Raw genomic sequence first — 55,961 nt, 5'->3', positions numbered from 1 at the left:
TGGCCGACTCGTCGAGCAGAGCCTGGTACGGACCCACCGCCCGGGTACCCAGATGACGCAGTGCCGCCCACATCGTCACCTGGTTGGCCGAGATCGCCGGCATCCGCCGTTCATGGCCTCGCCCATCGCGCGCTCCCCCGCGACCCCGGAGACGAAGCTGCCGTTGACGAAGGTGCGTTCGGGTGCGAGCGTGGGCGATCAGTGCATGTCACACGCATCTCGTGGGGTGACCGGTGTCCTCTCTCGTCCCTTCCTCTCCCGTGGCCCCGTCGCGGCGCCCGCGCCTCCTCGTCCTCGACGCCGAGCCGCGCCCCCGGCTCGGACGGCTCACCGGGCGGGCGACGGTCGAGTACGCCGACGCCACCACGCTGGCCGAACGGCTGCCGTACGCCGATGTGCTGCTGGTGTGGGACTTCACCTCCCGTGCGGTGCGGGACGCCTGGCCGGGCGGCGGGCCCCGGCCGCGCTGGGTGCACACGGCGAGCGCGGGCGTCGACCATCTGCTCTGCCCCGAACTGGTCGCCGACGAGGACCTGGTGGTGACGAACGCGCGCGGGGTCTTCGAGGCGCCGATCGCCGAGTACGTCGCCGCGCTCGTCCTCGCCATGGCCAAGGATCTGCCGCGCAGCGGGGAGCTGCAGGGGCGGCGGGAGTGGCGGCACCGGGAGACCCTGCGGGTGGCGGGCGGCCGGGCGTGCGTGGTGGGATCCGGGCCGATCGGGCGGGAGATCGCGCGCCTCCTCAAGGCCCTCGGTCTGCACACGGCGCTGGTCGGCCGGACCGCGCGGCCCGGAGTGCACGGTCCGGAGGATCTGGACCGGCTGCTGGCCCGCGCCGACTGGGTGATCGCGGCCGCGCCGCTGACGGAGGCGACGCACGGCATGTTCGACGCCCGGCGGTTCGGGGTCATGCAGCCGTCCGCGCGCTTCGTGAACGTGGGGCGCGGGCAGCTCGTGGTGGAGGACGCGCTCGTGGAGGCACTGCGCAAGCGGTGGATCGCGGGGGCCGCGCTGGACGTCTTCGCGCGCGAACCGCTGGCACCGGACGACCCGTTGTGGGAGGTCCCCGGGCTGATCGTCTCCCCTCACATGAGCGGCGACACGGTGGGCTGGCGGGACGAACTCGGCGCCCGGTTCGTGGAGCTGTTCGAGCTGTGGGAGGCGGGCAGACCACTGCCCCACGTGGTCGACAAGAAGCTCGGGTACGTGCCCGGCCCCGCGTGACGTACCGACCCCGGGTGTGCGGCCCGCCACGGACCGCCACGGCCGTGGTGGTCCGCGCGGCCGTCCGGCCGGCGCTCGTGCGTGAAGGACCGGAAAAGACCTGGCATACCCGTTGCCCCCTCGGGTAGCCGCGCGGCCATGGCTCGATTGCACGCACACGACAGGAACGGCCGGCGTCCCAGCAGACCCGGCATCCCCCGCCGTACCCTGCTCACCGGCACCGCCGCCCTGGCCGGCACGGGCGCGGTGGTGGGGGCGAGCAGCGGATGCAGCCGGGTGGCGACCGCGGACACCGGCGACGGCGGACAGCTGCTGCAGCAGTTGCGGGCGAAGGGCACCGTACGGCTGGGGATCGCCGGCGAGCAGCCGTACGGCTACATCGGCAAGGACGGCGAGGTCACCGGCTCCGCGCCGGCCATCGCGCGGCGGATCTTCCGCCGGCTCGGCGTGGATCACGTCGAGCCGTTCCCCACCGAGTTCGGTTCGCTGATCTTCGGCCTGAACTCGCTGCAGTTCGACGTGGTCGCCGCCGGGATGTACATCAACCCGGAACGCTGTGAGCAGGTGCTCTTCGCGGACCCCGAGTACCAGATGAAGGACGCCTTCATCGTGCCCCGGGGGAACCCGAAGAAGCTGCGCACCTACGCCGACATCGCCCGTACCGGCGCCCGCATGGCGACCGGCATCGGCTACGCGGAGATCGACTACGCCAAAGAGGCCGGGGTGAAGCACATCGACACCCTGCCGGACCAGCTGGCCGGTCTCCTCGCCGTCGAACAGGGGCGCGTCGACGTCTTCGCGGGCACCGCCGTCACCGTGCGCAACGTGGTGAAGCAGACCGGGAGCACGAAGGCGGAGGCGACCGACGAGGTCACCCCGGTGATGGACGGGAAACCGGTCGTCGACGTCGGCGGCTTCGCGTTCCGCATGCCCGAACGGAACCTGCGGGACGCCTTCAACCGCGAGCTGCACCGGATGAAGCGGAGCGGGGAGCTGCTGGAGGTCATGCGGCCCTTCGGGTTCACGAAGGACCAGATGACCGACATCAGGGCAGAGGAGAAGTGCCGCGCATGAGTGCCTTGGACGTGACGGCACCCGTGCGTGCCGTCGACGGGGTGACCCTCGCCGGGCCCCTGGACGACTTCGCCTTCGGCTCGGGTCTGTGGGAGCTGCTGCTGCGCGGTGTGTGGATCACCGTCCAGCTGACCGTGTACGGCGCGGCCCTGGGCGCCGCCGTCGCCTTCGCCGTGGGGCTCGCCCGGCAGCACCGGCTGTGGATCGTGCGGTTCGTGGCGGGCGCGTACTTCGAGATCTTCCGCGGCACCTCCGCCCTGGTGCTGATGATCTGGGTGTTCTTCGTGGTGCCGCTGACGTTCGGCTGGCAGCTGGTCCCGATGTGGGCCGCCGTGCTCACCCTGGGCTGCACCTACGGCGCGTACGGCTCGGAGATCGTGCGCGGCGCGGTCGCCGCGGTGCCGGTCGCGCAGCGCGAGGCGGGGGTGGCGCTGAGCTTCACGCCCGCCCAGCGGATGCGGAGGATCGTGCTGCCGCAGGCCTGGCCGGAGATGGTCCCGCCGTTCTGCAACCTGCTCATCGAGCTGCTGAAGGGCACCGCGCTGGTGTCCGTGCTGGGCGTCGCCGACACGACCTTCGCCGCCCAGCTGGTGCGCAACGCCACCGGGCAGAGCGCACCGGTCTACTCGGTGATCCTCGTCATGTACTTCGTCCTCGCCTTCGCCATCACCCGGGTGATGCGGCAGGTCGAGCGGCGGGCCAAGGCCGGTGTCGGCCGGGCTCCCCGCGGGGACGTCCCCGGGCCGCGCGAGGCCGTCGCCGGACGGCCTCGGGGGCTGGCCGGAGCGGGTGCCGCAGCCGGTGGCGCCGGGGCGGCCACGAAGACATCGGCCCCCGGAGGTGCCTCATGACGTGGGACTGGTCCACGCTGGACGACTTCATGCCGGCCTTCCGGGACGGCGTCCTGGTCACGCTGCAGGCCCTGCTCTGGGGTTCGCTGCTCGCCTTCTCCCTCGGTCTGGTCTGGGCCCTCGCCCAGCGCTCGTCGCTGAAGGCGGTGCGCTGGCCGGTCCAGGCGGTCACGGAGTTCGTCCGCAACACCCCGCTGCTGGTGCAGCTGTTCTTCCTCTTCTACGTGCTGCCCGAGTGGGGCCTGACCCTGTCCGCGCTGGCCACCGGCGTACTCGGCCTCGGACTGCACTACTCGACGTACACCGCCGAGGTGTACCGCGCCGGGATCGACGGGGTGCCCGCCGGGCAGTGGGAGGCGGCGACGGCGCTCAGCCTGCCGCGCTCGCGCACCTGGACCGCGGTGATCCTGCCGCAGGCACTGCGCCGGGTCGTGCCCGCCCTCGGCAACTACGTCATCGCGATGCTGAAGGACTCGCCGATGCTGATGACCATCGGTGTGCTGGAGATGCTCGGCGAGGCCCGCCAGTTCGGCTCCCGGACCTTCCAGATGAACGAGGCCATCGTCACCGTCGGCATCGCCTTCATCCTCATCGCCTACCCCGCCTCCCTCCTCCTGCGAGCCCTGGAGCGTCGTCTTGTCCGCTGACACCCCGCTCGACACCCCGACCGACACCCCGACCGACAGCCCGCTGAAAAACGAACCCGAGTCCGCCGGCCGGCGCGGGGCGGACACGAACGAACTGATCCGCTTCGAGAACGTGACCAAACGATTCGGCAGCAACACCGTCCTCGACCGGCTGGACTTCTCGGTCGACGCGGGCAAGCACGTCACGCTGATCGGCCCGTCCGGCTCCGGCAAGACGACGATCCTGCGGCTGCTGATGACCCTGGCCAAGCCGGACGAGGGGAGGATCACCGTCGGCGGGCAGCAGCTGTACCCGGCGAGCGAGAAGCAGTGCCGTGAGGTCCGCAAGAACATCGGGATGGTGTTCCAGCAGTTCAACCTCTTCCCCAACATGAAGGTGCTGCGCAACATCACCGAGGCGCCCGTCACCGTGCTCGGCCTCTCCAAGGACGAGGCGGAGGCGCGGGCCCGCGAACTGCTCGACCTGGTCGGGCTCGCCGACAAGTGCGACGCCTATCCGACCCAGCTCTCCGGCGGGCAGCAGCAGCGGGTGGCCATCGCGCGGGCCCTGGCGATGCGCCCGCAGGTGCTGCTCCTCGACGAGGTGACGTCCGCGCTCGACCCCGAACTGGTCGCGGGCGTGCTCGACCTGCTCAGGGACATCGCCCGCACCACCGACATCACGATGCTCTGCGTGACCCACGAGATGAACTTCGCCCGGGACATCTCGGATCAAGTTCTGATGTTCGATTCTGGCCAGGTGATCGAATCGGGCAGCCCCGAGAAGATCTTCGGCGATCCCTCACACGAACGTACGCGCGAATTCCTCGGCGCGGTCAACTGACTACACCGAGTGAAGGGGTGAACGCGTGGGAACATCCGAGGTCCGCCCGCCGGGCCATGCCTGGGGCATATGCCAGAGTGCTGGTCCGGCAGTTGGGAGGGCGGAGAGCCCCGGGAAAATCTCGTGAACAACCCCTCCGTGTACGGCTCTTGAGCCGTATCGTGGGAAACGGCAAGCTGTCCGAAAAACGGCCCGAGAAGCGCAGGGGGAAACCGTGGCGCTCAAGCACGAGCCGACCGCGCCGTACCACTCGGCCCAGGACGCCCTGCGCGTCCTGGAGACGGTGGCGCGGCACGCAGGTGGCGTCACCGACGCCGAGATCGCCCGTCGCACCGGCGTCGACAGCGAGCGGTTGACCGCGCTCCTGCGGATGCTGCGGCGCGAGGGGTACGTGGAGCAGACCACCGACGGCGCCTATGTCACCGGTGCCGCACTCGCCCGGCTGGGCTCGGCGGAGGGCCACGACCAGGCCCTGCGCCGGCAGCTCCAGCACACCCTCGACCGACTGCGCGACTCGGTCGGCGCCGCCGTCTACGTCACCCGCTACCTGGACGGTGAGATCCAGGTCACCGGCTGGGCCGACAGCACGGCCACGCCCGCGGTCCACGAGTGGGTCGACTTCCGCTCCTCCGCGCACGCCACCGCCTTCGGCAAGGGCCTGCTGGGCCAGCTCGACCTCAACGGCAGGCGCGACCACCTCTCGCGGCACCGCCCGGCCCGGCTCACCGCCCGCACGATCACCAACGAGAAGGTGCTGCTGAGCAAGCTCGACGCCCAGACGCCCACGGTCCCGGTGCTCGACCTCCAGGAGTACGCGCCGGGCACGGTCTGCGCGGCCGTCCCCCTCACCGCGGGCTCCGCCGTCGGCTGCCTCGCGCTGTCGCTCCCGCTGGAGCACGCGCACCGGCTGCGGGCGGCGGCGCACACACTGAACCGGGGAGCGGCGCCGGTGCTGCTGTCGCTGGCGATCTAGACACCCGCTGCGGGAGCGGCCGCTCCCACGGAGATCCAGCTCACGTTTAAGTGGTCGAGGGCACCCCCGCGGACCAGGTAGTATTTTCTCTGTCGCCAGCCGCGAAAGCGAGAAGGTGACAGAGTCTGCGCCGCTAGCTCAGTTGGTTAGAGCAGCTGACTCTTAATCAGCGGGTCCGGGGTTCGAGTCCCTGGCGGCGCACATCGAGAAGGCCCCTCGCTCCGGCGGGGGGCCTTCCGCGTGCCCGCGGGCCCTCAGCTCCTCAGGTACGCCAGCACCGCCAGCACCCGGCGGTGGGTGTCCTCCGCCGGCGGCAGGTCCAGCTTCCCCAGGATGTTGCCGATGTGCTTGCCGACGGCCGCCTCGGTGACGACCAGCTCCCGGGCGACGGCCCCGTTCGACCTTCCCTCGGCGACCAGCGCCAGCACCTCCCGCTCGCGCGGGGTGAGCGCCGCCAGCGGATCACGCCGACGCCGCAGCAACTGCCGTACGACCTCGGGGTCGACGACCGTGCCCCCGGCCGCCACCCGCTCCACCGCCTCCGCGAACTGTTCGACCTGGCCGATGCGGTCCTTGAGGAGATAACCGACGCCGCTGCCGTCACCGGTGTCCAGCAACTCGGCCGCGTAGGCCCGTTGGACGTACTGGCTGAGGACCAGGACGGGCAGGGCGGGGTCCGCGGCACGCAGGGCGAGGGCGGCGCGCAGCCCCTCGTCGGAGAGGCCGGGCGGCATCCGTACGTCCGTGACGACGAGGTCGGGGGCGTACGACGTCACCGCCGCCGTCAGCGACTCGGCGTCCCCGACCGCCGCGACGACCTCGTGCCCGAACCGGGTCAGCACGCCGACGAGCCCTTCCCGCAGCAGCACACTGTCCTCGGCGAGCACGATCTTCAGCGCTGCGGGCACGGGATCTCCAGGGACAGGACGGTCGGGCCGCCGGCCGGGCTGTGGACGGACAGTCTGCCATCGAGCACCGCGAGCCGGTCGGCGAGGCCGGTGAGCCCGGTGCCGTGCGCGGGGTCGGCACCGCCCGCCCCGTCGTCCCACACCTCCACCCGCAGCACCCCTCCCGCGTACCGTCCGCCGATCCGGGCCCGCTCCGCCCCGCTGTGCCTGCCGATGTTGGCGAGGGCCTCGCGGACCGCGAAGTAGGCCGCCGATTCCACGGGTTCGGCGAACCGGGGCAGGTCCACGTCGAGTTCCACGGGGACGACGGACCGGTCGGCCGCGTCCGCGAGGGCGTCCGGGAGGCCGTAGTCGGCGAGCACCTGCGGATGGATGCCGTGAATCAACTCGCGCAGCTCGCCCAGGACTTGGTCGGCCTCCTGATGGGCGGCGGCCAGCCGGGCGGCCAGTTCCGGCGGGGCGTCGAGGCGGGCCAGGCCCAGGGCCATGCTCAGGGAGACCAGGCGTTGCTGGGCCCCGTCGTGCAGATCGCGTTCGATCCGGCGCCGCTCCGCCTCGAAGGCCGCCACCAGCCGGGCCCGTGACCGGGTCACCTCGCCCAGGCGCCGCTCCGTCTCCGCTTCGCTCGGCGCGAGCAGCAGCCGGGCGAGCGCGGCCCGCAGCCGCGCGTACCGGACGAGGGGCCACAGCAGCGCGAGGAGGAGGACGGCACCGGCGGCCGTGCACAGCAGGGCCTGGCCGTAGGAGTCGATCAGCCAGAGCTTGACGATCCGCGCGTCCCCGTCGGCACCGCCGTTCGCCGCCAGGTGCAGGGGCGCCCCGATCAGCGCGCCGGGCACACCGAGCGCGGCGAGCAGCACGGCCGCGTCGAACGGCCACAGCACGAGACCGAGCAGGAGCGTGTACGCCAGCTCCCGCCAGGTCGCCCGCTCGGTCAGCCGCAGCCGGGTCCAGGCGGCGAGACCGGGCTCGGCGGGGGTGGCGTGCGGGCCGGGCGGCGGCGGGGTGCGGGTGAGGGCCAGCCGCCGCCGTTCCAGGGCGCCGACCGGGATGCCCGACAGAACGGCGACGGCGAGCAGCGGCAGCCCCACCAGGACCGGGGTCAGGGCGAGGCCGAGGACTCCCAGGACCAGCAGCACCACCAGCAGCGGGGCGCCGACGAGGACACCGCTGAGCAGGTAGGCCACCGCACGCGGCAGCTCCCGCAGGACCGTTCGGATCATGGGGTCACGGTAGGCGGGGGCGGCGGGCGGCGGCCATGGGCCCAGGGGGTGTCCACGGGTAGGGCCGGCCCTACCTCGTCAGCAACTCCTCCCGCCCGCGCGCCCGGTACTCCGCCACCAGCCGCGCCAGGTCCACCGCCGAGAACTTGCGGTAGGCCCACTTCCCGGGCGGCCGCCACCAGACCGGGTCGGCGCACCGGAAGCCCTCGCGGCGGAGGGCCGCACGCTGGATCTTGTTGGTGGCGGTGACGGGCATGGACGGGACGACCCGGACGAACCGGGGGGTCATCTTGGTGCCCAGGTCGGGTTGCGCCACGAGGAACTCGGCGAAACCGTCCGGGTCGAAGGCGCCGGCGACGGTCGCCATGACCTGGTCCCCGGCGACGGGGTCGGGCACGGCGTACACGGCGACGGCCTCGGCGCCCTCGTAGCGGGCGAGGATGTTCTCGATGACGGCGGCGGCGAGGTTCTCGCTGTCGACGCGGAGGCGGTCGTCGGTGCGGCCGGCGAAGTAGAGGAAGCCCTCCGGGTCGCGGTAGAAGAGGTCGCCGGTCCAGTACCAGCCGTCGTGGCAGCGGGCGGCGTCCGCCTCCGGGTTGCGCCAGTAGCCCTCGAAGGGGTTGGGGCCCCGGTTGACCAACTCCCCTATCGCCTCGGTGCCGTTGAGCAGGCGGCCGTCGTCGGCGAGCAGGGCGGGCGGGCACTCCTTCCGGGTCTCGGGGTCGACCACCGCGAGGTCGTCGCCGGGTGCCGCCCGGCCGATGGCTCCCGGCGGCGTCCCGGGCGTCCGCTGGATCGCCGCCCCGCCCTCGGAAGACCCGTACCCCTCCACGAGCCGTACCCCGAACCGCTCCTCGAACGCCGCCGCGTCCACCGCCCCGGCCTCGGTGCCGAAGCCCATGCGCAGCGGATTGTCACGGTCGTCGGGACGGGGGTCGGTCGCGAGGACGTAACTCACGGCCCGGCCGACGTAGGTGAAGTACGTGGCCCCGTACGCCCGTACGTCGTCCAGGAACCCGGAGGCCGAGAACCGGCGCCGCAGCGCGACGCCCGCGCCGGCGACCAGGGCGGGGGCCCAGTCGGCGATGACCGCGTTGCCGTGGAACAGCGGCATGCAGACGTAATGCACGTCGTCCCGCCGTACCCCGAAGCGGTCCACCAAGGCCCGTCCGGCCGCCGCCAGCCGCCCCTGGGAGCAGAGGGCCGCCTTGGGGGCGCCGGTGGAGCCGGAGGTGAAGTAGAGGAGGAGACGGTCGGCGGGGCCGGCGCGGGTGGGGTCGGGCCGGGCGCCGGCGTAGGGGGCGAGCAGGTCGGTGTACGGCGGGGTGTCCGTCACCAGGATGCGTACGCCGGTGAGGTCGAGGCCGTCCAGCAGGGGCAGGTGGGCCTGTTCCGTGATGAGCAGGCGGCATTCGGTGTGCAGGATGTCGCGGGCCAGTTCGGGGCCCCGGCGGGTGGGGTTGACCCCGGCGACGGCGGCGCCCGCGAGGGCCGCCGCGCTCAGCCAGAGCGGGAATTCGGGGGTGTTGTCGAGGAGGACGCCGAGGTGCGGCTCGGCGGTGGGTGGCAGGAGGTCGGCGAGCAGTGCCGCGCGGGCGGCGGCCCCGGCGGCGACCTCGTGGTGGGTCAGGACCTGTTCCTCGAACCACAGCCCGGGCCGGTGGTCGTCCCACCGGTCGGCGACGAGCTGTGCGACCGTGCGCCTGATGGACTCCATGTCGGCGCACGGTAGTTGACGTACCGTCAGTTGAGGAGGGTCACGGCGTCGGGAACGAGGGGTCCGTGGAGAACCGGTGGTAGGTGACCATGAAGAACACGCAGAACGCGAAGGCCACCCCGAGGAACGCCAGGATGCCGAGCCCGGCCGCGGCCTGCTTGACCCGCTCGCCGGGCGCGTGGGCGGTGGCGGCCACCTCCGGGCCGTCGGTGTAGTACACGGTCACGAAGTCGCCCTCGACCGTGGTCATCGGCCCGCCCTCCTCCTCGAAGCGGACGGCGCGGCCGTCCCGGGCCGTGAACTCGTACACGTGGTGGACCGTCGTGTGCAGGCTGCTGTGCTCGCCCGTGCTCCGGCTGACCGTGGTGAAGGTCTTCAGGCAGCGCGCCTCGGCCGTCAGCCCGCTGTTCCAGGCCCTTCTGACGCGCAGCCAGCGGCTCAGGACGCGGAACGCCATGAAGCCGATGAAGGTCATCATGACCACGGGAATGAGGTAGAAGAAGGCGTCCATGGCGGTTCCCCCCGGAGTGCGGTGGCCGCCCTGGTCGGCGGCGTGAGGGGAACGTACCCGGGTGGTGGCCCCGCGCAGCTCAAGCGATGCTCAGAACTCGCGGGGCCGGGGTGCCCGGACTCAGAAGGTGACGTCCGAGCAGGCGTAGAACGCGTTGGTGGTGTCCGCGATCGTCCACACCGCGAGGATGACGTGGTGGCCGCTCAGCCCGGACGGCAGACGGCCGGTGTGGGAGAGCGTGGACGGGGGGCGCTGACCGTTGTAGGGGACGGTGAAGAACGGGGTCAGGTTGAGGTCGGAGCGGGCCAGGGCGTGGTTCTGGTTCCAGCCCGCCCTGGTGACGTAGTACTTGAAGTCGGTGGTGGCGTGCATGGCGGTGAACTGCCAGCGGAAGGTGTAGTTCTGACCGCCGGTCACCCTGGTGGTGGGCCAGGCGCCACCGCCCGGCTTGGTGGACACGTTGAGCTGGTTGAACCGGCTGTTGCCGCCGGAGCAGAGTTGGCCGTCAGCCGGCCCTGAGCCCGGGAAGCCCTTCGGGCCCTCCACGCTCTGCGGCTCCCACTGGATGTCGCCGCAGTTGGTGACGGTGCCGTTCTGACAGAGCTTCTGCCGGCTGACGGGGAGGTCGGTGTAGCCGTGGCCGGAGGCGCCACCACTGGAGAGCACGAGCGCTCCGGTGGTGGCCAGGCCGACCGCGGCCGCGTACCACTTGGTCCTGTTCCGCGCGTGATGGCGCATGCTGCCGCTCCCTGGAGTACGTGGGGAAGTTTCCAGGTCTAGACCAAGTCCCAGATTATGGGCGAGCGTTGAACATGTCCATACCAATTCCATGGTTCAGGACGACACTTCGCGCCGCCCCGTGTAGAACGCCACCGTCAGGTCCTTCACCAGCGCCTTGCGTTCGTAGTCGTCGAGTTCGACCAGGCCGCGCAGGGTCAGCCGGGTCACGGTGTCCTCGACCGAGTCGACGACGGAGGTGAGGACGGTGTCGCGGTGCTGGGCGTCGAGCGCGGCGATCCGGCGGCGCTGCATCACGGCGGCCACCTCCGGCGCGTACTCGATCCGGATCGGCTGGACCGAGAAGACCTCCACCCCGACCGGCGCCGTGTCCGCCGCCACCAGCCGCGTCAGCGCCTCCCCCACCGCCTCCGTGTTCCGCAGCGTCTCGTCCCTGACCAGCGCGCCCGGCGGCACGTCCGCGGGCAGCCGCGCCAGCACCCGGGAGACCGCCGCCTCCACGCACTCCCGCAGATACCGCTCGTGGTCCTCGATCCCGAGCACCGCCCGCGCGGTGTCCCTGACCCGCCACGCCACCAGGACGACGACACGCATGGCGACCCCGCCTGCGTCGACGGCCGCGATCGGCTCGCTGCGCCAGTGCCGCAGCCGTACGTCGACCCGGCGGCGCAGCACCAGCGGGTTCACCCAGAGCAGGCCGGTGCGGCGGACGGTCCCCCGGTAGCGCCCGAAGAGCCCGAGCACCCAGGCCCCTCCGGTCCGCCCCCGCGCCAGCCCGCCGAAACCGAACATCGTCAGGGCCCCGGCCCCGGTGTACGCGGCCCACTGCGCCGGTCCGAGTCCGGCGCCCGCGTACGCGGCCGGCAGTCCGAGCGCCCTCGCCGCGAGCCCCGGCAGCACCCCGGCCCACCAGGAGGTGAGGACGCATCCGGCCACCCCACAGGCCCCGCCCAGCACGCCCAGCGCGCCCGGGACCACCCGCGCCGGCCGCTCGGCCAGCTCGGGGTCGATCTCGACGGCGGGGCGCGGCCCGGCGGACGCGATCCCCTGCCGTACCCGCGGCTGCTCGCCGGTACCGCGCCGCCGGCCCACGACGGCGGGTGCGAGGGGGACGGCCACCGGTACGGGGTCGTCGCGGAACAGCAGGTGGACGGGGATCTCGGTGGTGGTCTCGTTCTGGATGAGCCGGGCGGGCCGCACGGGCCCTTCGGGCTCCGGTGTGGGTGGGGTGGTCGTACTCATACGTGCCTCCATGCCTCCGCGCAGGAAGAACCGTGGTGAGAGCTTTCGGGGAGCGGGGAAGGTGAATCCGCGTTCTGAGGGGACGGGGACGGGTCAGGCCGTCAGGAGAACAGCCGGCGCCAGGTCTCGGGGCCCGGGTAGCCGTCCGCCGCGCCGCCGCGCCACCCCTGGGCCCGCTGGAACGCCTCCACGTTCCGCCGGTCCGACTCGCCCCAGCGCGGCCCCGGACCCGAGGTGTAGTACTTGCCGAACCCCTTCTCGACCAGCCGCTTCCCCAGCCGGAGGACGTACGCGTTGTCCGCGCCCGGCCGGAACAGGCCGCGCCCCGGATAGCCGGGGACGCCGTGCGAGGCGGGCGGCGGGGGCCCGCCAGCAGCCACCGGGTCCCCGGAACCGCCGGGCGGGGTGGGCGGGCCGGGCGGAGTGGGCGGGGTGGGCTTCATCGACGGCGCTCCCGGTGGGCGGGAGGCGCCGGGGGTGCGGGACGGGACGGAGGCGCCGGACCCTCCCGGCATGCCCGGCGGCCGGTGCACCACCGGCGGCTCGGGCGCCGCCGGCTTCCCGCGCGGGCCCTGGTTCCCGGCCTGCGGAATGTCCCGGCCCCGCCCGGTGACCAGATACGCCCAGGTCAGCGGGCCCGGAATGCCGTCGGCGAAGTGGCCCGACCAGCCCTGCGCCCGCTGGAAGGCCCGGGTCGCCCTGCGGTCCGCGTCCGACCACACCGGCCCCGGTCCGCCGGTGTAGAAGCGGGCCCCGCCGCGTCGCACCAGCATCTGCCCCAGCCGGGCGACGTACTTGTTGTGCGCGCCGGGACCGAAGGCCCCGGCGCCCGGGTAGCGCTCCCGACCGGACGGCCCGGCGGCCCCGTGCGTGCCCGGCTCCTCCGGCGTCCTCGGCGGGACGGCGGGCGCGCCGGGGCCGCCGGAGGAGCCGGACTCGGCGTCCGGCTGGTCGGCGTCGTCGGCGTCGTCGGCGATCAGGCCCTTGTAGCGGTACGGCACGTAGTGGGCGGCGTTGTCCCAGTACCCGTACGGGGTGGCCTGCCTGCGGGCGTACGGGTGGGTCGACTCGTAGGCGATGTAGTGGGTCTCCGCGTCGTCGGTCCAGCCCCCGAAAATGACGACGTGCGAGCCTTTTCGAGGGTCCTTCGGATTATGGAAGAGCAGCATGTCGCCCGGTTCGAGCCGGTCCTTCGAAATGCGCTGTGCGAACTTGCCGAGGCTGCCGGTCCATTCGTTCCCGGGGAGGTTCCAGGCCATCGAGACGAATCCCGAGCAGTCCTGCCGATAACCGTCGGACCAGTACGCGCGCATGCTGTACGGAACCTCGGCCTCGACCCAGGTCCTGGCTCGCCTGATGATGTCGGCGCGGGTGGTGGGCGGCAGCGTCACCTCCTTCAGCGGCTTCCCCCCGTCCGCCGGACGCCCTCGCTGGCCGTGCAGCGCACCCTTCGCCCCCTGCGGGGTATCAGTCCCCTCACCTGCGGGAACGACACCGGGGCGAACCGGTCCGTGGGCCGCCGCGACCGCCGGTACGACATGCCCCGCGCCGAGTGCGGCACCGGCGGCGGTGGCGACCACCAGGGCGTTCCTGACGGCTGTGGCCGCCGGGTGTCTCGCATGGGCGTACTGGGCCGAGTACGGCATGACCCGCCGCCAGTGGACACAGCCGGGGCATTCGCAATCGGCCCCCGGATCGACCTCCTCGAATACCGGAGTCTCCATACGATTCCCCTCGCGAACCGACCGAAGAATTCCACGCTTCTGCACGCCCGTCAGTTTCTCAACTGTCCGCCGGTGTCGCATGCTGACGGTCCAAATGATGTACTCCGCCGCTCCCGGGCCGGGGCCGGGCCGAGGCCGGGCCGCTCCCGGGCCGGGGGCCGGGGGCGCGCCCCCCTCGGACCGGCCGGCGGTCGGGGGCGGGTGGCAGGCATCGAGTGATGGCCGGATGCCTGCCACCCGCCCCCTGCGGGGAAAGTTGAAGAGAAAAAGAAAAAACGTTTCGGCGATCTCATAGTTACCGGACGGTCCGGTAATTACTCGAAAGTGACTGTCGGGTAGCGTTTCGTTCATTGAGTCCGCCGACGGCCGATCTTGACGTTTCGAGCTTTTCGGTTGCATGATCAGCGCTGAACCAGAGCCGTGACCAAAGACCCCCCACCCTCTTTGGGAGCCGTAGAGCCGCCCCCCGCCCATTCATGTAAGAGCCACCCTTTTCGCGACCCTTTCGCGACCCCTTCCGCGCCCTTTCGCGGCCTCCTCCGCGATCCTTTCGCGGAGTCTTTCGCGATCCCTTCGCGACCTTTCAGGTAACCCTTTTCGCGCGCCCCGCAGCCTTTTGCTGATGCGCCCAAAGGGCGCTTCGGCATGCCCGAAAACCGCTTTCTGACGTGATTTCAGAAGTCGCTCGAAAAAGGTTCTTGAAGTCTTGACTTCCCATCAGAGGGCGCTCCATATTGATGGCCGACCACCCCCCGCCCTCGAATTCGGTCCTCGCTCGGAGGACCGATTCGCGGACCCCAAGGAGACATCAATGGCGATCGCACTCCCCTTCGGCCGCAGGACGGCCTTGGCCGCTCTGGTGATCACGGCGGCCGCGGCCACCACGCTCACCCTGCCGGCCACGGCCGAGGCCCAGTCGGGTTCCCGTATCTGCGGGAACTACTGGGAGGCCCGGGCCAACGGCAAGACGGTCGGGATCATGGCCAAGGTGCTGGAGGTGCCCAAGGTCGACTTCGGCATCTGCCTGCGCGTCATCGACAAGACCAACAGCATCAACGGCCGCGAACTGCCCGGCTACGGCAAGGTGACCTGGAACCCGCGTCAGCCCATCCGGTCCTGGACCTGCGAGGACGCCGGCGACCTGTTCAACGACAAGTACGGCCAGGACCCCTGCCTCACCATGAACCGGGTGGACCTCATCGGCCAGGTGGCCAACCGCACGCCCGCCGAGTGGTCGCAGGTGTACTGAGCATGAGGACGAACACCTGGTGGGCTCGCGTCCTGATGTGCGGCACCCTCGCCCTCGCGACCCTGGCCACGACCGAGGGCACGGCGAGTGCCGCCACCCAGTGCTTCAGCCAGAGCTATTCCGACGGAGCGAACGTCGTCCCCGGCACCGGCGGCGGCAACGTGACCCGGTCGATCACCCGGCAGCGGGCCGGCAACACCTGGGACGACTGGGTCTGGCGCGGGACCGAGTTCCAGTGCCCCCGCGGGCGGACCTGTGAATACGCGTGGGACAAGTCGAAGACGACGACCACCGGCTGGGCCATCGGCGGCGGGACCGATCTCGGTAATGCCAGCTCGCCCTCCAAGAAGTGGTACAACACCGTGCTCGGCCTGGTCGGCGGATATCAGAAGACCACGCAGATCACGACCTCATTCACCTGGACCGTGCATCTCAACGGCGGTGACGTGGCACAGCCCATTCAGGTCGCGGTCCGCCGCTGGACACAGGGCGATTTCGCCGGCGGCTGGGTCAGGACCAACCGGGGCTGCCAGGGCGGAACCACCTACGAGTGGAACGGAAACCTGCGGTTCGGCAACTGGACCCGCGACGTCTTCGAGAAGGAAAAGGTCGGCTACGCCGTCAACGGCCGCATGTGATCCCGATATCACCCGGCCATTTCGGTGGGTCACTTCTGTTCACCGGCCCACTCCGAACAGCCCGGACAGCCTGAATCCCCCCACCATCGCTTCCGGGTATTTCCTTCTCCGAGAAAGGACACCATCATGCGCAAGAGAGTCTGGTGGAATCGCGCTCTGCTGTGCGGAGCGCTCGCCCTCACCACTCTGGCCACGACCGAGGGCACGGCGAGTGCCGCCACCCAGTGCTTCAGCCAGAGCTATTCCGACGGGGCGAATGTCGTCCCCGGCACCGGCGGCGGCAACGTGACCCGGTCGATCACCCGGCAGCGGGCCTCCAACACCTGGGACGACTGGGTCTGGCGCGGGACCGAGTTCCAGTGCCCCCGTGGCCGGACCTGCGACTACGCGTGGACGAAGTCGAAGACCACGAGCACCGGCTGGGCCATCGGCGGCGGCGTGGAACTCGGTAACGCCACGTCGCCCTCCAAGAAGTGGTACAACACCGTGCTCTCCCTGGTCGGCGGATACCAGAAGACCACCGAGATCAGCACGAACTTCACCTGGACCGTGCACCTCAACGGCGGTGACGTGGCACAGCCCGTCCAGGTCGCGGTCCGCCGCTGGACGCAGGGCGATTTCGCCGGCGGCTGGGTCAGGACCAACCGGGGCTGTCAGGGCGGAACCACCTACGAGTGGAACGGAAACCTGCGGTTCGGCAGCTGGACCCGCAACGTGTTCGAGAAGGAAAAGGTCGGCTACGCCGTCAACGGCCGCATGTGACACGCCAGTTCACCTTCCCCTTCCTTTCCTTCTTTTCCGGCTCTTCCCAGTCAAGGAGACACCCATGTCGATCAAGCTCATGAAGCGGCGTAAGGCGATGCTGACGGCCGCCGGAATGGCGGCCGGGGCACTGTTCGCCCTCGCGGTCCCCGGCACGGCCGAGGCCCAGTCCGGCTCCCGTATCTGCGGGAACTACTGGACGGGCTACTACGCCAACGGCCAGAAGGAAGTCACCTGGTCCCGGGTGATCGAGGTGCCCAAGAGCGACGGCGTCGCCTGCGATGTCGCCATCAACCGGACGGACCGCGTCGGCAATCCCCCGCAGGAGACCGTGAACCTCGGCGTGAAGTGGGGCTCCCGGCAGCGGCTGCAGAACGTGACCTGCGAGTGGTACTCCCAGGACGTGCTGAACTCCAAGCACGGGGACGACGTCTGCAACAGCATGCTGCGCGCGGACAACGTGTTCGAGGTCAAGAACCGCACCATCAGCCAGTTCTACGTCAAGAGCTGAGCACGCAGACCGGTCGCCCGACTCCCCCGCCGGAGCCGGGCGACCGGCGGTTGTCCACGTCGGGAGCCGGCGACCGGGCGTTCCCGAGCCGGGAGCCGGGCGACAGATCGTTCCCCGTGCGGTCCCGCGATCCGTCCCGGACCACGCGGTCAGAAGCACCCCGGCACCTCCGCTAGACTTTTCCTCGCGCGCCGCTAGCTCAGTTGGTTAGAGCAGCTGACTCTTAATCAGCGGGTCCGGGGTTCGAGTCCCTGGCGGCGCACCACCCGAAGAGGGCCCTCGCGAGCATGTGGCGCGAGGGCCCTCTTCGCATGCCCTCTTCGCATGCCCTCTTCACACGTCCCCTTCTCCGCCGGCCCGTCGTCCTGCACGCGCCCCCCGGCGCCTCCCCGCGCGCGCCCCCGGCGCCTCACCCCTTTTCGCACACCCGTGCCATGGGCGAATTAGCGCCGAAATACGGACCCCAAACTTTCACCGAGGTACAGGACATATGCGCTCAGGAACAAAAGATGCCGAGCGGGCATCAATGCAACCGGATGACCGCCACCCCGTGTCTCCATGGTGTAGATCACATGGTGACGATGACGCATTGATGTGTCCGTAACGGTCGAGGGGGACCGATTCGGACGAAAGACCGACGAACACACACTCGATGAGTGTGCGGGGGGAATGACCCATGACGTCGACGCCGACGGGCGCCCGGCACAATCACGATCCATCCGAAACAGCCCGGCTCAAGGTACCGTCACCTCGGACCGGAGCATTCCGCAAGCTGCGGAAGACCCTTCCGCGCTACGACTACGAGCACTACAGCCGCCTCGCGGGACCACTCACCCAGCCCGATCCGACCAAGCCCTACACGGTGCAGTACCGCTCGCTGATCTCCCAGGAGCCGCACCGTCTGCGGGTGGCCCTGATGCTGGCCGCCGCACCGCTGCTCTCCCTGGTCCTGCTCGGCTGGCTGCTGCAGCAGGAGCACTGGACCAAGCGCGACTTCGTCGAGTACGACTTCCTGCCCGCCCTCGACATGGTCATGCTGGTCTCGATCGGTCTGATCGAGTTCTTCCGCTGCATGAACGTCCTGTCGAACGCGCACGCCACCCTGGTCGCCCGCGACCCCATCCCGGTGGTGCCCGAGACCGGCACCAGAGTCGCCTTCCTCACCTCCTTCGTGCCCGGCAAGGAACCGCTGGAGATGGTGACGAAGACCCTGGAGGCCGCGGTGCGACTGCGCCACCGCGGGCTGCTGCACGTGTGGCTGCTCGACGAGGGCGACGACCCGGCCGTGAAGGCGGTCTGCGCGCGGCTGGGCGTGCACCACTTCTCCCGCAAGGGCATCGCGAAGTGGAACCAGCCCAAGGGCCCGCACCGCGCCAAGACCAAGCACGGCAACTACAACGCCTGGCTGGACGCCCACGGCGACGACTACGACTTCTTCGCCTCGGTCGACACCGACCACATCCCGCTGCCCAACTACCTGGAGCGGATGCTCGGCTTCTTCCGCGACCCGAACATCGGCTTCGTCATCGGCCCCCAGGTGTACGGCAACTACGACAACTTCGTCACCAAGGCCGCCGAGTCCCAGCAGTTCCTGTTCCACGCGCTGATCCAGCGCGCCGGCAACCGGTACGGCGCCCCCATGTTCGTCGGCACCTCCAACGCCGTACGGATCAGGGCGCTCAAGCAGATCGGCGGGCTGTACGACTCCATCACCGAGGACATGGCGACCGGTTTCGAGATCCACCGTCACAAGAACCCGGCGACGGGGAAGAGATGGCGCTCGGTGTACACACCGGACGTGCTCGCGGTGGGTGAGGGGCCCAGCGCCTGGACCGACTTCTTCACCCAGCAGATGCGCTGGTCACGGGGCACCTACGAGACGATCCTCAAGCAGTACTGGAAGGGCTGGTACTCGCTGCCGCCGAGCAAGCTCTTCAACTACACGATGATGATCATCTTCTACCCGATGTCCGCCCTCAACTGGATCCTGGCGGCGCTGAGTTGTGCCCTGTTCCTGGGTCTGGGCGCCTCGGGTGTGAACATCGACCCGACCGTGTGGCTGATGCTCTACGGCAACGCCTCGGCGCTCCAGATAGGTCTGTACGTCTGGAACCGCCGGCACAACGTCTCCCCGCACGAGCCGGAGGGCTCCGGCGGTGTGGCCGGCATGGTGATGTCCGCGCTGTCCGCGCCGCTCTACGCGAAGGCGCTGATCGACTCGGCCCTGCGCCGCAAGAGCAAGTTCGTGGTCACGCCCAAGGGCGACTCGGCCAGCCCCGACCGGTGGTTCGGCACCTTCCGGTACCACTGGTACTTCATCGTCATCTTCGGGGCCTCGATCGCCGCCGGCCTCGTCCTCGGCCACGCGCATCCCGCGATGATCATCTGGGCCACCTTCGCCATGATGATCACGGCTCTCCCGATCGTCGTGTGGCGGCACATGGTGCGGCAGGACCGGAAGAGGGCCGCCGCGGCCGACGGACTCCAGGGGTCGATGACGGCACCCCCCGAGGCGGCGCCCGCGCCCTTCGCGCCACAGTCCGCACCACACGCCCCGCCCGCACCCCACGCTCCCCGGCACAAGCCGAGCTGGGCCGCGTCCGGGCCGGGCAACGGAGGTAGTGAGCAGACCATGCAGATCGCCCTGGGCGGACTGGGGGGACGTAAGGAATGAAGGACCGTGCAGGCCGCCGCCGCGCCCGTCGCCTCGCGATCGGCGGGGCGGTGGTCCTCGCGCTCGCCGGGACGAACGGGCCCTGGGTGTACCGCTTCAGTACGGAGAAGTACCACGAGTACAAGATCAACCGGCCGGAGTACAAGGCCGCCAACGGGCACTGGCAGATCGTGGAGTTCCCGCGGGAGTACCGGCAGAACACGATCCACGCCGCGCTGCTGCACACCGGCAAGATCCTGTTGATCGCGGGCTCCGGCAACGACGCCGACAACTTCGACAGGAAGAAGTTCGACACCCGCGTCTGGGACCCGGTCAAGCAGACGATCAAGCGGGTGCCGACCCCCGCCGACCTGTTCTGCACGGGGCACACCCAGCTGGGCAACGGCAACCTGCTGATCGCGGGCGGCACCAAGCGCTACGAGAAGCTGAAGGGCGATGTCACCAAGGCCGGCGGCCTGATGATCATCCACAACGAGAACCCCGACAAACGGATGCGGATCAGGGCGGGCACCCGGTTCGTCGGCAAGGAGAACGGCAGGACCTTCGTCCTCAAGGACACCGTCGACATCAAGAAGGCCGTCAAGACCTTCGACCCGGACACGGGGAAGTTCACCGGCAACGAGCCGGGCATCGCGCGCGCCTACGTCGAGGCCGAGCGGCGCGGCAGGAAGTACGAGACGGGCACGGAGGACAACTACCGGGTCGTGGGCCTGAAGGGCGAGGACGCGCGGAACACGTACGGCATCGCGCAGAAGCTCGCCCTCGACAAGAAGGACTTCCAGGGGATCAGGGACGCCTACGAGTTCGACCCGGTCGCCGAGAAGTACATCAAGGTCGACCCGATGAACGAGGCCCGCTGGTACCCGACGCTCACGACCCTGTCGGACGGCACCGTCCTGTCGCTGTCCGGCCTCGACGAGATCGGTCAGCTGGTCCCGGGCAAGAACGAGATCTACAACCCCGCGACGAAGAAGTGGACGTACACCAAGGACGTCCAGCAGTTCCCGACGTACCCGGCGATCTCCCTGATGCAGAACGGCAAGCTGTTCTACTCGGGCGCGAACGCGGGGTACGGGCCGGACGACATCGGGCGCGACCCCGGTGTCTGGGACCTGCGGACCAACCGGTTCACCAAGCTGCCCGGCATGAGCGACGGCAAGCTGCTGGAGACCGCCGGGACCGTGCTGCTGCCTCCGGCGCAGGACGAGACGTACATGGTCATCGGAGGTGGCGGGGTCGGTGAGTCGCAGCGGTCCAGCCGGAGGACCCGGCTGATCGATCTGCTGGCAAACAGGCCGAGGTTCGTGGACGGGCCCCGACTGGCGAAGGGCACGCGGTATCCGCAGGCGTCGATCCTGCCCGACGACACGGTCCTCATCTCCGGGGGCTCGGAGGACTATCGCGGGCGCGGCGACTCCAACATCCTGGAGGCACGGCTGTACGACGCGAGGACGGGCGGGATGCGCCGGGTGGCGGACCCGCTGGTCGGCCGGAACTACCACTCCGGGTCGATCCTGCTGCCGGACGGCCGGGTCGTGTTCTTCGGGTCGGACTCCCTCTACGCCGACAAGGCCAACACCAAACCGGGGGAGTTCGAGCAGCGCATCGAGATCTACACGCCGCCGTATCTGTACCGGGACGCCCGGCCGACGCTGACGGGCGGGCCGAAGACGGTCGCGCGCGGCGGGACGGCGACGTTCGGCGCGCGGGACGCCTCGGCTGTCCGCTCGGCGCGGCTGATCCGGCCCAGCGCGTCGACGCATGTGACGGACGTGGACCAGAAGTCGATCGAGGTGGACTTCGTGGCGAAGGGCGACCGGATCACCGTGACCGTGCCGAAGAACCGGAATCTGGTGCAGTCGGGGTGGTACATGCTGTTCGTGACGGACGAGGCGGGGACGCCGAGTGAGGCTCGGTGGGTGAAGGTGCCGTAGCGCTGCGCTCGCCCGCGCCGTTGTGACCTCGGGCCCGGTGCGCCGTTCTGGCCTCGGGCCCGGTGGGGCTTCTCGCGCAGTTCCCCGCGCCCCTGGAAAAGCAGGGGCTGCGCCCCGTGCTTTTCCAGGGGCGCAGCCCTCAGTCGGACGCCTTCGCCAGGGCCAGGGCGTACTCCGGCCACCACTCCCCCGCCCTGGGACCGCCCTTGCACTCCCCGTCGGACTCCCCGGGACGCTTCACCCACAGGTACGCGTCGACCAACTCGTCCGGGGTCCTGGTCGTCGGGGTCTCCCCCAGCGCCCGCCCCGGCGGGTTGCACCAGCGTTCGTCCTCGTCGCCCTCGGTCCAGGGCCCGTTGCCGTTGCGGCTGGTGTCGACCACGAACGGCTTGTCGCCGATCCTGGACGAGAGCCGCTTGCCGTACTTGATGGAGTCCTCGGTGGTGTAGAAGTTCGAGACGTTGACGGCGAAGCCGTCCGCCTGCTCGATCCCGGCCCACTTGAGGGGCTCGTCTATCTCGTCGGGGTCGCCCCAGCCGGCGTTTCCCGCGTCGAGGTACACCTTGGTGTTCTTCAGTCCGCCGAGCCTCTCGATCGCGCCCTTCAGCAGGTCGTACCGCTCCCCGTGGAACTCCTCCGGGGTGCAGCCGTCCACCACGTGGAGCACCGCGTCGGGCTCCAGGACGACCGTGGCCGCCCGGTCCCCGATGCCCCGGGCCACCCCGTCGATCCACGCCCGGTAGGCGTCGCCGTCGGCCGCGCCGCCACCGGAGTACTGGCCGCAGTCGCGGTGCGGGATGTTGTAGAGGACGAGGACGGCGTCCCGGTCCGCCTCCTTCGCGGCCTCGGTGAAGCCCCTGGCCTCCCGCTCCGGGTTCTCCGGGCCGATCCACTCGCCGGTGGGCTGCTCGGCGATCCTGCGGATCAGCTCGGCGGCCCTGTCCCTGCCGGCCTTCTCGTAGGCGGCGACCTGCGCCGCCGCGTTCCCTCGCGGATTGACCCAGAACGGGTCGGTGCCGTCGGGCCGTTGGGTGATACCCGGCCCTGTGCTCCGGTTCTTCCCGCCGTCGCCGTCGTCCCCCCCGGAACAGGCGGCGAGCGCTATCGCCGCCACCACCGCCGCCGACGCCCGAACCCCGGCACCCCTCCTGCCGTACATCCAACTCCCCCTCGGGTGCACCGTGTCGTAAGCCTCAATCCTGACATAAGTACCGCCTCGCCAAGGGGGCCGTCACATCCTTGTCCGGGTGCTGTCGACTCCTGATCACGATGGTGGGGCGACACGTCCGGACGGGGACGGAAACCGCTCGTACGGCCCGCCGGAGCACCGGTCGAGGCGGAGTCGCCCGAACGCCAACTCCGGTGTCGACGGCCTCTCATGACGCATAGTCATGCCTCGCCGGACCGGTCCGGGACCGGACTCTGGCCGCGGGCGCCCCCGCGCTCTACAGTCGCAGAGGTGCGGCGCTCCGGGGTGCTCCGCCCGTATGCCTCCCGTGCCGGCGCCCGGGTCCCTCCCGCAGCCCGTACGCCCCACGGTCGAGGACCGGCCCGGTCGGCGGCCCCGGGGGGAGCGGGTCGCGGACCGGGCCGGGTGGGCCGGCGCCGCGCGTCCGGCTCGGGGCCGGGGCTCAGGGGTCCGTGCCGCTCAGGGGTCCGTGCCGCTCAGGGACCCGCACCGCTCAGGGACCCGTACCGCTGAGGTACGCGGAGACGACGACGTTCGCCGCGTACGTGCGGGTCGCCTGGTCGAAGGTGCCGCCGCAGGTGATGAGCCGGAGTTCGGCCCGCCCCGACTGCCGTACGCCGTAGGCCCGTTCGGCGTCGAAGTCGTCACGGCCGATGACCTGGACGTCGTCCACGGTGAACTCCGCGATCCTGCCGTCGCTGCGGGTGACCCGGACCTTCTCGCCGATGCCGAGCGCGCTGAGCTTGTAGAAGACGGCGGGGCTGGTCTCGGTGTCGACGTGTCCCACGAGCAGCGCCGCTCCGGGCGCCCCCGGCCGCGCACCGCCCGCGTACCAGCCGACGACGCCCGGCTGACCGTAGGAGGGCGGCTCGATCGCCCCGTTCCGGTCGAGGCCCCGCGCCACGACCGGCGCCTGCACGCCCATCGCGGGGATGTCCAGCCGTTGCGGCCGCGCGTCCCTCAACGGTGCCGCGGCGGGCGGGAGTTCGGCCTGCGCGGGGCGCCCGACGGCCGCCACGTCACCGGTCATGGGCGCGGACTCACCCGCGCGTACGTCGGTGATCTCCCGCCCCCACAGCCACAGACCCAGCAGCAGTACGGCCCAGGCGACCCCGGCCACGACCCGGCCGGTTCCGCTGCCGGACCTGCCCCCGGCGCCCGTCCCGATGATGCTCTCGTTGTCGGCGTAGTCGTGGTTCCGCTTCGACACGGCGACCTCACTCCGTGCCGCGGCCGCGGCCCCGGCGCGCGCCCCGCGCCACGACCGCCGCCGCCGCGACGCCTGCGAGGACCAGGCCGACCACGGCGTGGCGGGCGCCGGGGCCCGCGTGCCGGGCGTCGTCCAGGGAGCCGGCCGGGTCGGCCGAACCCCGGGCGTCCACCGGCCCGTCCGCCGCGATCCGGGCGGCCGCTCCGCCGCCGCCCGCGCGGACGGGGGCGACCGGGGAGGCGGGGGACGCGGGCCGCGGTGTGGGGCCGGACTCGGCGCCCGGTGGCGCGGGGGCCGAGGGACCGGCGGCTTCGGGCCTCCCGCCGCCGACCCGGAGGGTTCCCCTGATCCCGTCCTCCACGCCTGGGCAGGTGACCCGTAGCTCGTAGGTACCGGGGCGGAGCGAGGACCGTACGCGGGTGTCGCCGGTGAGGGTGCCGAGGCTCCCATCGCCGGGCCGGGTGAGCAGCGCGTCCGCGACGAACGCCTCCGAGACGGCCGTCGCGGACTCTCCCGCGCAGCCCGCGGCCCGTACCTGGATGTCGCTGCCGGGCGGCGGGGAGGCCGGCACCGCCGAGACGCGCCCCGGGTCGGCCGCGAGGGCCGGGGACGCGGACACGGCCAGTGCCGCGGCGAACAGCGTTCCGGCACAGAGAGCGACTCGTGATGAGCCCATGGTGAACCTCCAGACACCTGAGACTCCCGCGCCGGGCGGCGGGCCGCATCCGGGGAGGGGCCGCGGCTGCTCCGTACGGGTGTCCTGGGGTTTATCCGGTGGGTCGGTCGGGTGGGTCGGGTGGGTCGGTCGGGTGGATCCCTCCGGCGGAGCCGTCCCCCGTGCTGTCCGGCGGGCGGCCGGCGGTGGGTTCAGATGCGGTCGACCAGGTCCGCGATGGAGTTCACGACCTTCGACGGGCGGTACGGGAACTTCTCGATCTGGTCCGGGGTCGTCAGGCCGGTGAGCACCAGGTAGGTCTGCATTCCGGCCTCGATGCCCGCGAGGACGTCGGTGTCCATGCGGTCGCCGATCATCGCGCTGGTCTCGGAGTGCGCGCCGATGGTGTTCAGGCCGGTGCGCATCATCAGGGGGTTGGGCTTGCCCGCGAAGTACGGGTTCTTTCCTGTCGCCTTGGTGATCAGCGCGGCCACGGCTCCGGTCGCGGGCAGCGCGCCCTCGGCGGAGGGGCCGGTCTCGTCCGGGTTGGTGGCGATGAACCGGGCGCCGTCGTTGATCAGCCGTACCGCCTTCGTCATAGCTTCGAAGGAGTACGTGCGGGTCTCGCCGAGGACGACGTAGTCGGGCTCGTGGTCGGTGAGGACGTACCCGATGTCGTGCAGCGCGGTCGTCAGCCCCGCCTCGCCGATGACGTACGCCGTGCCGCCGGGCCGCTGGTCGTCCAGGAACTGGGCGGTCGCGAGGGCGGAGGTCCAGATGTTCTCCACGGGCACGTCCAGGCCCATGCGGGAGAGCCGGGCGTGCAGGTCGCGCGGGGTGTAGATCGAGTTGTTGGTGAGCACCAGGAAGGGGCGCCCGGACTCGCGGAGCTTCTTTATGAAGGCATCGGCGCCGGGGATCGGCACACCCTCGTGGATGAGCACACCGTCCATGTCGGTGAGCCACGACTCGATGGGCTTGCGCTCTGCCATGTGCGATCTCCTGCCGACCTGTGCCGATTCCCGCGTACGCCCGTGCGCCGGTACGGCCGTACGCCCGTACCCGTACGTCCGGGCCCGCCCCAACCCTAGTGAGGGCTGGCTGAAAAGAGGAGGCCGATCTTGGCCGCTGAGACCGCCCGCATCAGGTCAGCGGGGGTGCGTGCGGCCCGGCGGGGCGCCGGACGGGTGTCAGCCGGACCGTTGTCAGCCGGTCCGCCTGCGGACCGCCGCGACCAGGAGCCCTCCGGCGGACAGGAGCAGCAGCCCGCTCACGTACGGCAGTGCCTCCCGCACACCCGAGGCGGCCAGCTCGGCGCGGCGCTCCGGCGGGTAGGACCGCGGCTCTCCCCGTACGGTGCCTCCGCCCTCCTTCGCGGGCCCGCCGCCGTCCCGGACGTTGCCCTCCTTGCCCGCCCCGGCGTCCTCGTCGTTCTCGTCGCCCTCGCCGTCGGTGATCCGGAAGCGGTAGTCGTTCGACTCCCCCACCCACTCGCTGTCGTCGCCACGCCGCTCGACCACGGCGGCGTTCGCCACGACGTCGTTCGGCACGGTCGCGTCCGAGGTGAGGGAGAGGCGGACCCGGACGGTCAGGGTGCGGCCGGGGGGCACGGTGAAGCCGGGGCCGTGTCCGCCGAGGACACCGACCAGCTCGTCGGAGTCGGTCCGCTCGAAGGTCACCGGCAGGGGGGTCGCGCCCTCGACGTCACCGGCGTCCCCGGTGGCGTCGGTGGCATCGGTGGTATCGGTGGCGTCGTAGTACTCCAGCTGCGGCTGTGTCCGTTCCAGCGTGCGCGCGCCGTCGGTCAGCACGACCACCGGGTGGATGTTCCCGCAGGTCCGTTCGGTGGTGTTGGTCAGCTCCAGCGCCCAGGTGTGGAACCCGCCGCCGGCGACATAGGTGGCGGGCCCGCCACGGATGCGGGTCCGCAGGGGAAACGTGCCCCTCTCGGTCCCGGAGCAGGTGGGCCGCGGGTCGGCCGACACCGCACGCGGCGGGCCGCCGGGGGCGGGGGCACGGTCGAGCGCCACCGCGGGACCACCGGCGACGACGGCGGTGACCGCGGCAGCGGTGGCGGTGGCCGCGCCGGCCAGGACGAGGGTCAGACAGGTAGACGGTCGCATGAACACATGACCATGCCATCTACCTGCGCGGGGGCGGGCCGCCACGCCAACGGGGCGGCGGCGCACGGGGGAAGTCCGCTCGATCAGCGGAGCGAGGGGGTGGGGGGCACCCCGTGGACACCCTCAGGGGCAGCGCCCGCATGTCAGGGGCGCGGGAAACCGCGCGAGCGACCACACCCGACCCGCACCCACACACCCAGCCGCACCCACCCGCCGACCTCGACCCACCTCGGCCAACCTCGGCCAACCTCGGGGCGCATCCCGCCCACCCTCACCCGTCCTCACGCCCGAACAGCGGCGCCAGCAACAACTGCGCCGCCCCCTCGGCGACCGCGGACGCCCCGCCCTCCACCACCCGGACCGGCACGGCCGGATCCTCACCCTGCCGCCGCGCCCACGCGTCGAGCACGAACCCCACGCCCCGTACGAACGCGTCGGGCCGCGCCTCGATCGTGCGCCCGCCCAGCAGCACCAGCTCGATGTCGAGCAGCCCCACCAGGTTCGCGACCCCCGCGCCGAGCACCCGCGCGGCCTCGTCCACGTCTCCCCGCGCGACCGCCGCGAGGCACAGCGCCTCGATGCACCCCCGGTTCCCGCACTCGCACAGCGGCCCGTCCAGCTGGACGACCTGATGCCCGAACTCACCGGCCCGGGTCCGCGCCCCCCGGTGCACCGCCCCGTCGATCACGAGCCCCGCCCCCAGTCCCGTACCGAGGTGGAGGTAGGCGAAGGAGCCGTGCGCCCCGGCGGCCGCCGCGAGCCCCAGGGCCGCCGCGTTGGTGTCCTTGTCCACGACCACCGGCAGGCCCAGCCGTCGCACCAGCGCGGCCCGCAGCGGGAACCCGTCCCACTCCGGGAAGCCGGTGACCCGGTGCAGGACGCCGTGCAGATGGTCGAGCGGGCCGGGCAGGGCGACGCCGACGCCGAGGACGGGCAGGAGGGGGGAGTCGGGGAAGTCGTCCCCGGGGCCGGCCGGTGCGACGGAACGCTCCTCGCCGGCCGCCGCCAGCAACGCCTCCACCTCCGCGGCCGCGCCCTCGACCACGGCGTCCGCCCCGGCGCCGAGGTCCAGCGGAGCCTGCCGCCGCGCGACCACCGAGCCGGTCAGATCGCAGAGGACGGCCGTCAGCTCGTCGCGGTCGAGATGGAGACCGACCGCGTGTCCGGCGTCGGGCACGAGCCGCAGCACGGTCCGCGGCTTGCCCCCGGTGGAGGCCCGGTACCCGGCCTCCGTCAGGAGCCCGTCCGCCCGCAGCCGGGCGGTGATCTTACTGACGGCCTGCGGGGTGAGCCCCGTCCGCTCGGCCAGCTCCAGCCGGCTTATCCCGGCCGGGCCGGCGCCGCGCAGCAGGTCCAGCACCAGTGCGCCGTTGTGGCTGCGCAAGGCGAGCAGGTTCACCCCGGTCACCCCCGGAGGGCGTCCCCCACCGCCGAGGCCACCGCTCGTACCACCACCGTTGCCGGTCCCGTTGCCGTTCACCCTCCCATTGTCCCTCGCGCTTGCACTTTGGCAACAGCGTTGCTTAAGTGGGCGTATGACAGGCACCAGCACAGGCAGAACCCCTCGCGTCGCCCTCGTCGGCTACGGCCTCGCGGGCTCCGTCTTCCACGCCCCGCTGATCGCCGCGACGGACGGCCTGATCCTCGACACGGTCGTCACCTCGAACCCGGAGCGGCGGGCCCAGGCCCGCGCCGAGTTCCCCGAGGTGCGGTTCGCGGCCACGGCCGACGAGCTGTGGGACCGGGCGGACGAGCTGGACCTGGTCGTCGTCGCCTCCCCCAACAAGACGCACGTCCCCGTGGCCACCGCCGCCCTGGAGGCGGGCCTCGCGGTCGTCGTCGACAAGCCCGTCGCCGGTACGGCGGCCGAGGCGCGCGAGCTGGCCGCCCTCGCGGACTCCCGCGGCCTGTTCCTCTCCGTCTTCCAGAACCGCCGCTGGGACAACGACTTCCTGACCCTCCAAAAGCTCCTCGCCGACGGTGAGCTGGGCGAGGTCCGCCGCTTCGAGTCCCGCTTCGAACGCTGGCGCCCCCAGCCCAAGGGCGGCTGGCGCGAGTCCGGCGACCCCGCAGAGATCGGAGGTCTCCTCTACGACCTGGGCAGCCACGTCGTCGACCAGGCCCTCACCCTCTTCGGCCCCGCCACCCTCGTGTACGCCGAGTCCGACCTCCGCCGCCCCGGCGCCGAGGTGGACGACGACACGTTCATCGCGGTCACCCACGCGAACGGTGTCCGCTCCCACTTCTACGCCTCCGCCGTGACGCCCCAACTCGGCCCGCGCTTCCGGGTGCTGGGCTCCGAGGCGGGCTACGTCAAGTACGGCCTCGACCCCCAGGAGGCGGCCCTCCGCGAGGGCGAGCGGCCCGCCGCCGGCGCCGACTGGGGCCGGGAGCCCGAGGACCTCTGGGGCCGCGTCGGCGCCGGCGACTCCCCGCCGACCGGCGGCGGCAGCCCCGTCCCGACCCTGCCCGGCGACTACCCCGCGTACTACGCGGCCGTGGCCGCCGCCCTGCGGGGCGCCGGCGAGAACCCGGTGACGGCGCACGAGGCCGCCGCCGCGCTGGACGTACTGGAAGCGGCGCGCAGGTCGGCGCGCGAGGGCGTGGCGGTGCGACTGTGACGACCGACGACCCCACCACCCCCGCCGTCCCGACCATCGAGGAACTCGAAGCCCAGGAACGCCGGCTGGTGCTCCCCCGGTTCACGTACGACGACGCCTGGGCGCTGGGCTCCCTGCTGGTGGACCTGGCCCGCGAGCAGGGCGCCCCGGTCGCCATCGACATCCGCCGCGGCCCCCAGCAGCTCTTCCACGCCGCCCTGCCCGGCTCGACCCCGGACAACGACGCCTGGATCGACCGCAAGCGCCGCGTGGTGGAGCGCTATGCCCACTCCTCGTACCTGGTGGGGGCGCTGTTCCGGGCCAAGGACACCACCTTCGAAGCCTCGTCCCGCCTGGACCCCGACCACTACGCCGCCCACGGCGGCTCCTTCCCCTTGACGGTGGAGGGAGCGGGAGTGATCGGCACGGTGACGGTCTCGGGCCTCCCCCAACTGGAGGACCACGAGATGGTGGTCAAGGCCCTGGAACAGTTCCTGGGCACCCTGTAACCACGTGCCGAGCCCGCGTCCCTTCAGGGGCGCGGGGACCTGAGCACTCCTTCAGGGGCGCGGGGACCTGAGCACTCCTTTGGGAACGAGACCCCAGCGAACCGAACACCCCGAACCCGACAAAGGTGCCTTGACGCAGGACATGGAGGCGCCCCCCGTTCGCGCTACCGAACCGCGGCGGCCGACGACGCCCCGGCACCGGTCCCCGCAGCCCCACCGGTCCCCGTACCCGCCCCGGCCCCCGTCGGCGCCGTCGGCAGCGGGTAGAGCAGCGCCCGCTCCACCGCACTCCACGTCGTACTGGTCACCACGTACAGCGCGGCCGCCAGCGGCACCACCGCCACGCTGAGCAGCGTGAAGAAGGACATGAACGGCATGAACTTGCTGACGGCCCCCATGCTCGCCGCCATCCCGGGCACCTGCTCGTCCGACACGGCCGGCATCCCGGCCGTACCCGCCGCCATCATCCGCTTCGTACGGCGGAAGTTGAAGGTCGCGACCCCCGCGACGATCACGAACAGCCCCAGGTAGACGAGCCCCTGCGGCCCGAAGACACCGCCCTCGCCGAGCGCGTCGTGCCAGCGGTCGCCGAGCGGGGCCGCGAAGAGCTTGTGGGTGAGCAGGGCGTTGGTCTCGCCGCCGATCGTCCGGTTGGAGAAGAGGTGGTAGAGGAGGAAGAAGGCGGGCAGCTGGCAGAGGCTGGGCAGGCAGCCGGACAGCGGCGACACCTTCTCCTTGGTGTGCAGCTCCATCATGGCCTTCTGCAGCTTCTCCGGGTTCTTCGCGTGCTTCTTCCGCAGCTCCGCGATCTGCGGCTGCAGAGCGACCCGCGCCCGCTGCCCCCGCGCCGCGGCCCGGGACAGGGGGTGGACGAGCAGCCGTACGAGCGCCGTGAACAGGATGATCGCGAAGGCCGTCGCGGAGGCGTGGAACAGCGGCTGGAGCAGATCGGCGAGGTGTCCGACGAGGTCGGCGAAAACGGACATGAGTGGGAGCCCTCCAGGGGGTCTCGTCGTGCCAGGGACCGGTCCGGCAGGGGACCGGGACGAAGGACTGGCGCGACGGCCCGCGCGAGGAGCACGTGCCAGGAAACAGCGGCGGGGGTGCCCCTACGCGGTGGCCGTCAGGAGGACGTGTCCGGGCGCCCGGGGCCGCGTACGGCCGCGGGCGTCAGGATCGCGCTGGGACAGGAACGCCGTACGGCGCTCACGGTCCCGCATGGCTGTCCGTACGCGTGTCCGCGGTACGACGGGGGCGCAGCGCGAGGCGATCACCGCGCAGGCGGCGAGCGCGGAGCCGGCGGCGGCGGTCGCGGCGAAGGCGACGGCCGCGGAGAGCGTGCCGGAGTCGAGGACGGCGACCTCGAACAGGAACAGCAGCAGCACGGCGGCGGGACGCGGGTTGACCCAGCTCGTGATCATGCGCACCCCTTCCCTGCTCCGTGTCCCTGTTCCGTGTCCTGCTCGGTGCTCCGGTCGCCGCACCGCGCTCTGCCGCCCCATGCTCTCATCCGAGGCGCACCGAGCGCAGCTTCCCCCAGACTACGAGTCGGTACGTGGAGGTGTACGCGGGTGTGCAGGTGGTGAGCGTGAGGTAGTGGCCGCGCTCGGCGTACCCGTACGACGGTCGCACGTCACTGCGCGGCACGGGCCGCAGGACCCCGCCGTCGCCGGGCGCGGTCTGCGGGAGCGTCCGGTCGACGACGTACGTGTGGACGGCGTCCCGGGTCTCGACGTGCACCTCGTCGCCGGGCACGAGCCGGTCGAGGTGCCGGAAGGGCTCGCCGTGGGTGTTGCGGTGCCCGGCGAGCGCGAGGTTCCCGGGCCGGCCCGGCTGCGCGGTCCCCGGGTAGTGGCCGACGTATCCCTTGTCGAGGACGTCCGCCCGGCCGACCCCCTCGGCGACGGGCACGCGAAGGCGGAGGCGGGGGATGTCGAGGACGGCGTAGGCCCCGGCCGGACGCTCCGGCTCCGCGCGCCCCCGGCGCACCGGCTCTCCCGCCACCACCCCCTTCCCGTCCCGCCCCCAATCCCTCTCCAGCGCGGCCACCTCACGGGCCGCCGCCTCCTGGGCCTGCCGGTTGGTCCACCACAGCTGATGGGCGACGAAGAGGAGCAGGACCAGCCCGAGCGTGACGGCGCCCTCGGCGGCGAGAAGGAGCGCGCGGGGGCGGGCGACTTTCATCTCCCCTTCTCACAACCGTTGAAAGAAAGAGGAGAAAGCGCTGTCACACCTCTCGACAACCTCACCATTCACCCCTGACTCTTCCGATGTCCCACTCAGCAGTTCGGAAGGTGGCCGGTCCCCCAACCCCACCTTTCCCTCCCTTCGGCACCCGCATCCCCCGGAGCTGACATGACTGCATCCCCCGACCCCGAGGACATCCGGACGAGACCTGCCCCGGAGCCCTCCGCCACCGACCGTCCCCCGGCCGCCTTCGGCCGCAGAGCCCTGCTGGCCGCGGCCGGCGGCGCCGTGGTCGGCACCGCCCTCGGCGCGGGCACGGCCCACGCGGACGCGACCATCACCGTCAACCCGGGCACCAAGTACGGGACCTGGGAGGGCTGGGGCACCTCCCTGGCCTGGTGGGCCAACGTGTTCGGCGCCCGGGACGACTTCGCCGACCTGTGGTTCACCACGAAGACGACGACGTACAACGGCACGGCCCTGCCCGGCCTGGGCATGAACATCGCCCGCTACAACCTCGGCGCGTGCAGTGCGAACTCCATCAACGGCGAGTCGATGGTGAAGTCCCCCAACATCCCGGCCTTCAAGCAGATCGAGGGCTTCTGGCAGGACTACACCAACGAGAACCCGGCCTCCTCCGCCTGGAAGTGGACGGCGGACCCGAACCAGCGCGCGGCCCTGACGAAGGCGGTGGCGCGCGGAGCGACGACCGAACTCTTCGCCAACTCCCCCATGTGGTGGATGTGTTCGAACCACAACCCCTCGGGCGCCTCCGGCGGCGGCAACAACCTCCAGACCTGGAACTACCGCCAGCACGCCTCCCACCTGGCGGCGGTGGCCCTCTACGCCAAGAACAACTGGGGCGTGAACTTCGCGACGGTGGACCCCTTCAACGAACCGGCGTCCTCCTGGTGGACGGCGACCGGCACCCAGGAGGGCTGCCACATGGACCCGGCGGTCCAGGCCGCCGTACTCCCGTACATGCGCAGCGAGTTGGACGCGCGCGGCCTGAACTCGGTCCGTATCTCGGCCTCCGACGAGACGAACTACGACACCGCCCGCTCGACCTGGAACTCCTTCAACTCCGCCACGAAGGCCCTGGTCAGCCAAGTGAACGTGCACGGCTACCAGGGCGCGGACGGCCGCCGCGACCTCCTCTACACGGACGTGGTCACCACCGCCGGCAAGAAGCTCTGGAACTCGGAGACGGGCGACAGCGACGGCTCGGGCTGGACCCTCGCCCGCAACCTCTGTTACGACTTCCGCTGGCTGCACCCGACGGCCTGGGTCTACTGGCAGGTGATGGACCCGACGGCGGGCTGGGCGATGATCGCCTACGACGCGAACACCCTCCAGCCGACGACGGTCCAGACCAAGTACTACGTGATGGCGCAGTTCAGCCGCCACATCCGCCCGGGCATGACGATCCTGGACACGGGCTCCAGCTACACGGCGGCGGCGTACGACGCGGCGGCGCGGCGCCTGGTGATCGTGGCGATCAACACCGCCTCCTCCGCCCAGACCCTCACCTTCAACCTGGCGAACTTCACGACGGTGACCGGCGGCACGAACGGCCTGGTCCCCCGCTGGAACACCCACACCTCGGGCGGCAGCGACCGCTACCGCGCCTACTCGGACACGCGCCTGAGCGGCAAGACGGTGGCGGTGCCGTTCGCGGCGGGGGCGGTGCAGACGCTGCAGATCGACGGGGTGACGATCTAGGGGAACCGGCGCTGCGGGCCGGTGGGCGCCGGCTCCCGGCCCGCGCGCTCCCTCCCACCTCTGCCCGTACCTCACCTCCATCCCCCTACCTCCCCCACGGGCAGTACGGTGTCGTCCATGCGCCCCGACACGCCTGCCGAGAACGTCGACCACAACGCCGAAGCGGCACGCCTGGAGCGGACCGCCGACCTCTATCCCGAGGACGCCGAGCACCTCCTCCTCCAGGCCGCCGCCCACCGCGAACTCTCCGGCGACCGCCCCACGGCGACAGCCCTCTACGACCGCCTCCTGTCCTCCTCCACCCCCCTGGACAACCCCCATCTCGTACGAGCGCTGAAAGCGTCCAACCTCTGGGAGTACGGCCACGAGGCGGAGGCCCGCGCGATCATCGACGGCGTCCGCGCGGCGGCCCCCCGCGACCCGGCGCCCTGGGTGATCGTCGCCGAGGCCCTGGAGGCCCATGACGAGCTGGAAGCGGCCCAGGACACGTTCACGGCGGCCGTCACCCTCCTCCTGACCGACGTCCCGGAGCCCCCGTACGCGACCCGCGCCCTGCTGTTCGGCCGCCACCGGGTCCGCCGCATGCTGGGCGCGGTCCACGACGAGTGGGACGCCATGGCGGACACCCAGCACTCCTCCTCGGTCTCCCTGGACGAGCTGCACGACCCGAAGCGCGTGTGGTCCCTGGGCTCGGACAACCCGGCGGAGCTCCAGGCCGAGATCTCCCGCCTGCGCGCGGAGCTGGGCGCGTACCGGGAGGCCCTGTCCCGTCCCTTCCCGGTGGCGGTCCTGCACTGGCCGGCCGGCGAACTCGCGGAACTGATCGCGGCCTACCCGGGCCTGGCCGCGGAATACCCCTCGCACGAGGAACACCTGGCGACGATAGAAGCCTCGCTGCGAGAACTGTCCTCCTCAGGCACCCCGAACCTGGGCATCGTGACGGGCACGGTCCCGTCGTACGAGGCGTTCGCGGCCTCGGAGGGCTCGTCCCCGGACGACGCGACGCTGCTGCCGCAGTATGCGACGACTTTGGCGGCCCGGGGGTTGGCGGTCTCGTGGCCGCCGCAGCGGGGGGCTGCTTGCTGGTGCGGGTCGGAACGGCCGTACGAGACTTGCCATGGGGCGTAGCTGTCGCCGGACCGGAGCTGGCCCCCGTCCAGCGGCCTCTACCTGAACTCGGCCAGTGCATCCGTCTGCTCCGGGCCGCTCGCTCGCTTCTCCAAGCGTTGGAGCGGCCCGGGGGCAAAGATGGCCAGGCTATGGCCGCGCCTACTCAGACCTCATGGCTTCCTGCATGAACTCCCTGTGTCGAGCGCGGGCCACGGCCAGCAGCTTCTTCTGTAGTTCGCCTCGGTCTTTGCCACGGGTCTTGAGAGCGTGGCAGTTCGGGCACAGGGCAATCATCGCCTCAGGGACATCCGGGCCTCCACGTGCCAGATCTTTGACGTGATCGACATCGAGAATGGGCGCGCCCGCATCCGTGCGTTCCAGAGGATGCCCCAAACAAGACGGGTTCTCGCAACGGCCTTCACTGCGAAGAATCACGGCTTCACGAGCGGCGGGTGAGCGCAGATAGCGCTCCACTCGCGTGAGCTTGGACTGGTGAGTTCGGCCAGCCGCTGTACGGCGCGCGGCTGCCGTCAGCTGCTTGTACTTTTCTCGCGTACTGATCGGCTTGGGCTGCGCCGTGAAGTGCACTTCAACGGGGATGACGTCGACCGTGTCGTCATGCAACTGCTTGTCATCCTCGCTGAGGGCTTCAATGACCTCCGGAGGCCAGGTCTCGCGGATGGGCGAGGGCACAGGCGCAAGGACCCAGACAAACTCTCGGCGCAGCAGACCGTCCTGTCCCCGTCCCCAGCGCTTGCGGCGCTGCACGATGACGGCCCAAGTCTCGAAGGTCCAGTGACCTTTGTAAGGCTTGTGCCAGTAGCGCAGAGCCTTCTCCTGCTCCTGGTACTCCGCCATGCTGCGATTGCCAGCCTTCAAGGTCTGGTCGCCGCTCAGCCCATCGCCGGTGTACGCGATCCAGTCCATCTCCGGGAGGCGCTGGTCCGCATACGGCCCCTTGTCGTCCGAATAAACGGAGAGAATGCCGTCCGCGAGGGGAGTGATGCCCAGCACGCGGTTGCCGCCATAAACGTCGGCAATGGCGACGCGATGACGATAGGGCTCGCCCGGGACCGGGCGTAAGCCAGTGGAGGCTTGTCCTGCCACCAGTTCCTTGAGCCCCAGCCCCTCCAGCAACAGGGGAGGCATGGGGGTGAAGAACCGTATGAGCAACGTACTGACTGCCCAGGCTGCCAACTCCATGTCCTCAGACAGGTGGTCATAGTCCTGCTGTGGCAGCCCTGCACGAGGGTTCGTTTCCTCCAGCGCGGACAGCTCCGGGAGGCGCCCCTGACTCGTCGCAGTGAGGTCGGTAGCCCCCGCCACCTCCCACAAGTTGTCCTTCTGTAGCGCCCAGAAGGGGTACAGCACGTCCTGGTCGCTGCCTGACGCGCCAGTGAACGCCTTGAGTAGTGGTGCCACTGCCTCCCGGACTGCCGACCAGGGCTGCTCGCGCGGGCGGCCGTGTACAGCTTGGGCTATGGCCCATAACAGCAGCAGCGGACGGTGGAGGTGCTGGCCCGTGGGACGGTGGGCCGGTCGTAACTCGCCTATGCGTTTGATCAAGTCTCGTTCGTCAGCCACGTCGCCACTCCAACCCCTCAGCCCAACCAGTAGGACTATCTGATCAGATGGCACTGACACTGCAGCGGGCGACTGCAACACCCCCGCCGCCATGCACGAGCTCCTGTTACAACTGGACCCAGCCAACTGAGCGATCGAGGGAGCTAGCGTGTTGGAGTCGGGGGATCTGTCACAGCCCGTCGCGGGCGTGTACGAGGAGCTCGTCACGCAGCGCATGCTTGAGCAGATGGAGCAGCTGGGGTCGGCTGGTTGGAAAGCCATCGACGCTGACGTCAGCGAGGAATCCTCTCCGCACGTACTTGCCCGGCACATCGGCCAGGCCATAGGGCGCAAGCTCAGCCAGTTGCCACACGGCAAGCGCGTTGCGCTGGCCAACCAGATCATCGGGGCGCTCGCGGCCGACGCACCTGAGCAAGACATCAGTGACACCAGCGAACTCATCGCCGACGGTCCTCGCCAGCTCTTGGCACTGGCCGAGCAAGAAGCTCCCGGGGTCTACGCGATCCGCCCCCTCACGCCACTCTCCGAAACCGCGCTCATCACCAACTCCCCTGAGGACCCGAGCCTCGGCAGTGAGTTGCGCGCCGAACTGGCTACAGCAGACCGGATCGATCTGCTCTGTGCCTTCGTGAAGTGGTACGGCCTGCGCGTACTCGAAGATGCACTCCGCGCGGCACGGCAACGTGGGGTGCCGATCCGTGTCATCACGACCACCTACATCGGCGCCACCGACCGCCACGCACTCGACCGTCTCGTCCGTGACTTCGGCGCGGAGGTGAAGGTCAACTACGAGATCCGCTCCACGCGGTTGCATGCGAAGGCATGGCTATTCCGACGCAACAGCGGGTTCGACACGGCGTATGTCGGTAGCTCCAACCTCTCGAAGGCGGCCCTGCTCGACGGGTTGGAGTGGAACGTACGCCTGTCATCGGTTGCCACCGCGGCAGTGCTCAACAAATTCGAGGCGACCTTCGACGCGTACTGGAACGACAGCGCCTTCGAGCGGTACGACCCGGACGCTGACAGTGGCCGTCTCGACCGGGCGCTGTCTCAGGCCAGCGGGTCAGGCCCCACGACCGATCTCAAAATCAGCCTGTCGGGGCTTGATGTCCGTCCCTTTCCTCATCAACGGGACATGCTCGAACGCCTCCGTGTCGAGCGGGAAGTCCGCGGCCGGAATCACAACCTACTGGTTGCAGCGACCGGTACCGGCAAGACGGTCATGGCGGCCCTGGACTACCGCAACCTAAGAAAGACCCTGGGACATGGAAATCCTCGGTTGCTGTTCGTAGCCCACCGCAAGGAGATTCTCAAGCAGTCGTTGCGTACGTACCGCGAGGTGCTCGACGACGCCTCGTTCGGAGAGCTCCTCTACAGTGGCCAAGACCCGCGCGAGTGGAATCACATCTTCGCCAGCGTCCAGTCGCTCAACCTCCAGCGCCTTGAGCAACTCGCCGCCGACCACTTCGACATCATCGTGATCGACGAGTTCCATCACGCTACGGCAAGCACATACCGTCGAGTCATCGAACACTTCAAGCCCAAGCAGCTCCTGGGTCTCACGGCGACGCCTGAGCGGACGGACGGGCACAATGTGCAAGACGAGTTCTTCGACGGTCGTATCGCAGCAGAGATGCGGTTGTGGGAAGCCTTGGAGAATGATCTCCTGTGCCCCTTCCACTACTTCGGGATTCCCGACGGGACCGACCTGACCAACCTCAGCTGGCAGAAGGGTTCGTACACCGATCGCGACCTGGAAAACATCTACACGGGCAACCACGCCCGCGCCCGCATCGTCATCAAGCAGATCCGTGACAAGGTTTCCCACCCGGGAGCCATGCGGGCGCTCGGCTTCTGCGTGACCAAGCTGCATGCGCACTTCATGGCGGACGTCTTCCGAAAGTCCGGCTTCCAAGCCGTAGCACTCGACAGCGATTCCAGCGCTGCGGATCGGGCGCAGGCTTTGGCCGACCTACGGGATGGCAAGATTCAGGTGATCTTCTCGGTCGATCTGTTCAACGAAGGGCTCGACATCCCCGATGTCGACACCTTGCTGCTCCTCCGACCTACGAGCAGCGCAACGGTCTTCCTCCAACAGTTGGGGCGAGGACTGCGGCGCACCGAGACGAAACCCGTCCTCACTGTCCTCGACTTCATCGGTCAGCACCGGGCGGAGTTCCGCTTCGAGCAGCAGTTCCGAGCTCTAACGAACCTGTCCCGTAACCGGCTCATCGACCATATCGAGCACGACTTCCCGCAACTTCCCTCGGGCTGCCAGATCATCTTGGAGGGTAAGTCCAAGGATCTAGTGCTCGACAACATCCGCACCCAGATCGGCGCTACCGTCAAGACCCTGGTGAAGGAGGTCCAGGACTACCGCACTCCACGCCTGTCGGACTATCTCCGTGAGAGCCGTCGAGACATCAAGGAGATCTATAAGAGTGACAACTCTTGGACGTCCGTTCTCCGTAAGACCGGCGCGATCACTGAACCTGCTCCCGCCGGGGAAGCGGCACTCCTCAAGCGCGTCCACGCGTTCCTCCACGTAGACGATCACCACCGCGCGCAGGCATATCTCCGTCTCCTTGCCGATGACGCCCCGCCGTACGAGAAACTCATGCCGGCTGATCAGGCGTATGCCCGCATGCTGTTCTTCAATCTCTGGGACAACGCGGGTGGATTCACCAGCTTCCAGCAGGGGCTTGCATCCCTGCGTTCCCAGCCGGTCTTCCGCGATGAACTACACCAAGTGCTGTCGTACGTCATGGAACGGTACGACCATTTCCCGATTCCACTCTCAGGGCCGCACAGCAACATCCCACTGAAGGTCCACAGCGCCTACAACCGTTCCGAGATACTGGCTGCGCTTGGGGTAGCTCGCTTCGGCGGCCAGATGCCGAGATCCTTCGCGCAAGGCGTGCAGTGGGTGGAGGACATCAAGACCGACGCCTTGCTGATCACCCTGGACAAGAACGAGAAAGACTTCTCCCCCACAGTCCGTTACAAGGACTATGCCTTGAGTCCCACGCTCTTCCACTGGGAATCCCAGAACGCCACTGCCGAGAGCTCTCCCACCGGCCTGCGGTATCAGCGACACGTGCAGGAAGGTAGTCACGTTCTGCTGTTCATGCGCCGATACAAGGACACCGACATCGGCAAGGCACACCCCTGGATGCTTCTCGGTCCCGCGACGTACGTGGAACACACCGGCAGCAAGCCGATGGCCATCACGTGGCGTCTGAAGCACGAGCTTCCGGCGGATGTCTGGACATACTCGGCGATCACCAGCGGATAGCGGTCCACTGCCCACCGGTGATCGCCTGCAAGCCCCTAGGCAGCGGTGAGCCCGCTCAGCAGGTTCACCGCTGCAGGCGGAGGCACTCCTATGCGGACGCCTCCGCCTCGAAGCGGCTCTGGGCTCGATCGAGGATGTCGTCGGCGTCACGTCCGTGGGCTCTCGCCCAGTGCAACAGGTCAGCGATCAGAGTGCTCACGGCTTCTTCGGCCACAGCCCTGGTGAAGGGTGTGGGCCGCATCGCCTGAGGGAGCCCCACCGTGCCGTACAGCGCCAGGATCGCCTCAGCGCGGGCAACGGGCACTCCACTGACGTGTCCGCTGTCGGAGGTCAGCCCCGTCGCGATTTCGCACCACGTCACTTTGTGATCAGCGTGCGGCTGCACGCCCCAACGGTCGGCGACGGCGCTGATCAGCGCCATCCCTCTGCCGGACTCACGCTCGGTTTCGAGGTCCGAGCCCTCGATGAGAGTCGGCATGGATCGGAGGTCAGGATCGTGCACCTCAATGCGTAGACAGGTGCCGTTCATGGAGACGGCAAGTGTGGTGGGGGTTCCGACTCCTACGTGGTTGATGACGTTGGAGACGAGCTCGCTGACACAGAGTTGTGCGGCGCTGATGACCTCATGCAGGCCCCACAGCCCCAAATGAAGCCGCATGATCCGTCGGAGGGACGCCACTCCCTCCGGCTCGGCAACGAAGGGCAAGTTCCAGGGCTTCCTCGGCACGCCTGCGATGCAGTCCATCGGCCTACTCCTCCACCCGCAACTACTGTTGCGATCCGCACTTGATTGCACACAGAGAGTTGCACTGGAACTCTCAAAATGGAACTCTCATCTACGCCGAGCGGAAGCGCGCTCCTGGCACGCGCGCCCCCGGCGCGCACCACGTTGCGAACGCAGTCAAGGAAGCCCCACGATCTGACGGTCCAACTTGAAAGGCCCGAAACATGGCAGTTGGCCCCACCACCCGCAGGCGCCAGTTGGGCGCCGATCTACGACGCCTCCGTGAGCTCAAGGGGCTCACCCTCGAAGAGGCGGGCGCCCGGGTCGGCGTCTCCAAAGCGACCTTGAGCCGCTACGAGACGAAAGAAGGCTCGGTCAAGTGGCCCACCGTGGATGCGCTGTGCCGTGAGTACGACGCACCGGAAGAGGAACGGCTGGCCCTTGTCGAGCTAGCCAAAGACGCCAAGATCCAAGGCTGGTGGCGGTCACTCGCCGACCCCATCCCCGACTCCATGAACCTCATGCTCACGCTGGAAGATGAGGTGGTACGCGAGGATCACTACGCCTGCATGTTCATCCCGGGCCTCCTCCAGACCCGCGACTACGCCGAGGCCGTCCACCGGTCTTCTGAAAGACAGTGCCCTGAGCGGGAAGTGCAGCACATGGTGGACATCCGCATGAAGCGACAGGAACTCCTCCAACGGAGGGATCCGCCCCACGTCTGGTGCGTGATCGACGAGGCCGCTCTCCGACGAACCGTCGGAGGGTCTGAGGTCATGACCTCGCAACTCCGCCACCTGCTGACCATCGCGGAGCTCCCCCACATCACGGTCCAAGTACTCCCGTTCGCAACAGGCGCTCACGCAGCCGCCGTCGGGAGCTTCCTCATCTTGGCCGGTCAGACACCCGACCTCGATGTCGTGTACGTAGACCTCATCGGCGGTGGCCTCTTCATGGAGAAGCCGCAAGAACTGGAGCGATATAGGTTGGCGTTCCAGTACCTCAAAGCCCAGGCCCTCGACCTCCAGTCCTCCGCCCAACTGATCCACCGCATGAGCAAGGAGTCGTAATGCCGATACGGTCCGAGCACCAGTGGTTCACATCCTCGTACAGCGGAGGCAGTGGAACCGAGTGTGTGGAGGCCGCCTTCGTGCGGGACGGGTGCGCCATACGCGACAGCAAGAATCCCTCTGGCCGTCGACTGACCTTCCGCTCCCATGCCTGGGCCAACTTCTTGGGGGCTCTACGGGATGCCAAGCTCTGAAGGCGCAGTGCTTTCACCGCCGGGAGCAACAACCATTCATTGAAGCTCTCTTGGAGTGCGCTGGCGGAGCCTCAGTCGCCACCACCCCCACCCCCACAACTGAAGCCCCCGCCCCAGTCCGGGGTGGAGTCGGTGGTGTCGAGGTCGGAGTCGCGGTCCAGGGCCCTGCCCATGCGGGTCAGGGTGCGGCCGAGGCCCGACGGTAGGGGATGCGCGTTGAGGACGCCGCGTCGGACCGGGCCGTGCGAGAGCGCTGCGGGGCCGTCGAGGACGTACGCGGGCAGGTTCTCGTCGTGTCGGGCCGACCGCAGTCGCCGTCTGCCCGCCCGGGTCGGACGGCGGCGGGTCCCCGTCACCAGGCCACGTGCGGCCAGTCGGCGGCCGATCTCCTCGGCCTCCGGGGAGGTCCGCAGAGCTGTGGACACGGAGGCGATGGACCGGCTGCGCGTGCACCAGGCGATCACGGCCCGCTCGACCGGGTGCTCGGGGCTCACCTCACCCACAGCCCGTACCCGTGAGCCACGCATCCTGAGCGACCCGGCGTCGGACAGCGCGATCACCGCACTGTCCGCCACCCGCTGGACCCCACCCGCCAGGAAGGCCAGGTCATACATGTCCAGGGCCTCGGACTCCCCCACGACCGCCGCCGACCGCCGGAACACACGCATGCCACATCCCCCTTCGCCACACTTCGGCTCAGCTGTGGGCAGTGTCGCCGGGCGGGGGTGCGGACAACCCCCTTCCAGCCCGGTTCAGAGCATTTCTTGAGCTGCTGCGGGGGACAGGATCAGTACGGTCCGGCTTCTCGCCACCGCGCCGGATCAGCTCCGGTCCGTGGCTCTCGGGTGCCCCGTGCCGGCAAAGGTGATCCAGCAAGTACTGCGTGCGGTGTCCAGGAGATACCAGACGCGGCCGCCAGCGGTCACCTCGATCTGCCACTGCTCGCAGGTGCGGCCGCGGTGGGTGCCGTGGGCCAAGCCGCCTTTGAGCCGATGGTGTCGGGGTGTCTCGATGGCCGGCTTGGGGTGGGTGCGCATGGTGAGCCAAGCTCGGTAGGTGTTCTCCCGGGCCTGTTGGGCGAGGTTCTCCCAACCTTTGGCCGAGGCCGCGTCCGCGAAGCGGACTTCCCAGTGACCGTCCGGTGCCGGTGGTGCGGTGCGGTCTCCGCGGCCCGGCGTCATGCCACGTCCCGAGGGTCGGGGACCGAGCCGTAGTCCTCGGAGTGGTCTCGGGTCAGAGCCGCCAGGAGTTCGGGGTCGGAGTGGATCTCGGCCGTGTGCTGCCAGGCGATGAGGAGTTGGGCGACGGACGCGCTGTTGCCGACGGAGTCCGCGGCGCGCATGGTGTCGACCAGTTCGACGGCGAAGGCGTGGACGTCGGCCTCCGGGAGGAAGCGCACCCAGGGGAACGCGTCCGGCAGTATGTCGAGGAGCAGTTCCATGCTGCCGGGCTCGCGGCGGGCCATCGCGGCAAGCATCCGGGTGGCCGCCGACACGACGGTCTGGTCCTGCTCGGCTCGCGCCGCGGTGGTGAGCACCAGGTCCTCGCCGTCCCTGCGGTGCAGAAGCAGTCTCGGTGATTCCTGGAGCCGGGCCAGTGTCTGCTTGTTCTTGTTCACCAGCTCGGAGAAGTTCACGGCGGCTCTCTCGGTACTCATGACTTTGAAAGTACTTCGAAACTTAGAGAGGGCGCCATCGATCCGGGGCCCCCTCACCCGAAAGAGAGCAGCCGAGTCTCCGCCGTCTCCGGGAACGGCTTGGCCCACCAGTGGTCGTATCGGCCGTACGGGGTCGCGTCTCCTCGGGTGGTGAGGAAGGCGTGCAGGGTGGTGGCCTCCGACTCCAGGGCTTCCCAGACCTCGTCCGGGAGCGGGTGGAAGGCCGTGGCCTCGATCGCGTCGGGGCGGGGGCGCCAGACCCCGGCCACGTACCCGTCCACCAGCAGCGTCGGCAGGACGTCGCCGTTCATGCGGGTCACGTGGCGCCGGTACTCGGCGGGGAGGACGCGGCCCCGGTCGGCGTACCCGAGGAGTGTGCTGTCCCACATGGCCATCAGGCGGGGTGGGGCGGGGGTGTCCTCCGGAGGGCGGGGGGCGCCCGGGACGTCGTAGAGCGGTGTCCTGGTGCCGAGGGGCGGCGGGAGGGTTTCGAGTTCGTCCGGCATGGAGGACAGCGCCTCCTTGATGCGGCGCTGCTGGACCAGGGCGAACTGGGCCATGTCCGCCACGGATGCCGGGCCGAAGCCCTGGAGGTAGCGGCGGATCAGGGTGCGCAGGCCCTCGGCGGATGCGTCCGGGTCGGTGAGGGACGGGCGGGGGGAGGCCGCCACGTACGACTGGCGGGTGTCGAAGGACCAGGGGCCGCCCGTGGGGGCGTGCCACAGGGGGGCGTAGTGGCGAAGCATCCGGTGGCCGCCGGAGTCCAGTGCCGTGGGGGTGCCGAGGTGCTCCTCCAGGCGGGTGCGGAGTTCGGTGGCCGTGCGCGGGTGGCCGTGGGCGTGGTCGAGGAGGTGGGGGAGGAAGGCGTCGGCGTCGGTCGCGGTGAGGCCGGAGGCGCGGTAGCGGGGGTCGCCCAGGCGGGAGCCCCGGAGGGTGGGTTCCATCGCCTCGCGGAACGGCGTGTAGTCGTCGGCGTGGACCGTGTGGACCGTGATCCGCATCAGGGTCGCCCTGACCAGGCTGTGGTCGGTGAGTGCCGCGTCCAGGGCCGCCGGGTCGAAGGAGGACAGGCGGTTCCAGAGGGCGATGTACGGGGACGCCGGCTGCTGGGCCTGCACGGCGACGATGCGCCGGACCGCCTCCGTCACCGTCAACGGTGCGCGGGCGAGGAGGAGTTGGCGGGCGAGGGTGGCACGGTTGAGTGCGCGGGCGGTGAGTTTCGGGGTCCCCATGGCGTGATTCTCTCTCCCCCGACCGGACGGCCGGAGGGTCACGTCCTGCGGGCCCTGCCCCCGTGGGGGACAGGGCCCGGGTCGCGAAGCTCCGCGCGGCTCGCTACGTCCGCTCGGCTCGTTACGTCCGCTCGGCTCGTTACGTCTTCGCCTCGCCCTTCGTCAGCAGCCACTCCTCGTGCACCGCGCCGAGCGGGATCTTCGTCTGGAAGATCGGCGTGCCGAAGATGGAGAGCTGGATGTTGAGCGTGCCGGTGAGGTCGATGCCGCCGTACAGGGCCCAGGAGCCGGAGGCGGAGCCCGTGCCGTCGGCGGAGCCCTCGGCGGTCGCGTCGGCCTCGGCGCGGAGGTAGGGGGCCACGTCGGCGGTGACGCCGACCGTGCCGTACAGGCCGACCGTCGCCTCCGCGCCCATGGCCGCCTTCACCTTGCCCGCCGCGGTGACGGTCGTCTTTAGCGGCTCACCCGTCATGTGGGACTCGCTGACACCCTTCCAGCCCTTGGACCAGGTGAAGTTACCGCCGACCTTGAAGTCGCCCTTGAGGTCCTGTTCGACGTCGACCGTGACGCGGCCGTCGGCGGTCACCTCGAAGTAGCAGACGAGGTCGAGGTTGACGACGATCGGGACCGGACCGGCCTGGATCACGGGGTCGGCGTGCAGTTCGGCGAAGGGGATACGGATCGGCTTGCCGTCGGTCGAGCCGGCCGCGCGGCCCTTCAGCGACCACTGGGAGGCCCAGTCGCCGGTCAGGCCCAGGAAGGCGCCGCCGGGCGAGGAGCCCGTGCCGGAGCCGGAGCCGTCGTAGGAGAAGGCGACCTCGGGGGCGAGCTGGACGAAGCCCTCGACGGACGCGGCGGCCGAGGCGGGGGCGCCGGGGGCGGTCTCCACGGCCGCGCCCACGTCGATCCGCAGGCTGCCCAGCGGGAGTTTCGCGCCCTCGGGGCCGAAGCTCAGGTCGCCGGTCTTCGCCCAGGAGACCTTCACGCCCTGGACGAGCGGGTCGACGTCCAGGGTGGACGGGTCGACGGGGACCGTGCCCTTCGCCTCGCGCTCGCCGAGGACCGCGTCGAGTGTGGCCGGCTCGGTCGCGACCGTCGTACCGCCGTCCTTCGCGGTGTCGACGATCTCCGTCACCTCGGCCAGGACGCCGTCGGGGGCGCCGGGGGCGGGAGCGCTGGCGATGACGTCGCCGACGGCCACGGCGGCCTTGGGCTTCGCCGCGCCGGAGCCCGTGTCCGGGGGCGTGTCGGGGTCGTCAGGAGCGGGCGTGGTGGGGGTGGGGGTGCCCGTCCGCGAGGGGGTCGCCGACGGCTCGTCGTCCGGGTCCGACGACTCGTCGTCCGCGTTCGACGGCTCGTCGTCCGCGTCCGACGGCGGTGCCGTGATGACGGCCCGGCCGCTCTTCCTGTCGTACGAGGCGACCTTGAGCGGGGACTTCCGGGCCTCGCCCCGGTCGTCCGCGCGCGCGTCGGCCACGGCGGTGGGGGTGGGGCCGCCGGTCGGGGCGGAGACGACGGCGAGCTGTTCCCCGGCGGCGGCGGGCTCGGGGGTCTCGGCCGTGGTGGCGGCCGCCCTGTCGCCGGTGGCGGGGGATTCGGTGGAGCAGCCGGTGGCCAGCAGGGTCGCGACGGTGATCGCCGACAGTGCCGTGACCAGGGCATGTCTTCTGAGCTTGTGCACGCGTGAGTCCTCGGGAGCGGTGACAGGGGGGTGCGCTTCAGGAGGGGCGGCTGAGCGGCATGGCGGGGGCGCCATGACGGCATGCCGGAGAGCAGGCGCGCGTGGTGAGGCGGCGCCTGGCGACGGGGGACGGGCCGAGCGGCACAGCTGTCCTCATGACAGTGCGCACGCGCTGGTTACCTCCCAGTAGCCATGCATGAGCATGCCAGGCTGCCGGAGCGCCGCCCACCACTTCCCCCGCACCTCTGCTGTGGCATGGATCACATGTGGGCGAAGCGCAACTGTCGTGCCCCGGAGGGGAGTTGGGGACCCTTGGCCGGTCGGGGACCCACCACCCGTGAACGGGATGGCGGACACACAGGAGGGGCGGGAGGAGTGAGAGGCGCAGACGGGCTGCGCGTCTCACCCTCCCGCCCCTCCGGCGTGGGTGCGGTACCGGCTCAGCGGCTCAGCGGTTCAGCGGTTCAGCGGTTCAGCGGCTCAACTGGTGGCGGTCGGCGCCGCCGACGACCTGGATCTTGCGCGGCTTGGCCTTCTCGGCGACCGGGATGCGCAGCGTCAGGACGCCGGCGTCGTACGAGGCGTCGACGCGGTCGGCGTCGAGGGTGTCGCCGAGGAACAGCTGGCGGCTGAAGACACCCGTCGGGCGCTCGGCGGCGATCATCTCGGCGCCCTCGGGGGCCGGGGAGCGGCGCTCGGCGTGGACGTTCAGGACGTTGCGCTCGACGTCCAGGTCGATGGTCTCCGGGTCGACGCCCGGGAGGTCGAAGTGGACGACGAAGTCGTCGCCGGACCGGTAGGCGTCCATCGGCATGGCGGCGGGACGCCTGTCGGAACCGAACACCTGCTGCGCGAGTCGGTCGAATTCGCGGAAGGGGTCGGTGCGCATGAGCATCACGGCACTCCTCTCTTCTGACGTTGGGTGCGATGCCCTCTGAATTCCTACGGCTTCTTATATAGCTCGAAGGAGGAAACTTGACAACCCTCGACTCAGGTTCGAGGGACGGAGGCTCCGCGGAGCTAGCCTCACGTCGGACACCGGGCCAGGCAGGTACCGAGGACGGCGTCGGCGACGGCACAGGAGGCAGGGATGGCGAAGGTTCCCACGGCGGCGGTGGCCGCGAGCGGGCTCATCGGCGGGTACGGGGTGGCCCGCTGGACGAAGAAGCGGCCGCTCGGCGGGGCGGTGCTGGCCGTCGCCGGGGCCGCGGCGGCCCGCCAGTGGCAGCAGGCGGCCGGGGGCAGGGCCGCGGGAGCGCTGACCGCGGGGTACGTGGCCGCGTTCGCCGGGTCCCACCCGCTGGCGAAGAAGGTGGGTGCCTGGCCGGCGGTGTTCGGAGTGGCCGGGGTGATGGCACTGGCCTCGTGGGCGGTGGCCGACCGCAAGGAGTAGGGGGTTCCTCCGTCCGGCCGCGGGCCGCCCCTGTCGTCGCTCCTATCGGGACACGGCCCCGCTCCCCTCCCCGCGGAACGCCCGCCGGTACGCGTACGGGCTCGTCCCCACGACCCTCTTGAAGCGGTCCCGGAACGCCGTCGGGGAGCCGAAGCCCGCCTGGGCCGCGATGCGTTCGACCGTGTGGTCGGTGGACTCCAGGAGGTACTGGGCGCGGCGGACCCGCGCCCGGTGCAGCCACTGCAGGGGCGTCGTCCCGGTCTGTTCGCGGAAACGGCGGTTCAGGGTGCGGGCGCTGGTGCCGGCGTGCAGGGCGATGTCGTCCAGGGTCAGATCCCGCTCCACGTTCTCCTCCAGCCAGCGCAGCAGGGGCTCCATCGTCGCGCCGGCGGGGGCCGCGGGCTGGTCCTGGACGATGAACTGGGCCTGGCCGCCCTCCCGTTCGAGAGGCATGACACACATCCGGGCGGTGAACGCGGCGACCGCCGAGCCGTGGTCCCGGCGGATCATGTGCAGACACATGTCCATGGCCGCGGCGGCGCCCGCCGAGGTGAGGAACTGGCCGTTGTCGACGTAGAGGACGTTCGGGTCGACGGTGATCTCCGGGTGGCGGGCCGCGAGGTCGGGGGCCGCGATCCAGTGGGTCGTGGCGCGCAGGCCGTCCAGCAGGCCCGTGGCCGCGAAGAGGAACGCGCCGACGCAGATCGAGGCGATCCTCGTGCCGTTCGCCGCCGCCGCGCGCAGCGCCTCCGCCACACCGGGCGGCAGCGGCGCGGTCGGGTCCGCCGTCCCCGGCAGGACGACCGTGTCGGCCTCGGCCAGCGCCTGCAGCCCGTACGGCGCCCGTACGCCGAACGGCCCCGCCTTCACCTCCCGCCCCTCCGCCACCGAGCAGACCCGCACCCGGTACGCCTCCCGGCCGTCCGGCAGCCGGGCCCAGCCGAAGGTGTCGACGGGGACCGACAGGTCGAAGGGGATCACGTCGTCGAGCGCCAGTACGGCCACGGTGTGCATGGCGGGAGCGTAGGTCTGCGCCGGGTTTCCGCCAAGCCTGTCCGTCCCGCTCCTCCCGTGCCCCAGCCCACCGCTGCCCCTGGTCCCCTCCGTTGGCGAGAATCCGTTGACCCCTGGCAATCCCGCCACTTCCACCGGATCGCGGCGCGGCCTACCGTCCCCCCGTGACCAAGTTCCTGCTCTCCCTCCACGTCCTCGCCGCGATCGTCGCCGTCGGGCCCGTCACCGTCGCCGCCAGCATGTTTCCGCCGAGCGCCCGCAAGGCGCTCGCCGAACCCGGCAGCGAGCGGGCGGTGGCGGCCGTACGGCTGCTGCACCGGATCTGCCGGGTGTACGGCGGTGTGGGCATCGCGGTGCCCGTGCTCGGGTTCGCCACCGCGATGAGCATGGGGGTGCTGAACGACGCCTGGCTGATCGTGTCGATGCTGCTGACCGCCCTCGCGGCGATGGTCCTGCTGGCGCTGGTGCTGCCCCGGCAGGAGGAGATCCTGGCGGGGCTCGGGGACACCGCCACCGCCGCCTCCGCCGGCACCGCAAGCTCCGGCACCGCAAGCTCCGTCACCGGCACCGCGGACACGGCCACCGGCACCGCCGTCGACACCCGGGCCACCGCCCGACTCGCCATGGTCACCGGGGTGTTCAACCTGCTGTGGGCGACGGTCACCGTTCTGATGATCGTGCGGCCCGGTTCGACCACGGGAGCATGACCCGACCCCGCCTTCCCCGCGGTGCTCGGGTGGGTGCATGATCCGGCCATGTATCCACAGCAGTCGCCCTCCCAGACCTATCTCGCCTCCGTGGCCGCCCGTCTCGCCGCCGACGCATGCCGCACCTGGTGGGAGGAGTGGGCCGGGGTGCCCGTGCTCGTCGGGCGCCGGGCCGACTTCAAGTGGAGCTGGATGGGAACGAAGCTGCACCTGTTCACGGTCGCGGCGGCGGTCCAGGAGATAACCATCCCCACCATCGAGACCTTCACCGACCAGGTGCTGACGTACGCGAAGAAGACCAAGGGCGGTCTGCCGGTCGGCATCCAGAACGGGGTCGCCGCGTTCCCCGTCCTGGTCAGCGACCGGGTGGACCCGGCGGCCGTCCGCTGGGCGGAGGCCCAGCAGCGCAACAAGTGGGCGTGCATGGCGCGGCCCGTGGTGGTCGACAGCACCCAGCAGTACGTGGGCACGTACCGGGGCACCCCGGCCATCGGCCTCGTCTACTCCTCCTACTTCGAGGAGAAGGCCCGGCGGTACTTCTACGGCTGACCGGCGGCCGAACGGTCCTGGGACCGGCCGCGGATCAGCCACCCCTCGTCCACCGGCTCCGTCCGGAACCGCCGCGCCACCGACGACGCCACCAGCACCCACGCGCCCAGCACCAGCGTGAAGAAGGCCCAGGACAGGGGCCACACGGTCGAGTCCGGGGGCTCGGTGGGGGCGTGGAAGGACACGTACATCAGGGCGGACGGCGGGACCGCGACCAGGAGCAGCGGCCAGGCCAGGGCGTCCCGGTGGCCGAAGTAGGCCGCGAGGAGCAGCAGGACGACGGCGAGGGCGATCACGCCCGTGACGGTCACGGGGTTCGTCTCCGTCAGGGAGCCCTCCAGCTCGGGCCGGTCGCGCAGGTCCCACGGAAGGCAGAGGCGGTACGCGGCCGCGGCGAGGGCGGCGCCGAGCAGGCGGGTCAGCCAGCGTTCCGGCCAGGGGCGCGTGCGCAGGGGGCGGAGCAGCTTCTCGGTCATGCGTACGAGGGTTCCGGGGCGGGCGGCGGGCCGACAGAGTACGCATACTCAGACCGGCCTGCTCCCCCGTACTCCCCCGTACCCAGAAGCCGCCCGATCCGGCCACCCTGCTGTCCCGCACACGGAAGCCTCCCCGATCCGGCCGTGCCCGCGCCCCCGTGCTCGGAAGCCTCCCCGATCCGGCCGTGCCCGCGCCCCTGCGCTCGGAAGCCTCCCCATCATCCCGCCGTGCCCGCACCCCCGTACCCAGAAGCCGCCCGATCCGGCCCTGCCTGATCGCCCGTACCCACAAGCCGCCCGAAGCCGGCCAACCGGCTTCCCCGCGCTCGGAAGCCGCCCCGATCCGCCCCAAGGCGCCGGCCCGGGGCCGGGCCGGCCCGGCCCCGCTAGGCCGCGCTCCGCGCCGACAGCGGCTCCGCGATGTCCTCCAGGGAGCGCCGCTCCGCGCGGACCGCGAGGAAGGCCGCGACCAGGCCCGCCGCGCACATCAGGCTCGCGCCGATCCGGAAGGCGAGGACGGTGTCGCCGACGACCCCGGACTCGGTCAGTTCGGCGAAGATCAGCGGGCCGCTGATACCGCCGGCGGCCGTTCCGATGGCGTAGAAGAAGGCGATGGCCATCGCGCGGGTCTCCATGGGGAAGACCTCCGAGACCGTCAGATACGCGCTGGAGGCTCCGGCCGAGGCGAAGAAGAGGACCACGCACCAGCAGGCCGTCAGCGTCACCTCGTCCAGCGCACCGCGGCCGAACAGCCAGGCGGTGCCGAAGAGCAGCACACCGGAGAGCAGGTACGTCGACGAGATCATGATCCGGCGGCCGACCGTGTCGAACAGCTTGCCGAGCAGCAGCGGGCCGAGCAGGTTGCCGGCGGCGATGACGGCGAAGTAGTAGCCGGTGTCGGAGGTCGGGACGTCGTAGAACGTGGTGAGGATCGCGCCGAAGCCGAAGGTGATCGCGTTGTAGAGGAACGCCTGGCCGATGAAGAGGGAGAAGCCGAGGACCGCGCGGCGGCGGTACCGGGAGAAGACCGTACGGGCGATCGTGCCGAAGCCGATGCTCTCGCGCTGGTGGACGGTCATCTCCCGCTCGGCCGCCGGCAGCGGGCCGCCCTTCTCGGCCTCGATCCGCTGCTCCGCGTCCCGCACCAGCCGGTCGGCCTCCCGTTCCCTGCCGTGGATCAGCAGCCAGCGGGGGCTCTCGGGGACGTTCCGGCGGACCAGCAGGATCACCAGGCCGAGGACGACACCGAGGGCGAAGGTGAGCCGCCAGCCGACGTCGGCCGGGAAGATGTCGGTGTTCAGGGCGACGATCGACAGCAGCGAACCGCCGATCGCGCCGAGCCAGAAGCTGCCGTTGATGACGATGTCGACGCGGCCCCGGTACTTGGACGGGATCAGTTCGTCGATGGCGGAGTTGATGGCCGCGTACTCGCCGCCGATGCCGAAGCCGGTGAGGAAGCGGAAGAGGAAGAACCACCAGCTGGAGAAGGAGACGGCCGTCAGCGCGGTCGCCCCCAGATAGACCAGCAGGGTCACCATGAACAGCTTCTTGCGGCCGAACCTGTCGGTCATCCGGCCGAAGAAGAGGGCGCCCAGACAGGCGCCCGCCACGTAGAGCGCGGCCGCGGTCCCGGTGACCTGCGCGGAGCTGATGGGCAGTCCGCTGCCCTCCTCGGAGAGCCGCCCCGCGATGTTGCCGACGACGGTCACTTCCAGACCGTCGAGGATCCACACGGTGCCGAGACCGATCACGATCGTCCAGTGCCAGCGCGACCAGGGAAGACGGTCCAGGCGCGCCGGTACGGCGGTGGTGATCACACCCGGTGTGCCTGGTGGGGCCGGTGACTGCGGGTCAGAGACGGACATGGGCTGGGGCTCCCTCCACCTCGGGCGAACCCGGACCGGGTGCCCGCGCGAGCGGGGATCACTCCCGGTCCACACCCCGGTCCACGCCCCGATCCACGCCCCGGCGCCCGCGCCCTACGCCCCCAGCGCCCGCGACACCGTGTAGATCAGCAGACCGGCCAGGGAGCCCACGACCGTGCCGTTGATCCGGATGAACTGCAGGTCGCGGCCGATGTTGGCCTCGATCTTCTTGGTGGTGTGCTCGGCGTCCCAGCTCGCGACGGTCTCGGTGATCAGGGAGGTGATCTCCGCGCGGTAGGTGGTCACGACGTGCACCGCGGCCCCCTCGATCCACTTGTCCAGCTTGGCCTGCGCGCTCGGCTCGGTGGCCATCCGGGTGCCCAGCGACAGCAGGGAGGCGCGGACCCGCAGCCGCAGCTCGCTGCGCTCGTCCTCGGCGGCGGACACGATCATCGACCGTACGGCCGTCCAGGCGGAGGCGATCAGGTCCTGGACCTCGCCCCGGCCGAGCACCTCGCCCTTCAGCCGCTCCACCCGCGCCCGGGTCTCCGTGTCGGACTGGAGGTCGGTGGCGAAGTCGGTGAGGAAGCGGTCCAGGGCGCCGCGCGCCGGATGGGTGGGCGAGTCCCGCATCTCGGTGGTGAAGCGCAGCAGTTCCTTGTAGACGCGCTCGCCGATGCGCCGGTCGACGAACCGGGGGGTCCAGCCGGGGGCGCCGCCCTCGACCGCGTCCATGACCTGCTCGTCGTGGAGTATCAGCCAGTTCTGGGCGCGGGCGCAGATCAGATCCACGATCCGCCGGTGGCCGCCGTCCGTGACGATCCTCTCCAGCATCTTGCCGATACCGGGCGCGATCTCCTGGGCGTTCGCCCGCCGGGTGATCGCCTCCCCGACCACGGCCTGGACGTCCGAGTCGCGCAGCACGGTCAGCGCGCCCCGCAGCGCGGTCGCCAGTTCGGCCGTCACCCGGTCGGCGTTCTGCGGTTCGGCGAGCCAGGCGCCGAGCCGGCTGCCGATGCCGACGGCCCGCAGCCGCTGCCGTACGACATCCTGGGAGAGGAAGTTCTCACCGACGAACTCACCGAGCGAGACGCCCAGTTGGTCCTTCTTGGTGGGGATGATCGCGGTGTGCGGGATGGGCAGTCCGAGGGGGTGCCGGAACAGCGCGGTCACGGCGAACCAGTCCGCCAGCGCACCCACCATGCCCGCCTCGGCGGCCGCGGCGACATAGCCGGCCCAGGCGCCCGCGCCCTCGTGCGAGGCCCACTTGGCCAGCACGTACACCACGGCCACGAAGAGCAGCAGCCCGGCGGCGATGAGCTTCATCTGCCGCACGCCGCGCTGTTTCTCCTCGTCGGCGGGGCTGAAGGTGGTCATGGTGCGGTGTGACGCACGCGACGGGGCGCCCGCCGCCGCGCCCGCCGCGCTCGGGGCCTCCTCGGCCCGCTCCCGCGCCGGTCCGTCCTGTTCCGCTTTCGTACGGTCCATTCGCTCCACCCGTTCCTGTCCCCCGTACACATTGTCCGTTCTTCGACGCCTTCTCCGGCGCTGCGACTCTTGGTGACGTACTCCATAGATCTATCGAGACCTACTCCTGGAACGGAACAGGAGTTCCCCGCGTCTGTCCGGGCGGGGGAACCGATGGGGGTTCTCGCAAGCAACCCCCATCCCATGACGCATCATGGGGTGATCACATCGGAGCCTCGGGGCTCCACAGCCCGAGGAGTAACCCGCCGCATGACCAGGCAGCACGGTGGGGGTGTCGGGGTGCCCCCCACGAGGCACCGCGCGGTTCTGGCGGCCATCGTCGCCCTGGTCGTGGCGATCTCGGCCGCGATCTACGTCGTCGTCGGCACCGACGACGGCACCCCCCGGCCGCAGACCTTCGCCCGCGCGCCCCAGAACAGCGCCGCCCCCGCCTCCACCGGCGTCTGGGTCGGCGCCTGGGCCGCGTCGCCGAGCGGTTCCGAGCCCGGCACCGAGCAGGACGGCCTCGCGGGCCGTTCGGTGCGCAACGTGGTGCACACGACCGCCGCCGGTACGAGTGCCCGCGTCACCCTGTCCAACCTCTACGGCCAGCAGCCGCTGACCATCACTCATGCCTCGCTCGCCGTGGCCGCGTCGGTGAACACCCCGGCCGCGACCGCCGGCACCATGCGCCGCCTCACCTTCGGCGGCAACACGACGGTCGTCGTCCCGGCGGGTCGGCAGGTGGTGAGCGACGCCGTCCGGGTGCCGATCCCGCACGACAGCGACGTCCTGATCACCACCTATTCCCCCACGCCCTCCGGCCCCGCGACCTACCACGCGCACGCCCGGCAGATCTCCTACACCGCCGAGGGCGACCTGACCGAGGACATCACCGGGGAGCCGTACACCGAGCAGTCCCCGTACTGGCGTTACGTCACCGCCCTGGACGTGCTGAGCAACGAGTCCGACGGCACGGTCGTGGTCCTCGGCGACTCGCTCACCGACGGCGTCACCTCCACGGTCGGCGAGAACCGGCGCTGGACCGACGTCCTCGCCGGCCGCCTGCGCGCCGCAGCCGGCTCCTCCGGCGTGCCCCGCTACAGCGTCGTCAACGAGGGCATCAGCGGCAACCAGGTCCTCGCCGACGGCTACGGCCGCCCCGCCGAGAACCCCAGCGGCCTCGCCCGCTTCCAGCGCGACGTCCTCGGCCGGACGGGCGTCAAGGCCGTGGTCGTCGACCTCGGCATCAACGACATCCTCAAGAACCCCGGCCGGGCCGACCCCGAGGCCGTCACCGCCGGACTCCGCCGGCTCGTCGAGCGGGCCCACGCCCGCGGCCTCCGGGTCGTCGGCGCCACCCTGATGCCCTTCGAGGGCCACCGCGGCTACTCCGACCAGCGGGAATCCGTCCGCCAGGCCATCAACGCCACGATCCGCTCCGGCAGCGTCTTCGACACCTACGTCGACTTCGACAAGGCCCTGCGCGACCCCTACGCCCCCCGCCGCCTGCGTCCCGACTACGACTCGGGCGACCACCTCCACCCGAGCGACGAGGGCTACGCGCGGATGGCGGACGTCTTCGACCTGGAGAAGCTGAAGGGCGCGGTACCGGCGAAGCTGTAGCCGGGGCCGGGCCGCCGGACCGTCAGCCGATTGCGCCGGCCTACGCAGTCCTGCGCCCAGGCCTGGTGAGCGCAGCAGGTCACCCGGTCATCGGATTGCATCCCGGCATCCTCCAGCCGGTCATCACGCACCAGCGGGCGGTGCTCGCGAATGGTCTCGGCGATCCGCTGCCGTGCCTTCTCCCTACGCCCGACCAGCCCCGGCGCGGGCGCGGGTGCGGATCTTGTGGATCTCCAGAGCCCCGGCCCCGGCCAAGTGGGCGGTGGGCGAGCCGGCCCACCGTGCGACCGGCCGCGGCGCGACCGCGGCCAGAGTCGGAGTCGGAGGCAGAGGCAGAGGCAGAGGCAGAGGCAGAGGCAGAGTCGGCCTACAGCTCCCGCCTCCGGCGCCGTTCCCGCTCCTCCTCGCGCCGTGAACGCACCGCGTCCCTGATCTGGTCCATGGCCTCGCGGTGCGCCTCCTGCATCTCGTGCGCGTGATCGCGGTGGGACGCGTGCAGTTCGCGGCGGGCCCGGCGGCGCTCCAGCCGCTCCTGCCGCCGCTCCTCCTTCAACCGCTGCCGCTCCGCCTTCGGAATCTTCCGCTCCACCCCGACCCCGCCCCAGAACGCGAACCCGGTGATGATCACCCGCGGCGCGCCCGGCTCCCCGGGCACACCCTCCTGGCCGTGGTCGAAGCCGCCCATGATCCCGACGCCCCG

Annotated in this window: 52 protein-coding genes, 2 tRNA genes and 1 pseudogene (2 of these 55 cut by a window edge); 25 read left to right on the top strand and 30 right to left on the bottom strand. The window is 70.7% G+C overall.

Going from position 1 to position 55,961, the window contains the following annotated elements; genetic code table 11:
- Nucleotides 1-112, bottom strand: a pseudogene (locus tag PYR72_RS30265) (decarboxylase); its annotated part reaches 71 nt to the left of the window's first position; the annotation flags it as partial.
- 148 nt (nt 113-260) lie between these two features.
- Here PYR72_RS30265 and PYR72_RS30260 point away from each other — a divergent pair.
- The 7 genes from PYR72_RS30260 (at nt 261) to PYR72_RS30230 (ending at nt 5,792) form a co-directional block, all read left to right on the top strand.
- Complete coding sequence (locus PYR72_RS30260; RefSeq protein ID WP_275458212.1) at nt 261-1,223, top strand: D-2-hydroxyacid dehydrogenase; 963 nt, start codon at nt 261-263, stop codon at nt 1,221-1,223.
- A 138-nt stretch (nt 1,224-1,361) separates the two neighbouring features.
- The gene (gene ehuB, locus PYR72_RS30255; protein WP_275458211.1) at nt 1,362-2,297 is read left to right on the top strand and encodes an ectoine/hydroxyectoine ABC transporter substrate-binding protein EhuB; all 936 of its coding nucleotides are present in this window, start codon (nt 1,362-1,364) and stop codon (nt 2,295-2,297) included.
- Nucleotides 2,294-3,148, top strand: a complete 855-nt coding sequence (ehuC, locus tag PYR72_RS30250; RefSeq protein WP_275458210.1) for an ectoine/hydroxyectoine ABC transporter permease subunit EhuC — start codon at nt 2,294-2,296, stop codon at nt 3,146-3,148. The genes ehuB and ehuC overlap by 4 nt, the downstream gene beginning before the upstream one ends.
- Nucleotides 3,145-3,795: an ectoine/hydroxyectoine ABC transporter permease subunit EhuD gene (gene ehuD / locus PYR72_RS30245; RefSeq protein WP_275458209.1), complete on the top strand. Its 651-nt coding sequence runs from the start codon at nt 3,145-3,147 to the stop codon at nt 3,793-3,795. Before ehuC ends, ehuD begins: the two co-directional genes overlap by 4 nt.
- Nucleotides 3,796-3,838: 43 nt before the next feature.
- A complete protein-coding gene (gene ehuA, locus PYR72_RS30240; protein WP_275460564.1) occupies nt 3,839-4,618 on the top strand; it encodes an ectoine/hydroxyectoine ABC transporter ATP-binding protein EhuA in 780 nt (259 codons plus the stop codon).
- Nucleotides 4,619-4,832: 214 nt separating this feature from the next.
- The gene (locus tag PYR72_RS30235) at nt 4,833-5,591 is read left to right on the top strand and encodes an IclR family transcriptional regulator C-terminal domain-containing protein (protein ID WP_275458208.1); all 759 of its coding nucleotides are present in this window, start codon (nt 4,833-4,835) and stop codon (nt 5,589-5,591) included.
- A gap of 127 nt (nt 5,592-5,718) precedes the next feature.
- A tRNA-Lys gene (locus tag PYR72_RS30230) sits at nt 5,719-5,792 on the top strand.
- A 53-nt stretch (nt 5,793-5,845) separates the two neighbouring features.
- On the opposite strand, the gene PYR72_RS30225 is transcribed toward PYR72_RS30230, so the two are convergent.
- The 7 genes from PYR72_RS30225 to PYR72_RS30195 all read right to left on the bottom strand — a co-directional run bounded on the left by PYR72_RS30225 (nt 5,846) and on the right by PYR72_RS30195 (nt 13,654).
- A complete protein-coding gene (locus tag PYR72_RS30225) occupies nt 5,846-6,499 on the bottom strand; it encodes a response regulator transcription factor (protein ID WP_275458207.1) in 654 nt (217 codons plus the stop codon).
- Nucleotides 6,484-7,722 carry a sensor histidine kinase gene (locus PYR72_RS30220; protein ID WP_275458206.1) on the bottom strand — a complete coding sequence of 413 codons (1,239 nt, stop codon included), beginning with the start codon at nt 7,720-7,722 and terminating at the stop codon, nt 6,484-6,486. Before PYR72_RS30220 ends, PYR72_RS30225 begins: the two co-directional genes overlap by 16 nt.
- 70 nt (nt 7,723-7,792) lie before the next feature.
- Nucleotides 7,793-9,439 carry a long-chain-fatty-acid--CoA ligase gene (locus PYR72_RS30215; RefSeq protein WP_275458205.1) on the bottom strand — a complete coding sequence of 549 codons (1,647 nt, stop codon included), beginning with the start codon at nt 9,437-9,439 and terminating at the stop codon, nt 7,793-7,795.
- Nucleotides 9,440-9,479: 40 nt separating this feature from the next.
- Nucleotides 9,480-9,950, bottom strand: coding sequence for a DUF3592 domain-containing protein (locus tag PYR72_RS30210; RefSeq protein WP_275458204.1), 471 nt, complete (start codon nt 9,948-9,950; stop codon nt 9,480-9,482).
- Nucleotides 9,951-10,070: 120 nt separating this feature from the next.
- Nucleotides 10,071-10,688 carry a lytic polysaccharide monooxygenase gene (locus tag PYR72_RS30205; protein WP_275458203.1) on the bottom strand — a complete coding sequence of 206 codons (618 nt, stop codon included), beginning with the start codon at nt 10,686-10,688 and terminating at the stop codon, nt 10,071-10,073.
- A 96-nt stretch (nt 10,689-10,784) separates the two neighbouring features.
- Nucleotides 10,785-11,930, bottom strand: a complete 1,146-nt coding sequence (locus PYR72_RS30200; protein WP_275458202.1) for an SPFH domain-containing protein — start codon at nt 11,928-11,930, stop codon at nt 10,785-10,787.
- Nucleotides 11,931-12,031: 101 nt separating this feature from the next.
- Nucleotides 12,032-13,654 (bottom strand): peptidoglycan-binding protein, encoded by a 1,623-nt coding sequence (locus PYR72_RS30195; protein ID WP_275458201.1) that lies wholly within the window; start codon nt 13,652-13,654, stop codon nt 12,032-12,034.
- Between the two features lie 811 nt (nt 13,655-14,465).
- Here PYR72_RS30195 and PYR72_RS30190 point away from each other — a divergent pair.
- From PYR72_RS30190 to PYR72_RS30160, 7 genes are all read left to right on the top strand, one after another.
- The gene (locus PYR72_RS30190) at nt 14,466-14,903 is read left to right on the top strand and encodes a hypothetical protein (protein ID WP_275458200.1); all 438 of its coding nucleotides are present in this window, start codon (nt 14,466-14,468) and stop codon (nt 14,901-14,903) included.
- A gap of 2 nt (nt 14,904-14,905) precedes the next feature.
- Complete coding sequence (locus PYR72_RS30185; protein ID WP_013003328.1) at nt 14,906-15,541, top strand: hypothetical protein; 636 nt, start codon at nt 14,906-14,908, stop codon at nt 15,539-15,541.
- 126 nt (nt 15,542-15,667) lie between these two features.
- Nucleotides 15,668-16,303, top strand: coding sequence for a hypothetical protein (locus tag PYR72_RS30180; RefSeq protein ID WP_275458199.1), 636 nt, complete (start codon nt 15,668-15,670; stop codon nt 16,301-16,303).
- 64 nt (nt 16,304-16,367) lie between these two features.
- On the top strand, nt 16,368-16,814 hold the full coding sequence (locus tag PYR72_RS30175) for a hypothetical protein (RefSeq protein ID WP_275458198.1): 447 nt from the start codon (nt 16,368-16,370) through the stop codon (nt 16,812-16,814).
- 188 nt (nt 16,815-17,002) lie between these two features.
- Nucleotides 17,003-17,079, top strand: a tRNA-Lys gene (locus tag PYR72_RS30170).
- Between the two features lie 411 nt (nt 17,080-17,490).
- Nucleotides 17,491-19,488: a glycosyltransferase family 2 protein gene (locus tag PYR72_RS30165; protein WP_275458197.1), complete on the top strand. Its 1,998-nt coding sequence runs from the start codon at nt 17,491-17,493 to the stop codon at nt 19,486-19,488.
- On the top strand, nt 19,485-21,422 hold the full coding sequence (locus PYR72_RS30160) for a kelch motif-containing protein (RefSeq protein ID WP_275458196.1): 1,938 nt from the start codon (nt 19,485-19,487) through the stop codon (nt 21,420-21,422). Before PYR72_RS30165 ends, PYR72_RS30160 begins: the two co-directional genes overlap by 4 nt.
- A 139-nt stretch (nt 21,423-21,561) precedes the next feature.
- On the opposite strand, the gene PYR72_RS30155 is transcribed toward PYR72_RS30160, so the two are convergent.
- The 6 genes from PYR72_RS30155 to PYR72_RS30130 form a co-directional block, all read right to left on the bottom strand.
- Entirely contained in the window at nt 21,562-22,581 is a 1,020-nt protein-coding gene (locus tag PYR72_RS30155; RefSeq protein WP_275458195.1) for a glycoside hydrolase family 6 protein, read from the bottom strand.
- Nucleotides 22,582-23,104: 523 nt separating this feature from the next.
- Entirely contained in the window at nt 23,105-23,821 is a 717-nt protein-coding gene (locus PYR72_RS30150) for a class F sortase (RefSeq protein WP_275458194.1), read from the bottom strand.
- Between the two features lie 7 nt (nt 23,822-23,828).
- On the bottom strand, nt 23,829-24,497 hold the full coding sequence (locus PYR72_RS30145; protein ID WP_275458193.1) for a hypothetical protein: 669 nt from the start codon (nt 24,495-24,497) through the stop codon (nt 23,829-23,831).
- Between the two features lie 191 nt (nt 24,498-24,688).
- The gene (locus tag PYR72_RS30140; protein WP_013003320.1) at nt 24,689-25,468 is read right to left on the bottom strand and encodes an HAD-IIA family hydrolase; all 780 of its coding nucleotides are present in this window, start codon (nt 25,466-25,468) and stop codon (nt 24,689-24,691) included.
- 213 nt (nt 25,469-25,681) lie between these two features.
- Complete coding sequence (locus PYR72_RS30135) at nt 25,682-26,605, bottom strand: cell wall protein (RefSeq protein ID WP_275458192.1); 924 nt, start codon at nt 26,603-26,605, stop codon at nt 25,682-25,684.
- A 265-nt stretch (nt 26,606-26,870) separates the two neighbouring features.
- Nucleotides 26,871-28,007 (bottom strand): ROK family transcriptional regulator, encoded by a 1,137-nt coding sequence (locus tag PYR72_RS30130; RefSeq protein ID WP_275460563.1) that lies wholly within the window; start codon nt 28,005-28,007, stop codon nt 26,871-26,873.
- A 127-nt stretch (nt 28,008-28,134) separates the two neighbouring features.
- Between PYR72_RS30130 and PYR72_RS30125 the strand changes: the two genes are divergently transcribed.
- Together PYR72_RS30125 and PYR72_RS30120 are read left to right on the top strand one after the other, a co-directional pair.
- The gene (locus PYR72_RS30125; RefSeq protein ID WP_275458191.1) at nt 28,135-29,220 is read left to right on the top strand and encodes a Gfo/Idh/MocA family oxidoreductase; all 1,086 of its coding nucleotides are present in this window, start codon (nt 28,135-28,137) and stop codon (nt 29,218-29,220) included.
- Nucleotides 29,217-29,708 carry a heme-degrading domain-containing protein gene (locus PYR72_RS30120; RefSeq protein ID WP_275458190.1) on the top strand — a complete coding sequence of 164 codons (492 nt, stop codon included), beginning with the start codon at nt 29,217-29,219 and terminating at the stop codon, nt 29,706-29,708. The genes PYR72_RS30125 and PYR72_RS30120 overlap by 4 nt, the downstream gene beginning before the upstream one ends.
- Before the next feature lie 164 nt (nt 29,709-29,872).
- Here the strand turns inward: PYR72_RS30120 and PYR72_RS30115 are convergent, their stop codons facing one another.
- The 3 genes from PYR72_RS30115 to PYR72_RS30105 form a co-directional block, all read right to left on the bottom strand.
- Nucleotides 29,873-30,694 carry a YidC/Oxa1 family membrane protein insertase gene (locus PYR72_RS30115; RefSeq protein WP_275458189.1) on the bottom strand — a complete coding sequence of 274 codons (822 nt, stop codon included), beginning with the start codon at nt 30,692-30,694 and terminating at the stop codon, nt 29,873-29,875.
- 123 nt (nt 30,695-30,817) lie between these two features.
- Entirely contained in the window at nt 30,818-31,129 is a 312-nt protein-coding gene (locus PYR72_RS30110) for a DUF6412 domain-containing protein (protein ID WP_275458188.1), read from the bottom strand.
- 85 nt (nt 31,130-31,214) lie between these two features.
- The gene (locus PYR72_RS30105; RefSeq protein ID WP_275458187.1) at nt 31,215-31,892 is read right to left on the bottom strand and encodes a class E sortase; all 678 of its coding nucleotides are present in this window, start codon (nt 31,890-31,892) and stop codon (nt 31,215-31,217) included.
- A gap of 171 nt (nt 31,893-32,063) precedes the next feature.
- Between PYR72_RS30105 and PYR72_RS30100 the strand changes: the two genes are divergently transcribed.
- Both PYR72_RS30100 and PYR72_RS30095 read left to right on the top strand, forming a co-directional pair.
- Nucleotides 32,064-33,617 carry a beta-1,6-galactanase gene (locus PYR72_RS30100; protein WP_275458186.1) on the top strand — a complete coding sequence of 518 codons (1,554 nt, stop codon included), beginning with the start codon at nt 32,064-32,066 and terminating at the stop codon, nt 33,615-33,617.
- A gap of 117 nt (nt 33,618-33,734) precedes the next feature.
- A complete protein-coding gene (locus PYR72_RS30095; protein ID WP_275458185.1) occupies nt 33,735-34,745 on the top strand; it encodes an SEC-C domain-containing protein in 1,011 nt (336 codons plus the stop codon).
- A gap of 141 nt (nt 34,746-34,886) precedes the next feature.
- Here the strand turns inward: PYR72_RS30095 and PYR72_RS30090 are convergent, their stop codons facing one another.
- Nucleotides 34,887-36,311, bottom strand: a complete 1,425-nt coding sequence (locus tag PYR72_RS30090; protein WP_275458184.1) for an HNH endonuclease signature motif containing protein — start codon at nt 36,309-36,311, stop codon at nt 34,887-34,889.
- A gap of 214 nt (nt 36,312-36,525) precedes the next feature.
- Between PYR72_RS30090 and PYR72_RS30085 the strand changes: the two genes are divergently transcribed.
- Nucleotides 36,526-39,606, top strand: coding sequence for a DEAD/DEAH box helicase (locus PYR72_RS30085; protein WP_275460562.1), 3,081 nt, complete (start codon nt 36,526-36,528; stop codon nt 39,604-39,606).
- Nucleotides 39,607-39,694: 88 nt separating this feature from the next.
- Here PYR72_RS30085 and PYR72_RS30080 read toward each other — a convergent pair whose 3' ends face one another.
- On the bottom strand, nt 39,695-40,351 hold the full coding sequence (locus tag PYR72_RS30080) for an ATP-binding protein (protein WP_275458183.1): 657 nt from the start codon (nt 40,349-40,351) through the stop codon (nt 39,695-39,697).
- A 203-nt stretch (nt 40,352-40,554) separates the two neighbouring features.
- Between PYR72_RS30080 and PYR72_RS30075 the strand changes: the two genes are divergently transcribed.
- Together PYR72_RS30075 and PYR72_RS30070 are read left to right on the top strand one after the other, a co-directional pair.
- A complete protein-coding gene (locus PYR72_RS30075; protein WP_275458182.1) occupies nt 40,555-41,400 on the top strand; it encodes a helix-turn-helix transcriptional regulator in 846 nt (281 codons plus the stop codon).
- Complete coding sequence (locus PYR72_RS30070; protein WP_275458181.1) at nt 41,400-41,594, top strand: DUF397 domain-containing protein; 195 nt, start codon at nt 41,400-41,402, stop codon at nt 41,592-41,594. The genes PYR72_RS30075 and PYR72_RS30070 overlap by 1 nt, the downstream gene beginning before the upstream one ends.
- Before the next feature lie 71 nt (nt 41,595-41,665).
- On the opposite strand, the gene PYR72_RS30065 is transcribed toward PYR72_RS30070, so the two are convergent.
- The 6 genes from PYR72_RS30065 to PYR72_RS30040 form a co-directional block, all read right to left on the bottom strand.
- Nucleotides 41,666-42,262: a TIGR04222 domain-containing membrane protein gene (locus PYR72_RS30065; protein WP_275458180.1), complete on the bottom strand. Its 597-nt coding sequence runs from the start codon at nt 42,260-42,262 to the stop codon at nt 41,666-41,668.
- Between the two features lie 153 nt (nt 42,263-42,415).
- Nucleotides 42,416-42,775, bottom strand: a complete 360-nt coding sequence (locus PYR72_RS30060) for a hypothetical protein (RefSeq protein ID WP_275458179.1) — start codon at nt 42,773-42,775, stop codon at nt 42,416-42,418.
- The gene (locus tag PYR72_RS30055) at nt 42,772-43,251 is read right to left on the bottom strand and encodes a hypothetical protein (RefSeq protein ID WP_275458178.1); all 480 of its coding nucleotides are present in this window, start codon (nt 43,249-43,251) and stop codon (nt 42,772-42,774) included. Before PYR72_RS30055 ends, PYR72_RS30060 begins: the two co-directional genes overlap by 4 nt.
- Nucleotides 43,252-43,304: 53 nt before the next feature.
- The gene (locus PYR72_RS30050) at nt 43,305-44,483 is read right to left on the bottom strand and encodes a winged helix DNA-binding domain-containing protein (protein WP_275458177.1); all 1,179 of its coding nucleotides are present in this window, start codon (nt 44,481-44,483) and stop codon (nt 43,305-43,307) included.
- Between the two features lie 139 nt (nt 44,484-44,622).
- Nucleotides 44,623-46,164, bottom strand: coding sequence for a hypothetical protein (locus tag PYR72_RS30045; protein WP_275458176.1), 1,542 nt, complete (start codon nt 46,162-46,164; stop codon nt 44,623-44,625).
- A gap of 472 nt (nt 46,165-46,636) precedes the next feature.
- Nucleotides 46,637-47,059, bottom strand: coding sequence for an Hsp20/alpha crystallin family protein (locus PYR72_RS30040; protein WP_275458175.1), 423 nt, complete (start codon nt 47,057-47,059; stop codon nt 46,637-46,639).
- Nucleotides 47,060-47,254: 195 nt separating this feature from the next.
- On the opposite strand from PYR72_RS30040, the gene PYR72_RS30035 reads away from it, so the two are divergent.
- The gene (locus tag PYR72_RS30035; RefSeq protein ID WP_013003287.1) at nt 47,255-47,557 is read left to right on the top strand and encodes a hypothetical protein; all 303 of its coding nucleotides are present in this window, start codon (nt 47,255-47,257) and stop codon (nt 47,555-47,557) included.
- Nucleotides 47,558-47,599: 42 nt separating this feature from the next.
- On the opposite strand, the gene PYR72_RS30030 is transcribed toward PYR72_RS30035, so the two are convergent.
- Entirely contained in the window at nt 47,600-48,571 is a 972-nt protein-coding gene (locus PYR72_RS30030) for a helix-turn-helix domain-containing protein (protein ID WP_275458174.1), read from the bottom strand.
- 164 nt (nt 48,572-48,735) lie between these two features.
- On the opposite strand from PYR72_RS30030, the gene PYR72_RS30025 reads away from it, so the two are divergent.
- Both PYR72_RS30025 and PYR72_RS30020 read left to right on the top strand, forming a co-directional pair.
- Entirely contained in the window at nt 48,736-49,278 is a 543-nt protein-coding gene (locus PYR72_RS30025; RefSeq protein WP_275458173.1) for a protease, read from the top strand.
- Between the two features lie 48 nt (nt 49,279-49,326).
- Nucleotides 49,327-49,827 carry a levansucrase gene (locus tag PYR72_RS30020; protein WP_275458172.1) on the top strand — a complete coding sequence of 167 codons (501 nt, stop codon included), beginning with the start codon at nt 49,327-49,329 and terminating at the stop codon, nt 49,825-49,827.
- Here the strand turns inward: PYR72_RS30020 and PYR72_RS30015 are convergent.
- From PYR72_RS30015 to PYR72_RS30005, 3 genes are all read right to left on the bottom strand, one after another.
- Nucleotides 49,818-50,303, bottom strand: a complete 486-nt coding sequence (locus tag PYR72_RS30015) for a hypothetical protein (RefSeq protein ID WP_275458171.1) — start codon at nt 50,301-50,303, stop codon at nt 49,818-49,820. The genes PYR72_RS30020 and PYR72_RS30015 overlap by 10 nt on opposite strands.
- Before the next feature lie 386 nt (nt 50,304-50,689).
- Entirely contained in the window at nt 50,690-52,168 is a 1,479-nt protein-coding gene (locus PYR72_RS30010) for an MFS transporter (protein WP_275458170.1), read from the bottom strand.
- Nucleotides 52,169-52,282: 114 nt separating this feature from the next.
- On the bottom strand, nt 52,283-53,686 hold the full coding sequence (locus PYR72_RS30005; protein ID WP_275458169.1) for a DUF445 domain-containing protein: 1,404 nt from the start codon (nt 53,684-53,686) through the stop codon (nt 52,283-52,285).
- Between the two features lie 219 nt (nt 53,687-53,905).
- Between PYR72_RS30005 and PYR72_RS30000 the strand changes: the two genes are divergently transcribed.
- On the top strand, nt 53,906-55,261 hold the full coding sequence (locus PYR72_RS30000) for an SGNH/GDSL hydrolase family protein (protein WP_275458168.1): 1,356 nt from the start codon (nt 53,906-53,908) through the stop codon (nt 55,259-55,261).
- 367 nt (nt 55,262-55,628) lie between these two features.
- Here PYR72_RS30000 and PYR72_RS29995 read toward each other — a convergent pair whose 3' ends face one another.
- A protein-coding gene (locus PYR72_RS29995; protein WP_275458167.1) for a DUF1707 domain-containing protein crosses the window boundary here: on the bottom strand, nt 55,629-55,961 show its end. 519 nt of this gene lie beyond the right edge of the window; only the last 333 of its 852 coding nucleotides appear in the window; its start codon lies beyond the right edge, outside the window; the stop codon is at nt 55,629-55,631.

The sequence above is a fragment of the Streptomyces sp. VNUA24 genome (assembly GCF_029167005.1).
GTDB lineage: Bacteria > Actinomycetota > Actinomycetes > Streptomycetales > Streptomycetaceae > Streptomyces > Streptomyces scabiei.
Note: the sequence above shows the minus strand (reverse complement) of the source record. Positions and strands in the feature narration are given on the sequence as shown.

Excerpts from the sequence above, each read along its gene's own strand:
- PYR72_RS30140 (WP_013003320.1), bottom strand. The coding sequence starts at position 25,468 with ATGGCAGAGCGCAAGCCCATCGAGTCGTGGCTCACCGACATGGACGGT.
- ehuB (WP_275458211.1), top strand. The coding sequence starts at position 1,362 with ATGGCTCGATTGCACGCACACGACAGGAACGGCCGGCGTCCCAGCAGA.
- PYR72_RS30020 (WP_275458172.1), top strand. The coding sequence starts at position 49,327 with ATGTATCCACAGCAGTCGCCCTCCCAGACCTATCTCGCCTCCGTGGCC.
- PYR72_RS30075 (WP_275458182.1), top strand. The coding sequence starts at position 40,555 with ATGGCAGTTGGCCCCACCACCCGCAGGCGCCAGTTGGGCGCCGATCTA.
- PYR72_RS30190 (WP_275458200.1), top strand. The coding sequence starts at position 14,466 with ATGGCGATCGCACTCCCCTTCGGCCGCAGGACGGCCTTGGCCGCTCTG.
- PYR72_RS30035 (WP_013003287.1), top strand. The coding sequence starts at position 47,255 with ATGGCGAAGGTTCCCACGGCGGCGGTGGCCGCGAGCGGGCTCATCGGC.
- PYR72_RS30185 (WP_013003328.1), top strand. The coding sequence starts at position 14,906 with ATGAGGACGAACACCTGGTGGGCTCGCGTCCTGATGTGCGGCACCCTC.
- PYR72_RS30160 (WP_275458196.1), top strand. The coding sequence starts at position 19,485 with ATGAAGGACCGTGCAGGCCGCCGCCGCGCCCGTCGCCTCGCGATCGGC.
- PYR72_RS30105 (WP_275458187.1), bottom strand. The coding sequence starts at position 31,892 with ATGAAAGTCGCCCGCCCCCGCGCGCTCCTTCTCGCCGCCGAGGGCGCC.
- PYR72_RS30000 (WP_275458168.1), top strand. The coding sequence starts at position 53,906 with ATGACCAGGCAGCACGGTGGGGGTGTCGGGGTGCCCCCCACGAGGCAC.
- PYR72_RS30080 (WP_275458183.1), bottom strand. The coding sequence starts at position 40,351 with ATGGACTGCATCGCAGGCGTGCCGAGGAAGCCCTGGAACTTGCCCTTC.
- PYR72_RS30010 (WP_275458170.1), bottom strand. The coding sequence starts at position 52,168 with ATGTCCGTCTCTGACCCGCAGTCACCGGCCCCACCAGGCACACCGGGT.
- PYR72_RS30155 (WP_275458195.1), bottom strand. The coding sequence starts at position 22,581 with ATGTACGGCAGGAGGGGTGCCGGGGTTCGGGCGTCGGCGGCGGTGGTG.
- PYR72_RS30215 (WP_275458205.1), bottom strand. The coding sequence starts at position 9,439 with ATGGAGTCCATCAGGCGCACGGTCGCACAGCTCGTCGCCGACCGGTGG.
- PYR72_RS30015 (WP_275458171.1), bottom strand. The coding sequence starts at position 50,303 with ATGACCGAGAAGCTGCTCCGCCCCCTGCGCACGCGCCCCTGGCCGGAA.
- PYR72_RS30110 (WP_275458188.1), bottom strand. The coding sequence starts at position 31,129 with ATGATCACGAGCTGGGTCAACCCGCGTCCCGCCGCCGTGCTGCTGCTG.
- ehuD (WP_275458209.1), top strand. The coding sequence starts at position 3,145 with ATGACGTGGGACTGGTCCACGCTGGACGACTTCATGCCGGCCTTCCGG.
- PYR72_RS30180 (WP_275458199.1), top strand. The coding sequence starts at position 15,668 with ATGCGCAAGAGAGTCTGGTGGAATCGCGCTCTGCTGTGCGGAGCGCTC.
- PYR72_RS30125 (WP_275458191.1), top strand. The coding sequence starts at position 28,135 with ATGACAGGCACCAGCACAGGCAGAACCCCTCGCGTCGCCCTCGTCGGC.
- PYR72_RS30165 (WP_275458197.1), top strand. The coding sequence starts at position 17,491 with ATGACGTCGACGCCGACGGGCGCCCGGCACAATCACGATCCATCCGAA.
- PYR72_RS30040 (WP_275458175.1), bottom strand. The coding sequence starts at position 47,059 with ATGCTCATGCGCACCGACCCCTTCCGCGAATTCGACCGACTCGCGCAG.
- PYR72_RS30100 (WP_275458186.1), top strand. The coding sequence starts at position 32,064 with ATGACTGCATCCCCCGACCCCGAGGACATCCGGACGAGACCTGCCCCG.
- PYR72_RS30055 (WP_275458178.1), bottom strand. The coding sequence starts at position 43,251 with ATGAGTACCGAGAGAGCCGCCGTGAACTTCTCCGAGCTGGTGAACAAG.
- PYR72_RS30195 (WP_275458201.1), bottom strand. The coding sequence starts at position 13,654 with ATGGAGACTCCGGTATTCGAGGAGGTCGATCCGGGGGCCGATTGCGAA.
- PYR72_RS30220 (WP_275458206.1), bottom strand. The coding sequence starts at position 7,722 with ATGATCCGAACGGTCCTGCGGGAGCTGCCGCGTGCGGTGGCCTACCTG.
- PYR72_RS30060 (WP_275458179.1), bottom strand. The coding sequence starts at position 42,775 with ATGACGCCGGGCCGCGGAGACCGCACCGCACCACCGGCACCGGACGGT.
- PYR72_RS30115 (WP_275458189.1), bottom strand. The coding sequence starts at position 30,694 with ATGTCCGTTTTCGCCGACCTCGTCGGACACCTCGCCGATCTGCTCCAG.
- PYR72_RS30210 (WP_275458204.1), bottom strand. The coding sequence starts at position 9,950 with ATGGACGCCTTCTTCTACCTCATTCCCGTGGTCATGATGACCTTCATC.
- ehuC (WP_275458210.1), top strand. The coding sequence starts at position 2,294 with ATGAGTGCCTTGGACGTGACGGCACCCGTGCGTGCCGTCGACGGGGTG.
- PYR72_RS30070 (WP_275458181.1), top strand. The coding sequence starts at position 41,400 with ATGCCGATACGGTCCGAGCACCAGTGGTTCACATCCTCGTACAGCGGA.
- PYR72_RS30145 (WP_275458193.1), bottom strand. The coding sequence starts at position 24,497 with ATGGGCTCATCACGAGTCGCTCTCTGTGCCGGAACGCTGTTCGCCGCG.
- PYR72_RS30030 (WP_275458174.1), bottom strand. The coding sequence starts at position 48,571 with ATGCACACCGTGGCCGTACTGGCGCTCGACGACGTGATCCCCTTCGAC.
- PYR72_RS30205 (WP_275458203.1), bottom strand. The coding sequence starts at position 10,688 with ATGCGCCATCACGCGCGGAACAGGACCAAGTGGTACGCGGCCGCGGTC.
- PYR72_RS30050 (WP_275458177.1), bottom strand. The coding sequence starts at position 44,483 with ATGGGGACCCCGAAACTCACCGCCCGCGCACTCAACCGTGCCACCCTC.
- PYR72_RS30095 (WP_275458185.1), top strand. The coding sequence starts at position 33,735 with ATGCGCCCCGACACGCCTGCCGAGAACGTCGACCACAACGCCGAAGCG.
- PYR72_RS30065 (WP_275458180.1), bottom strand. The coding sequence starts at position 42,262 with ATGCGTGTGTTCCGGCGGTCGGCGGCGGTCGTGGGGGAGTCCGAGGCC.
- PYR72_RS30200 (WP_275458202.1), bottom strand. The coding sequence starts at position 11,930 with ATGAGTACGACCACCCCACCCACACCGGAGCCCGAAGGGCCCGTGCGG.
- PYR72_RS30085 (WP_275460562.1), top strand. The coding sequence starts at position 36,526 with ATGCTTGAGCAGATGGAGCAGCTGGGGTCGGCTGGTTGGAAAGCCATC.
- PYR72_RS30175 (WP_275458198.1), top strand. The coding sequence starts at position 16,368 with ATGTCGATCAAGCTCATGAAGCGGCGTAAGGCGATGCTGACGGCCGCC.